Consider the following 46,097-nt stretch of genomic DNA (forward strand, 5'->3'; position numbering starts at 1 on the left):
TTGCTCGCGAATGCGGTGTGTCAGTTGATAAATTCCTTGGCTGACCGACCGCATTCGCGAGCAAGCCCGCTCCCACAGGTGATCTTCATACATCTGGAAGAATGCGATCCGCCCTGGCAAAAACAGCGCCTTTGATTCAACCACTCAGGTCGGCTACTAGGCCGCCGTGCTTTTGGTTTTGATCTTAGGCGCCCCGTTAACCACGCTGGCCGCACGCAGGCTTGAATCGCGGCGGCCCACGGATTCAAGCCGGAGTGCGGGCACACCGAGCCACAGCGAGGTGCCGATTGGTGGGGCGGAGACCTTTTGCTTACTTTTGGGTCTTTCCAAAAGTGAGCCGCTGTAAGAGCGGAACCAATACCAGCCGTTACCTCAGCAACGGAGATACACACCCAAAACCCGCCACCGCGCCTAACCCAAGCTCAACTCAGTAACAGCCTTGACCAACACACCAATATCCCCAGCCGACGTCACCAACCCCGGGGTCACCCGAATACAACTGCCAAACGCCGCCCCAACGCGCGTAGTGGTAAACACATCGTAATCGCGCAGCAGGCAGTCAGCCATCGCCTGCTGATCCCGCCCAACAAACTTGAACGCCGTAATCCCGCAATACAACCGCGGATCATCCGGCGTCAGCACCTCAACCCCCGGTAACGGCCGCACCTGAATCACCCACAAATCCCGCAGGTAATTCACCCGCGCGCCCTTGGCCGCTGACCCCCCCAACGCGCGATGCTCTTCAAACACTAACGGCAACGTCATCAGCGCAGGAAAATTCGGCGTGCTGTACGACGTCCGCGCACGCACATCGCTGGCCGGGTAGTGAAACTCACCCATGTCCGGGTCGATATCCGCCAAGCGCTCCGTCGCTATATACAGAAAGCCCAACGTCAGCGGCGCGCCGATCCATTTGTGCAGATTAAAGCCGGCAAACTGGATACCCAACTCGGGCAGGTTGAACTCGATCTGCCCCAACGCATGGGCCCCATCGAGGATCACATCCACCCCATGTTCCCGTGCCGCCCGGGCGATCGCCTCAACCGGCATCACCAGCCCGGTGCGATGGGTAACGTGGGTCAGCGCCATCAATTTCAGACGCGGGTAGCGCACAAAAGCGTCGCGATAAGCCTGCACCAGGCTGTCGAAACTGGCCGGGTGCACGTGGGACAGTTCAATCACCTCCACACCACGAACGCCCGCCAACCAGCGCATGGCGCCCTTGACCGTGTCGTACTCCAGGTCACTGATCAACACCTGGTCGCCCGGTCGCAGGCCGTTGTAGTTGCGGATCAACGACTGCAAGGCCTCAGTGGCATTGCGGGTGAACGCCACCGAATCAGGGTCCACGTCGATCAACTCGGCCAGTTGCCGACGGACCTCGACGTTCTCGCCCTGCTCGAAGCGCTGGCGCACGTAGAGCGAGTTACTGCGGTTGATAAACGCAACGTGCTCCAGATACTGCGCCCTTACGTCGCGGCTCATGCGCCCGAAGTAGCCGTTTTCCAGATTGATCGGGCCGGGCTCCAGTTCATAGCGCTGGGCGATGGCTTGCCAATGACGTTCGTTGTTTGCATTGCGTGGCATGGCGCGGCTCTTGATTAGTGGCGAGGGGCAGGTTTGCCGTGTTTGGCGCGCAGGGGTTCCAGCAATTCGGACAGGCCATTGCTGTCGATTTCCTGCATCAATGCCAGCAAGCCACCCAATTCGCCGTGGGGGAAACCTTCGCGGGCGAACCAGTTCAGGTAGGGGCCAGGCAGGTCGGCGATGATCCGGCCTTTGTATTTGCCAAAGGGCATTTCGCGGGTAATCAGCAGTTCGAGTTTTTCGGGGTTCATGGGCTTCAAGCAGTTAAGTCTAAGCCTTCGAAAATACAGGCATTCTGCATGAAGGCCAAATGACAGATCATGCAAATAACGTAGATACAGATGGTTCAATAATTCTTAAGTTATTGAAAATAAAAGATAAATCATTTTTTAAAAACCTGGCACGGGCGCTGCAATCATTAAGTCAACCTTCTAACCCGCATAAGGAAATTGAAAAATGACTGACATCAATAAAGAATCCATCTCCGTGCTGAACGACCTGATCGAGACCAGCATTGACGGTCAGAAAGGCTTCAAAGAGTGCGCCGAAGATATCAAGCACCCTGAGCTCAAAGCACTGTTTGCCAAACGTTCCGCTGACTGCGCAACCGCTGCCGCTGAACTGAAAACCGCCGTTCGTGCCCTGGGTGGCGATCCGGAAGATTCCGGCAGCGTCGCCGGTGCTCTGCACCGTGGTTGGGTCGACGTGAAGTCGATGGTTACCGGTAAAGACGAAGAAGCCGTCCTGAACGAAGCCGAGCGCGGTGAAGACCACGCACTGAAGGCTTACAAAGAAGCGATCGAGAAGATCAACAAGCACAACCTGCTGGGCATTCGTGACCTGGTTGAGCGTCAGTACCATGGCGTACAACGCAACCACGACCAGGTTAAAGCCCTGCGTAACCAGGCTCGCGCTCAGTCTTGAGCCGTAGCTGAATAGAAAAAGCCCCGCAGATGCGGGGCTTTTTTTTGAACCTGTAATCAGCCAATGCTGATCGGTGGCAACTCGGTCAACGTCACGACCTGCTGCTTGCGCGGTGCCAGAATTTCCGCTTCGCCGTCTACGACCAACTCATCACGCTGGTTGAACACGCGGGTGGCAATGCGCACGCGAAACTTCGGCAGTTTCTCGAGGATTTCCAGACGTACGGTCAGGGTGTCGCCAATTTTTACCGGCTTCTGAAAGCTCATCTGCTGGCCGATGTAGATGGTGCCCGGCCCAGGCAACTCGCAGGCCACGGCCGCGCTGATCAATGCGCCGCTGAACATGCCGTGGGCGATACGCTCTCTGAAAATGGTCGCCTTGGCGTACTCGGCATCCAGGTGCACCGGGTTGTGATCGCCGGACATGGCGGCGAATAGCTGGATGTCACGCTCTTCGACGGTTTTGCTGAAGCTTGCGGTCTGGCCGACTTCGAGGGCTTCGTACGGGGTGTTGGTAACCTGAGTCATCTAAAGGTGCATCCTGTGGCTAAACGGTAATGTAATGATCTGATTTTAAACGAATTGGTTATTCGCAGTGGGCCGGCCTGCGCAGCGTCAGAGCCTGGTCGAGCCATGTCACCACATCCGCAGTGACGGCATCGCGGTTGGTTTCGTTGAACAGTTCGTGTCGCGCCTGTGGGTAAAGGTTCAACTGCACGTGTTGGCAGCCGGCGCCACGCAGCGCGTGGGTCAGGCTTTTGAGACGCTTGCCCTCACTCACCGGATCACATTCGCCGCCGATCACCAGGATCGGCAGGCCCGGATCGATCTGGGCGAGATTGGACGCTTTGCTGATTTGCTGCAAGCCGCCGAGCAGGTCGACCCACAGCTGGTTGGTGCAGCGAAAGCCACAGAGTGGGTCGTTGATGTAGTTATCGACTTCGGCAGGGTCGCGGCTGAGCCAGTCAAACGCTGTGCGGTTGGGTTTGAACGCCTTGTTGAATGAGCCGAAGGACAGAAAGTCGATCAACGCACTGCGCCCGCGCATACCCTGGCGCGCCCGTTCAAGGCGCGCAATCACCCGCGCCGCACGGTACAGCGCCACCGGCTGGAAATTCGAACCGCTGAGAATCGCGCCATTCAAGCTCGCGCTGTGGTGCAACAGATAGGCCTGGGCAATATAGCTGCCCATGCTGTGGCCAAGCAGGATGATCGGCAGCCCGGGCTGTTGATGCGCGATGTGTTGGTTGAGGCTGGCCAGGTCGCCGACCACTTTGCTCCAGCCATCCTTTTCGGCATACAGCCCCAGGGTACCTTCGTCGGCTGTGCGGCCATGGCCCCGCTGGTCCAGCGCGTATACACCGAAACCTGCGCCACACAACGCTGCAGCCAGGCGCCCGTAGCGGCCACTGTGCTCGGCCATGCCATGGGACAGCATGATCATCGCCCTGGCCGGGCCTTGCGGCAGCCATTGATTGACGTACAGGCGGCTGCGGTCATTCGCGGTCAGCCAGAAGGTGCTGTGGTTCATGGCGCTTCCTTTGCTCGGGGTCGTTGCAGTGTATGCGCATCGGCCAGGGGCTGGGGTATCTGCCTACACGTTGGGAGCAAGATTCACACAATAAATGACACAGTCGAGTGTATTTGCCTGTTTGGTTATAGCTGCTAACGTCCTCGAAGCTCCGCTTTTTATCGCTACAGAAAAGCGGCCGGACACACTCAGGTAAGAGGACAAGAATAATGCAACCTGATTTCTGGAATGACAAACGCGCCCCGGGCGTTCCCAGCGACATCGACCTGAGCACATACACGTCGGTGATCGAAGTTTTCGAGCGTTCCTGCAAGGCCTTTGCCGACCGTCCGGCGTTCAGCAACATGGGCATCACCCTGACTTACGCCGAGCTTGAGCGCCAGAGTGCGGCGTTCGCCGGCTACCTGCAAAACCACACCGACCTCAAGCCGGGCGAGCGCATCGCGGTACAGATGCCCAACGTGCTGCATTACCCGATTGCCGTGTTTGGCGCATTGCGCGCCGGGCTGATCGTGGTCAATACCAACCCGCTGTACACACCGCGTGAAATGCGGCACCAGTTCAAGGACGCCGGCGTGCGGGCGCTGGTCTACCTCAACCTGTTCGGTTCACGGGTGCAGGAAGTGTGCGCCGACACCGAGATCGACTACCTGATCGAAGCCAAAATGGGCGACTTGATGCCCGCCGCCAAAGGCTGGCTGATCAATACCGTGGTCGACAAGGTCAAGAAAATGGTCCCGGCCTACAGCCTGCCACGCGCCTTGTCGTTCAAGCGCGCCTTGCGCATGGGCGCAGGCCTCGGCCTGACCCGGCATCCCGTGACACTGGATGACATCGCCGTGCTGCAATACACCGGCGGCACTACCGGCCTGGCCAAGGGCGCGATGCTGACCCACGGCAACCTCGTGGCCAATATGCAGCAGGCGCGGGCGTGCATGTCCCAGGTCGACGATGACGGCCAGCCGCTGATGAAGGAAGGGCAGGAGGTGATGATTGCGCCGCTGCCGCTGTATCACATCTATGCTTTCACAGCGAACTGCATGTGCATGATGGTGACCGGCAACCACAACGTGCTGATCACCAACCCGCGGGACATCGGCGGCTTTATCAAGGAGCTGAAAAAGTGGCGGTTCTCCGGCCTGCTAGGGCTGAACACGCTGTTTGTGGCGCTGATGGATCATCCGGAATTCAAGACCCTGGATTTCTCCCACCTCAAGATCACCAACTCCGGCGGCACCGCGCTGGTCAAGGCCACCGCCGAGCGCTGGAAGACGCTGACCGGCTGCTCCATCGGCGAAGGTTACGGCCTGACGGAGACGTCACCGGTGGCGAGTACCAACCCGTACGGCAGCAAATCGCGCTTGGGCACAGTGGGCATTCCGGTGCCGGGCACGGCGATGAAGGTCATCGACGACGACGGTCGTGAGTTGCCGTTGGGTGAGCGCGGCGAGCTGTGCATCAAGGGCCCGCAAGTGATGAAGGGCTACTGGCAGCAACCGGTTGCCACCGCCGAAACCCTCGACGCCGAGGGCTGGCTCAAGACCGGTGACATCGCGGTCATCGACGTTGACGGCTTCGTGAGCATTGTCGACCGCAAGAAAGACCTGATCATCGTCTCGGGTTTCAACGTGTACCCCAACGAGATCGAAGAGGTGGTGATGGCGCACCCGGCCGTGGCCAACTGCGCTGTGATCGGCGTGCCGGATGACCGCACGGGGGAGGCGGTGAAGCTGTTCGTGGTGGCGCGCGCCCAGGGCGTGAGCCTTGAGGAGTTGAAGGCGTACTGCAAGACCAACTTCACCGGGTACAAAGTGCCCAAGCATATTGTGTTGCGGGACTCATTGCCGATGACGCCGGTAGGCAAGATTTTGCGCAGGGAATTGCGCGACATCGCCTGACATAAAACGCCGTTAAAAATGTGGGAGCTGGCTCGCCTGCGATAGCTATCTTTCAGTCACCGGATGTATCGACTGATAGACCGCCATCGCAGGCAAGCCAGCTCCCACATTGTTGTTAATCGCCCTGTAAGACCCATTCCAGAGCCTTTTGCTGGGTGAATGTGCTGCTATTTAAAGTGTGACCAAATATTGTAGGACAGTCATGTTTATGACTGTGGAGCCCTCCTTTGGCTCTAGGCGGCCCTTGGCAAAGCTGCTACTCTCGGCGCGCTTTGTGACGTCTCGGCCTGCTTGAAAGCGCCAGATTCACCTTAAAAAAACATACACCAATAATAATCGCATCAAATGCGATGATGAATTCGCGTCGCTGAGGAGTGGGCTTCCATGAACGAAGACTTTTGGAAGGATAAGTACCCCGCCGGGATTGCTGCAAACATCAATCCAGACGAGTATCCAAATATTCAGGCGGTACTGAAACAGTCCTGCCAGCGCTTCGCCGACAAACCGGCTTTCAGCAACCTGGGCAAAACAATCACCTACGGTGAATTGTACGAATTGTCCGGTGCCTTCGCCGCGTACCTGCAACAGCACACCGACTTGAAGCCAGGCGATCGAATCGCCGTGCAACTGCCCAACGTCCTGCAATACCCGGTCGCTGTGTTCGGTGCTATCCGAGCCGGCCTGATCGTGGTCAACACCAACCCGCTGTACACCGCGCGGGAAATGGAACACCAATTCAACGACTCCGGCGCCAAAGCCCTTGTATGCCTGGCCAACATGGCGCATCTGGCGGAAAAGGTCGTGCCCAAGACCGCCGTCAAGCACGTGATCGTCACCGAAGTCGCCGACCTGTTGCCACCGCTCAAGCGCTTGCTGATCAACAGCGTCATCAAGTACGTGAAGAAAATGGTCCCGGCGTACCACTTGCCCAACGCCATCAAGTTCAACGACGTGCTGGCCAAGGGTCACGGCCAGCCGGTCAACGATGCCAGCCCGGCGAGCGGCGATGTCGCCGTGTTGCAATACACCGGCGGTACCACGGGCGTTGCCAAGGGCGCGATGCTCACCCACCGTAACCTCGTGGCCAACATGCTGCAGTGCAAGGCGCTGATGGGCTCGAACCTCAACGAAGGCTGCGAGATCCTGATCACGCCGCTGCCGCTGTACCACATCTATGCGTTCACCTTTCATTGCATGGCGATGATGCTGATCGGCAACCACAACATTCTGATCAGTAACCCGCGCGACCTGCCGGCGATGGTCAAGGAACTGTCGAAGTGGAAGTTCAGCGGTTTTGTCGGCCTCAACACGTTGTTCGTGGCGCTGTGCAATAACGAAGGCTTCCGCAAACTGGACTTCTCCGCGCTCAAAGTCACCCTATCGGGCGGCATGGCCCTGCAACTGGCGGCCGCTGAACGCTGGAAAGACGTGACGGGCTGTGGCATCTGCGAAGGCTATGGCATGACCGAAACCAGCCCGGTGGCCAGCGTCAACCCGATCCAGCACACCCAGATCGGCACCATCGGTATTCCGGTGCCCTCGACCCTGTGCAAAGTCATCGCGGATGACGGCACCGAGCTGCCGCTGGGTGAAGTCGGTGAACTGTGCGTCAAGGGCCCGCAAGTCATGAAGGGCTACTGGCAGCGCGAAGACGCCACCGCCGAGATGCTCGACAGCGACGGCTGGCTGAAGACCGGCGACATCGCGATCATCCAGCCGGACGGCTACATGCGTATCGTGGATCGCAAGAAAGACATGATTCTGGTCTCCGGTTTCAACGTCTACCCCAACGAACTCGAAGACGTGCTGGCGACCCTGCCGGGCGTGTTGCAGTGTGCAGCCATCGGCGTGCCGGACGAAAAGTCCGGGGAACACATCAAGATCTTCATCGTGGTCAAGCCAGGCGCCACCCTGACCAAAAACCAGGTGATGGAACACATGCGTGCCAACGTCACCGGCTACAAGGTGCCCAAGGCCGTGGAATTCCGCGATGCATTGCCGACCACCAACGTGGGCAAGATCCTGCGCCGTGAGTTGCGGGATGAAGAGTTGAAGAAGCTCGGTCTTAAAAAGTAACCCGTAAAAAACCCCGCGAATGCGGGGTTTTTTATTGTTGGATTGAAATGCAATCCAATGTGGGAGCTGGCTTGCCTGCGATAGCGGTGTATCAGCCACCTATTCAGGCACTGACAGCCAGCCATCCCAGTCAAGCCAGCTCCCACAGGTTTAACCGAGTTGTTACAGGGCGAACTGCGCGAAACTCACACCCGCACCCGCCGGGCGCACATCCTTCAGGAACGAGTCCTTATCTGCACTCAGCTCCAGGGTGATTTCCGGGCTGCGCTTGCCCGCGTTGCGCACCACCAACCCTTCAAGCTTTTCGCGCATGAACGCCGTTGGCACCTTCAGGTGCAGCAACTGGTCGGTCTCGGCGTTGTGCATCAACAAGTGAAGCCACTCGTACTGGCCCACCGAAATACGGCCCACCGGCAGGTCGAACCACCAGATGTTGCGTTTGCGGTCCAGGTCCGTGAAGTGGCAGTTGTTCATGCCGAGTACGGCACCGCCCAGTTCCAGGTTTCTGCGGGCGATAGCCTGTGCTTTATTGAGTTTCATAACCTTCCTACGGGATCTGTTATTCAGCGTTATAGCCTGAATGTGCCGCGCATTCTCGTGGGTTGGCCGCAAAACATAAAGCCAAACCTGTTCATGGCGATGAAATGCTCGCTGAAAATAATTGAAACTCTGCGCAAATGCCTTGGGTCAATCGTTACGTAATGACCAAAAACCATCGATTGTTCCAGGAGAAATACCATGAGCAGCACATCGGATAAGGCAAAAGGTTTGAAGGACGAACTGGTCGGCAACGTTAAGCAAGGCGTTGGTAAAGTCACCGGCAACGACAAACTGCGCGCAGAAGGCGTAGTGCAGGAAAAGAAAGGCGAAGTCGAAAAAGCGGTGGGTGACACCAAGGACGCGGTAAAAAAAGCGACCAAGTAGCCCTGATTCCCTGGCTGGTTTCAGCAGCCAAACGGCCATCCACGGATGGCCGTTTTTGTGTCACCTGATGCGGTTAAAGTTCGAAATTGTTTCAAGGTCGCCAAATAGGCTACCTTGATGTAGAAAACGGCCCCTGAGTCGCCCACGAACTCTACCTTTTGCGGCGAAAGGAGACGCTATGATTTTTCCGGTTTTACAAGGCCTCAAGCTCCATAAAGTGCTGGTGCGCACTGTCACCGAGTTTCTCGATGACGAGATGCCCACGTACGCTTCGGCGCTGGCCTACCAGATGCTGTTCTCGCTGTTTCCCTTCCTGCTGTTCCTGATTGCGTTGATCGGTTTCCTGCACCTGCCGGACTTTTTCAGCTGGTTGCGTCTGCAGTCGGAACTGGTCTTGCCGCCCCAGGCGCTGGAGCAGGTCAACCCGGTGATCGACCAGCTACAGCAATCCAAGGGTGGCTTGCTCTCGGTGGGTATCGTGATCGCGCTGTGGACAGCCTCCGCGGGTGTGCGGTTGATGATGAGCGCGATGAACGCCGCCTACGACGTGGTTGAAGGCCGACCGATCTGGAAGCGTTTCCCGCTGTCGGTGTTCTACACCATCGGCATCGCCGGCATGCTGCTCGCCGCTGCTGCGCTGATGGTACTCGGCCCACAGGTCATGGAATGGCTGGCCGGGCAGATCGGCATGCAGGAATTCGTGGTCACCTTATGGACCATCGTGCGCTGGCCGCTGATCGTTATTTTGCTGATGTTCGCCGTGGCCCTCATGTATTACGTGATGCCCGACGTCGAGCAGAAATTTCGCTTTATCACCCCAGGCTCGGTACTGGCCGTGGTGGTGTGGATCGTCGCCTCCCTGGGCTTCGGTTATTACGTCAAAACCTTTGCCGACTACAACGCCATGTATGGCAGTATCGGCGCGATCATTGTCCTGCTCCTGTACTTCTATATTTCTGCCGCCGTGTTGCTGCTGGGGGCTGAGATGAACGCCGTGATCGAACACATGTCGGCCGAAGGCAAGGACCCAGGTGAAAAGGAGTTCGATGAGCACGCCGGCACAGATGAAAAACAGCACGTCTGCGGCCTAGGCCGTGACCACTCCAAGCCCACCACTGACGAAGCCTGATCGATGATCCGTGAAATCCTGAAAATGGGCGATGAGCGCCTGCTGCGAATTGCACCGCCGGTTCCGCCGGAAATGTTCGACAGCCCCGAGCTGTGGCAATTGATTGATGACATGTTCCAGACCATGGAACACGTGGGCGGCGTAGGCTTGGCCGCACCGCAGATTGGCGTTGACCTGCAACTGGTGATTTTTGGTTTTGAGGCCAGCGAGCGCTACCCGGATGCGCCGCCGGTGCCGCAGACCATCCTGATCAACCCGCTGATTACGCCGCTGAGCCCAGTGATGGAAGAGGGTTATGAAGGTTGCCTGTCCGTGCCCGGCTTGCGAGGGGCGGTGGACCGGTATCAGGAAATTCGCTACGAAGGGTTTGATCCCAAAGGCGAGCCGATCACGCGGATTGCCGAGGGTTTTCATGCGCGGGTGGTGCAGCATGAGTGTGATCACCTGATTGGTCGGTTGTACCCGTCGCGGATCACCGACTTCAGCAAGTTCGGGTATATCGAAGTGATGTTCCCGGAAATGGATCCTGCAGCGGACGAGTAACCCTCTGACACACCCAAACAACTGTGGGCGCTGGCCTGCCAGCGCCCACAGTTGTTTGGGTGAATCGGTTTATTTGGCAGGTTTAACGAACCGCAACGTCATCCGGTCCGACTCCCCAATCGCCAGGTACCTGGCCTTATCCTGCTCCCCAAGCTTGAGCGACGGCGGCAACGTCCACACCCCGCCCGGGTAATCCTTGGTGTCCTTCGGGTTTGCATTCACCTCACTCTGCCCGGCCAGCTTGAACCCGGCATCCGTCGCGAGCTTCACCACTTGCGCGGTGGTCAGGTAACCGCTGTTTTTGATCGCTTCCAGATCCGCCCCATCCTTGGCTCGGTGATCTTCCACACCCAGCACGCCACCGGGTTTGAGCACCGTGTAAAACGCGCTGAACGTGGCCGGTGCGGTGCCGGCGTCCACCCAGTTATGCACATTGCGAAAGGTCAGTACGGCGTCCACCGAATCGGGTTTGCCGAACACCGGGGCTTTGGGGTCAAACTCGACCACCTCGGCTTTGCCATAACGCGCTGGGTCGGCGGCGAATTTCTTTTTCAGGTTGGCTTCGGAGGTCGCCGCGTAAGCGCTGCTGCTGGCGGCTTGTACGGCGGCAATGTAGTGCCCGTGATCCTTGAGCAACGGCGCCAGCACTTCGCTGTACCAACCGCCGCCGGGGGTAATTTCAATGACGCGCTGCCGGGCGCCCAGGCCAAAGAATTCCAGGGTCTGCTGCGGGTGGCGATAGCCGTCGCGGGCAGCGTTGGCCGGGTCGCGCCAACTGCCGGCGAGCACGCTGGCGTATTGCTGCGCGCTGATCGGAGCGTCGGCTGCCTGGCTCAAGGCCGGGAAGAGGAGGGCGGTGAGGGACAGCGCTGCAAGTGTGCTTTTCATGATCGTCCTGTAAGGGGCCACGGTGCCGTCGAGGCTAGCACGTGCCCTGCGCGGGCTGATCACACATTATCCGCAGTCGACCTCACCAAACGGTCTAAGCCCATCGCGATCATCGGCTTGTTGCGCTTGTAGCGCACCAGCCGCTCGCTCAGCGATTGTGGCAACAGCGTGTTTTGCGTGAACCCCATGCGTTGATACAACGCTTCCAGGTCGGGATGGCACAGCAACCATACCGTCCCTTCGCACGACGCCACGGCCTGCAGAATCAAACGCGCCGCCAACCCCTGGCCGCGATACGCCGGGGCCACGAACACCCCGGTCAACCACTGCCCGCCCACCACAGGCGTCAGGCACAACCCGGCCACAATCTCACTCTCCCGAGCCACCCACAAACGCCCGCCCTTGAGCGCTTTCATCGACGAATGGTGGTGGCGGTAAAACTTGTTCAGCAGCGGCCACAGCGGCTCTGCCAGCACTTCAATGTTCAGCTCGGGCATGGGGTTCAGCAAACGTAATCGAGGGCCGCGGATTATAAGCGCCTTCTGGCGGGCAATAGGTGGTATACCCAGTGCTACATCCCCGTTCAGTGGAGCACGCATCATGGCCAAAGGTATGGATTCAAAGAAAGCCGCGAAGAAAAAACCGGCAAAGACCGCCGATGAAAAACGCGCCGACAAGAAAACCAAAAAGTCCGAGACCGGCCTGTTCGGTCACTGAGTTACACGCTTAGAACCAAACGGTCTGCAAGATTTTCCGGCCTCACTGCACAGAGCAGGAAACACCTGCTCTGAGCGGCCGATGGCAAACTACCTTGATCTGACCCACCGCCGGGAAATCGAAGCCCTGGCCCATCGCTTCACTGCCCGCACCGAATGGCCAACCTGGCTGTTACTGATCGGCGTGTATGCCGGCTGGTTCGCCGTGATACTAGGCAGCCATTGGCTGGGCCTGTGGCTCAGCACTCTGTTGCTGATCCCGCTGGTGACGCTGTGGCTGTCGGTGCAGCACGAACTGCTCCACGGCCATCCCACGCGTTCACTGCTCGTGAACAAACTGCTCGGCTACGCCCCGTTTGCCGTGTGGTACCCGTATACCCTCTACCGTAACAGCCACCTGCTGCACCACAACGACGAAGACTTGACCCTGCCCGGTATCGACCCGGAAAGCCGCTACCTGAATCAATGTCAGTGGGACAACAGTTCGCTGGCCGAACGTGGCGTTCACTGGCTGACCAAAACCCTGCTTGGCCGCTTCCTGCTCGCAGCGCCCCTGGCGGTTGGCCGACTGGCGCGCAACGAGTTGCGACGCCTGCCGCAGGTGTGGCCGATGTGGCTCGCCCACGGCACCGTGACGGTGCTGATGCTGAGTTTTATCGCCCACTACAGCGCGTTGCCGGCGTGGCATTACGTGCTGCTGGTCACCGGGCCGGCCTTGTCCCTGGCGTCGATCCGTTCCTACTATGAACACCGCCCGCACCCGCAGCCGGAACAGCGCACTGTGCTCAACGAAGCGTCCTGGCCGTGGACGTGGCTGTTCCTCAACAACAACCTGCACCTGGTGCACCACGATTTACCGAAACTGCCCTGGTACCTGTTGCCAGCGGTCTACCATGCGCGCCGCGAACAATGGGTGGCGCGCAGCGGAGGGTTTGTGGTGCAAGGCTACGGCCAGTTGATCAGCCGTCATGGCCTGAAAGCCATCGACAGCCCCCGGCACCCTTTTGCGTGAGAGATGACCATGAGTGACCGCTACGCCGAGCTGCTGATGTACGTCGCGCCCGAGCCCGTCCAGCAGGCGAACCAACTGTGGCTCGCGCGTATCTTCGAGCGCCTGAACCTGCGCCGCGGCAACGCCGACCACCTCGACCTGCATGGCCTGTGGCTCGCCCCGCAATTGCTCGTCACCCAAACCTGCGGCTATCCGCTGATGACCCAACTGCGCGGCCAGGTCCGTGTCATCGGCCGCCCGCGTTACGAACTGGCCCACAGCAGCGGCGGCGAGCATTGCAGCCTGTTGCTGACTCGCGACGACAACCCACGCATCGCCCTGGCGGATTTCTACAACAGCCGTGGCGTGATCAATGGCCACGACTCCAACAGCGGCATGAACCTGCTGCGCGAGCGCCTGGCCCCGTTACAGCGCGACGGGCGTTTTTTCGCCGGCCTCGGCATCAGCGGCGCCCACCGTGAAAGCCTGCGCTGGCTGCGCGAAAACCGCGCCGACCTTGCCGCCATCGACAGCGTCACCTTCGATTACCTCGCGCGGTTCGCCCCGCAGGAAGTCGCTGGGCTGCGCGTTGTCACCCACAGCGCACCGAGCCCGACCTTGCCCTACATCGGCCCGCCAAGCCTGAGTGATGAACACGTCCTGCAGATTCGCGAGGCAATGAACCTGGCGTTGCAGGATTTACCCCACATTGCCGAAACTCTCGGCCTGCGCGACGTCCTCCCCGCCAGCGAAGACGACTATCACGTGCTGCTGGACTACCAGCAACAAGCCGCCGACCTCGGCTACTCGACGCTGCAATGAGCGTTCCCACATGCAGCAAAGGGATGCTTCGCGCGACGCTCCTCGTATTTCTTTAAGTTATATAAAAATGCCTTTTAAATATTATTAAAGAATAAGCGGTCTTGTTAGGATCGCCCCAACCGGAACACCGGACATAACGCGCAGCCTACTCAGATGGAGCCACTATGTCCGGCGCCGACATTTCTCACCACGATTACGTGGGCGGATTATTCCGCAGTCATTACGACTGGCTGTGCAGCCGTCTGCACCGCCACCTTGATTCCCGTGCGCACGCCGAAGACATCGCCGCCGCCACTTTCTGCCAGTTGCTGAACTCGCCGAGTCTGACGCCGATCCGTCAGCCCCGCGCCTTGCTCACCACCATTGCTCAGCGCCAGATGTACCAGCTGTGGCGCCGCCGCGACCTGGAGCGCGCCTACCTCGACGCCCTCGACAACGACGAAATGTCTACCGTGCCTTCGCCCGAAGACCTCGCGCACCTGCTCGAAGCCCTGCAAGCCATCGACACGCTGCTCGACGGCTTGCCGGCCAAGGTCAAGGCGACCTTTTTACTCTCCCAATTCAATGGCCTGACCTACCCGGAAATCGCCGCCGAGCTGGGTATTTCCCAGCGGTCGGTCAGTGACTACATAGCTCGCGCCTTTAACCGTTGCCTGCGGCTGTGCCTGGAATGAAGCGCCACGGGCGGCTCAGTGATGACTTTCACAACAACGTGAACTGCACACCGATCCAGTGTGGGAGCTGGCTTGCCTGCGATAGCGCAGTGGCAGCCAATGATGAAGTTGGATGTGCCGCCCTCATCGCAGGCAAGCCAGCTCCCACAGTGGATCTGCTGTGTTTTGAAGACCGAATCACCAAGAGGCTACCCATGAAAAAACTCAAAACCCTGCTCGGTGGCTCGCTGCTGGCGCTGACTCTCCTGGCCCAACCCGCCCACGCTGGCGAAGCGGTCAAACCGATTCTCTTCGGCGACATCACCTGGGAAAGCGGCAGCCTGATCACCGAAGTGCTGCGCGTGATCGTCGAGAAAGGCTACGGCCTGCCCACCGACACGTTGCCCGGCAGCACCGTGAGCCTGGAAGCCGCCCTGGCCAAGAACGACATCCAGGTGATCGGCGAAGAGTGGGCGGGGCGCAGCCCAGCGTGGATCAAGGCTGAAAGCGAAGGCAAAGTGTTCGGCCTGGGCGATACCGTCAAAGGCGCCACCGAAGGCTGGTGGGTGCCGGAGTATGTGATCAAGGGCGACGCCGAGCGCGGCATCAAACCGCTGGCGCCTGAGCTGAAATCGGTGGCTGATTTGGCGCGCTACAAAGATGTGTTCCGCGACCCCGAAGACCCGACCAAAGGCCGCTTTCTCAACAGCCCTACCGGCTGGACCTCGGAAATCGTCAACAGCCAGAAGCTCAAGGCCTATGGCCTGAGCGACAGCTTCGTCAATTTTCGCACCGGCTCCAGTGCGGCGATGGACGCCGAAGTGGCGTCGTCGGTCCGACGTGGCAAACCGGTATTGTTTTACTACTGGTCGCCCACGCCGCTGCTGGGCCGCTTAAAGCTGATCCAACTGGAAGAACCGCCATTTAATGCCGAGGCCTGGAAAACCCTGGCCGACGCCAGCAACCCGCACCCCATCGGCACCCGCTCCCTGGCGGCGCACCTGGCGATTGGCGTGTCGGCGCCGTTCAAGACGCAGTACCCGCAACTGGCGAGCTTTTTTGAAAAAGTCGACCTGCCGATTGACCTGCTCAACACCACCCTCGCGCAGATGAGCGAGAAGCGTGAGCCGCCGCGCCAAGTCGCGCTGGCGTTCCTCAAAGAGCAACCGCAGGTCTGGCAACACTGGGTGCCGGCGGACGTGGCGGCCAGGGTCCAGGCAAGCCTGTAACCGAACGGAGGTGGTAGATATGCTTAAGTTTTTCAGCACGATCCTGGCTTCAATGGTGTTTTTTGGCGTGGCATCAGCAGCCGAGCCCGCCACCTTGCGCATCGGCTACCAGAAAAGCTCGGTGAGCATGGTGCTCGCCCGTGAGCACAAACTCTTCGAAGAGGCGCTGCCCGGTACTCAAGTGCAGTGGATCGAATTCCTCGGTGGGCCGCCGCTGATCGAAGCGCTGAACGGCGGCAGCCTGGACATCGGCAATATCGGCGACATTCCGCCGATCTTCGCCCAGGCCGCCGGCATTGATTTGCAGTACTTCGCTGTGGAGCCCAACGACGGCAAGACCGAAGCGGTGCTGGTGCCCAAGGCCAGCACGATCCAAAGCGTGGCCGAACTCAAAGGCAAACGCGTGGCACTGCTCAAAGGCTCCAGTGCGCACAACCTGTTCCTCAAGAGCCTGCTGCGCGCCGGTTTGCAGTGGAAGGACGTAAACGTGGTGTACCTGTCGCCGTCCGACGGGCGCGCCGCGTTTGAGCAGGGCAAAGTCGATGCGTGGGTGGTGTGGGACCCGTACTACTCGGCCGCCGTGGTCGACGGGGCCGCCCGTGTATTGGGCGACGGCCAGGGCCTCAACCCGGCCGGCAGTTTCTTCGTGGTCAACAGCCCGTTTGCCAAACAGTACCCCCAGGCCATCGCCACGGTTATCAAGACCCTGGCCAAGGCCCAGCGCCTGTCCCTCGACCAGCCGGAGCAGAGCATCGCCTTGATGGCCAAGACCCTCGGCCTGCAACCTGCGGTGGTGAAAAGCTACTTCGAACACCGCTCGCCCGCGCCGATCCGCCCTCTGGAAGCCGTGGATGTGGCCAACCAGCAGCGCACGGCCGACCTGTTTTTCGCCAACGGCCTGATCCCGAAAAAGGTCGATGTGCAGCAGATAGTGTTCAAGGGCCCGTGAGTGTATGTGGCAACCGGGCTTGTTGAGGTGAACAGACTTGTTGTGGCGAGCGGGCTTGCTGTGGCGAGCGGGCTTGCCCCGCGTTGGGCTGCGAAGCAGCCCTAAAACCATTCACCCAGGTACATCTGGAAAAGCAGGGTGGCCTTGAATGGGGCTGCTTCGCAGCCCAACGCGGGGCAAGCCCGCTCGCCACGACAAGCCCGCCTGCCACGACAAGCCCGCCGCCTAAGTGAATTGCAGGTCAGGCGGCCTCGGCAGCCAGTGCAGCGGCTACAGCTGACCGTTCCCCCACTCTTTGCTGAAACGCTGCCAACGCCGGCCATTCTCCCAGGTCAATCGCGTGAAACGCCGCCCAGCGCAGCACCACGAACAAATACGCATCCGCCACCGAATACTGCTCACCCAACAAATAATCCTGCTTCTCGAGCGTGCGCACCAGAATCGCAAACCGCTTGAATAACGTGGCCAGGAACATCGCCCGCACGTCACCCTGAATCGCATCATTAAAGAAAACCGCCAACCCGCCATGAATTTCACTGGCGATAAAATTCAACCACTCCTGCAACCGCACACGCTCCCAGCTGCCATTCACCGGCGCCAACCCCGCCTGCGGCTTCAAGTCGGCCAGGTATTGCAAGATCGCACTCGCCTCCGTCAGTACCTGACCGTTATCCAGCTGCAGCGCCGCCACGTAACCCTTGGGGTTGATCTGCAGGAAATCCTGGCCGTCGGCGGTGGTTTTCGCCTGGTTATCCACCTGCACCAGCTCAAACGGCACGCCCAATTCCCGCAACACGATGTGCGGAGCGAGGGAACAGGCGTGTGGGGAGAAATACAGTTTCATCTAGGGCTACTCGGTAGGGTTTGCGCCAGTCTCACGGCCATGGCACCGTGCGTAAAATTAAACCTTCAGACCCTATCCATAAGGACAGCTACTGCCATGATGAACCTGATGCACTGGCGTCTGCTGGTGGCCGTGGCCGATCACGGCAGCATTACCGCCGCCGCCGAGCAGGTGGGCATGACCCAGTCCGCCGCCAGTCAGGCCATGGCGTCCATGGAAGCCACGCTGGGTGCGCAACTGTTTACCCGTGAGCCGCGCAAGACGTTGCCCACTGCGCTGGGGCTAAGCGTGATCGAGCAGGCGCGGGTGATGATGGCGGCGCTACAGACCATTCGCGCCACCGTGGATGAAGCGCGGCCCTTGCTGCGTGGGAGCATTCGCATCGCCAGTTTCCCCATGGTATTGGCCACGTTTCTGACGCCGCTGTTGCAGCGTTTCCGTCAGTTGAACCCGGGTATCGAGGTCACCACCCTGGACGTTACCGACAGCGAAGTGCACACCTTGCTCCATGCCGACCTGATCGACCTCGGCGTGGTCCTTAACCCCAAGCCCGAGCGCAACGCCACGGTGTTGGGCCGTGACTTCTGGATGGCGGTGCTGCCCGTCAGCCATCCTTTCGCACAGCGCCCGTTTGATGCGACGGTGACGCTGGCCGAGCTGCTGGAACAACCCTTCGTCCTCGCCACCGGCGGCTGCACCGCCAACGCGCGCAGCCTGGGAGCGGCGGCCGGGCTGACGCTGCGCGATGTCCGCGTGGAAGTGCGCGAATGGAACAGTGCCTACAGCCTGGTGCGCGAAGGCGTCGGCGTTACATTGGTGCCGGAAATGGCCTTGCCAGCCCAGCGCAATGGCCTGCGCGTCATGCCGCTAACGGTGCCGTTGCACCGCGAGTTTGCTTTGGTCGGCTCACCCAGCCGTGCGCCATCTGCGGCGGTCAATGCATTGTTAAAGATGCTGGCGGACTAGTGGCCTTGCATAGCGCCAAGCCCTGTCTATGCTCACCCAGAACCGTTGATGACGTTTGGCGTATAAAGCGTTTCGGATGGTTATTTCCCCATGAAGGTTTGCCAGTACTAACCAACAATTGAATGGAATGCGCCTTTCGGGCGCCGGGAATCAAGGGTGATCTGACCATGTTTAACCGCCAGCGCAAATTTGACCTGCAAGAAATCCAGCGTTTCTCCTGCGCCCTTACCGAAGCCAATGCCAAAATCGCCGCCATTGGCCGTTCCATGGCAATGATCGAGTTCGACCGCAACGGTGTGATCCTCGATGCCAACGACAATTTCTGCAACGTCATGGGTTACGACGTCGAGGAAATTCGCGGCCAGCATCATCGAATCTTTTGCGAAGAGGCCTACACCCAAACCGAGGCCTACACCACGCTGTGGCGCGACCTTGCACGGGGCGAGTCGCTGAGTGGCACCTTCACGCGCCTGAACAAACGCGGCGAAGAAGTATGGCTTGAAGCCAGTTATATGCCGGTGCTGGACAGCAACAATCAGGTGCAGAGTGTGATCAAAGTGGCGTCGGATATTTCCGCGCGCGTGCACCACGAACACGAAAACCAGAGCCTGATCGACGCCATTAGCCGCTCCATGGCGGTGATCGAGTTCAGCCCGCAAGGCCAGATCCTCAACGCCAACGACAATTTCCTGCGCACCGTGCAGTACTCGCGCGAAGAAATCATCGGCCAGCATCACAGCCTGTTCTGCCACCGCGCCGAGGTTGAGTCGCCGGCGTACAAGGCGTTCTGGGCCTCGCTGAATCGCGGCGAATACCACTCGCACCGGTTTGAACGCAAGAATAAGTACGGCAAAACCCTGTTTCTGGAAGCGTCTTACAACCCGATTTTCGACGCCAGCGGGCGCCTGTACAAAGTCGTGAAATTCGCCAGTGACATCACCGACCAGGTCACCACCCTGCGCACCGCCGCCGACTCGGCCCACGCCACCTCGGTACAAAACGACGCCTGCGCGCGCAAGGGCTCGGAGGTGGTGCAGCAAACCGTGCAGATCATCGAAGAAATTTCCCACGACCTGAACGAGGCCGCGCAGAGCATCGATGCGGTGAGCAAGCAGTCGGACATCATTGGCTCTATGGTGCAGACCATCCGCAGCATTGCCGAGCAAACCAACATGCTGGCGCTCAATGCGGCCATCGAAGCGGCGCGGGCCGGTGAACACGGGCGCGGGTTTGCGGTGGTGGCGGATGAGGTGCGCAGCCTGGCGGCACGTACCAGCCAGGCCACGGTGGAGATTGTTGACGTGGTGCGCAAGAACCACGACCTGTCGGTGAGCGCGGTGTCGAGCATGCAGTCAAGCCTGACCCGCACGGGGCTGGGGGTGGAATTGGCGAACGAGGCGGGGCAGGTGATCCTGGAGATTCAGGAGGGGTCGCGGCATGTGGTGGATGCGATCAGTCAGTTCAATTCCACCCTGCAACTGCAGTAAACACACGCTCAATGTGAAACCTGCCTCTGTGGGAGCTGGCTCCCACACAAGCCAGCGTTCACATTGGTTCAGTGGTGTCTGTTAGATCGCGGCCAGGGTTTCTTTCACCGACTGCGCAGGGTCAGTGGCTTTTGCCGCTACCTGCTGCTGGGCCTGCTGCTTCACCCGGTCAGCCACTTCCTTGGAAATAGCGTCCTGCTTATCCTGCGGCATCGCCTGCACTTGCGCCTCGGTCAAACCCTGCTCCTTGAGCAATTGCTCACGGATGCGTTCGGCCGGGGATTTATTCATGAACTCAGTGAACTCAGCACGCGCGGTGCCGCTGGTGGAATCGGTGGCCGGTAAACCCGTGGTCGGCGCGCTGGCCGTTGTGCTCGCTTGCAACTGCACGCGGGTTTTGGCGAAGGCTTCGTCGACGCGGTCGTTGGCCTTGTTCAGGTCGGTCTGTGCAGTCGGCACGGTGACGCTTTGCTGCGCAGCTTGCGCGGCGCCGCTGTAGAGCGCGCTGGCGGCGGCGTTGGCCGGGTCCATGTCGGAGCGCTTGAGCTGTTGGATCGTCGCCTGGGCCTGGGGATTGTTGTTAACCAGCATGATCATTCACCTGCGGATAGGTTCGGTCCCACAGATGGAGCAATTAGCATGCCGAAGGTGATGCCCCCGGTTTTATTGGGGATGGCGCCGCCGCCGCGGCAACAATTGTCCCGCCAGCGGCGAACCGTTGCCGTCAGTCGGCGATGTTTTCCAGCGCCAGGTTACGGGTGCGTGGCCCGAACCAACTGATGGTAATCATCACGATCAACATGCTGCTGGCGATAAACGCCAACACCCCCGGCGTGCCCAGGTGTTCAAGGATAAAACCGATCAACAGGCTGCTGAACACCGTGGATAAACGGCTGAACGAATAGCAAAACCCCACCGCCCGTGCGCGGATGTTGGTGGGGAACAGTTCGCTCTGGTAGGAGTGGTAACTGAAGCTCAGCCAGGCGTTGCAGAAAGTGATCATCACCCCGCAAATCACCAGCCCCACCGCCGTGGTTTGCAGGGCGAACAGGCTGCCGAAAATCATCGCGCCCATGGCCGAGCCGACGATCTGCCATTTGTTTTCGAAGCGGTTGGCCACCTTCACAAACAGCAACGGCCCCAGCGGGTAGGCGAGGGTGATGATGAAGGCGTAGAGCAAACTGTGGGTCACGCTGACGCCCTGGCCCGACAGCAAAGCCGGCAACCAGTTACCGAAACCGAAAAAGCCGATGGCCTGGAACACATGAAACACGATCAGCATTAACGCACGGCGACGGTACGGCGGTTGCCAGATATCGGCAAAACGCCCGCTGCCTTGCACGCTGATGGCTTCCGGTTCCGGCTCATCCAGCGGCTTGCCGTGATCCTTTTGGCAGCGTGCCTCAATCGTGTCCAGAATGTTGCCGGCCTCATCGAAGCGGCCTTTTTGCGCCAGCCAGCGCGGCGACTCCGGTAAACGCTTGCGCAGTTGCCAGATAAACAGCGCAAACACCGCACTGCTCAACACCACCAGGCGCCAGCCGGAAATGCCGAACGGCGCCTGGGGCACCAGCCACCACGACATCAACGCCACCGCTGGCACTGACAGAAACTGGATAAAAAACGCAAAGGCAAACGCCGAACTGCGCATGCGCTTGGGCACCAGTTCCGAGAGGTAGGCGTCGATGGTCACCAGTTCGATGCCCAGCCCGATGCCCACCAGAAAGCGCATGCAGATGATGCCCAGCGCCGAGGTCTGAATGCCCATCAGCACCGTGGCCACCGTGTACCAGATCAACGCAAAGGTGAAGATCGCCCGGCGCCCGAAACGGTCGGCGATGGGGCTGAGCAGGCTGGCGCCGAGGAACAGGCCAAGGAAGGTCGCCGAGGCGAACGCCGCCTGGTCGGAGAAGCCGAACACGCCCTCGCTGCCGGTGTGGAAAATTCCGTCGCTGATTAAGCCTGGGCTGATGTAGGCGGTCTGGAACAGGTCATACAGCTCGAAAAAACCACCAATCGAGAGCAGCGCCACCAAGCGCCAGATCGTGGCGACGGCCGGCAGGCGGTCGATGCGTGCACTGATATGAGCGGCGCGAACCGGGTCGATGCCGTCGGTATTTGAGGCGGTAAGAGTCGACATGGGGCGAATTCCAGGGGGCGGTGACCTGGGATCTTAGCGGGCTAACGGAAATCGGCGCTTGTGAAATTGCGTGCGGCCGGCCACACATTCGCCGATTTATTGCGCCAAAACCTCAGGTTTCAAGGTTTTATGGCGCAGGGTCTCAGTCGGTGACGGGAATGTCGAAGGTCTGGAAGGCGTCATCCACCGGCTGATAGCCCAGCACCCGCGTGGTTTCGCTGAGGTCCAGGCGCTTGAAACGATTATTGGAAATGCCATGGGCGATCAAGTGTTTCACGCCCTCGGCCTCCACCGAACGTTGCAACAGCTGCACCGCGTCACGCGGGCTGAGCCAGGCGCTGAGCTTCACGGTGAAATCCTTGTTGTTAGTTATGGCCGTCGAGGGCGAAGGTTTTAAAGCCGGGGCGCCCGCCGAGGCGCGCGTAATACGCCGCGATGGCGGGGTAGGGCGGGCGCTCCATGGGTGTGTTTTGCCAGCGGTGCACCGAGAGGCCAATGAGGATATCGGCCAGGGTGAACTCGTCGCCGGCAACATAGGCGCCGGTTTTCGCCAACTGCTGTTCCAGCAGGCCCATTTTGTCGTTCCACTGCTTTACGGCGGCGGCAATCTGCGCCGCGTCGAGGCCGTTCGGATTGTTGCGCACCAGCGCGGTAAAGGCGTCGCCCCAGGCGCGATTGAGCTCGACGGCTTGCCAGTCCACCCACTGCTCGACCCGCGCGCGCGGCGCAGGTTCGGCGGGGAGCAGGTCGTAGCGCTGGTAAAGGCCGATGAGGTAGCGGCAGATGGTGTTGGATTCCCACAGCACGCCGTGATCGTCAATCAACACCGGCACCTGGGCGTTGGGGTTCAGGGCCAGAAACTCAGGGGATTGAGTGGGCTTGAAGCCAATGCCCCAGTCTTCGCGGGTGTAGTCGATGCCCAGTTCCTGGCACGTCCACAAGACTTTTCGCACGTTGATGGAAGAAGTGCGACCCAAGATTTTCAGAGAATGTCCCATGGTGCTTTCCTTGCGGGGGAGAGCAACCAATCTAACAGGGGCCGCCAGCCACGGCGATGCTTCCAAGCGGGCAGGATCAAAAATGTGGGAGCTGGCTTGCCTGCGATGGCGGTGTGTCAGGCAATGAAGTGTTAGCTGGCTCACCGCCATCGCGGGCAAGCCAGCTCCCACCTGTTTAACTGAGCAGGGCTTTAGATTCGCGGTGTTTGCTGATCCATGGCCTGGCCGACCAGCAGTACGCTCAGCTCGCTTAATTGATGAATCGCCAAGGCGACGTCGCGCTGTTTGCCTGTGAGGTCGTCGGACAGGTCAAGTAATAATGTGGTGACGGAAGATACCGCTTCGTAGCCGTTGATCAGCAGGGTTTCGGTAGGGGTATCGGGGATGACGGTGAAGAGCGTATTCGGGGGATTGACGCTTTGCATAGTTGAAGTACCTGACTTGTGCCTTCACCCTTTTCGCTACTAAACGATTGGGTGGCAGCTGCACGCAGGTTAGTAGACCGGTAATCCCACACAAACCCGGCGCGCCCGAAGGCGCCCTACGCACAGCCACCATGATGGCTTATGCATATAGTGTGGGGACATTCAGGCTACTAAACCCGATCACCGAGAAATTCGGCGACCGGCCAACCTTAGTGGCCCCCGACCCAAGCGCACAAGCCGGCCGATTCTGACGTAAGCGTAGGCAACGGGGCAAGGCGCTTACCTCAATGTCAGCCGGGTCCTACAGGCGTCCTACATCTCAAGCGGGCAGGGTCAAAAATGTGGGAGCTGGCTTGCCTGCGATGGCAGTGTGTCAGGCAATGAAGTGTTAGCTGGCTCACCGCCATCGCAGGCAAGCCAGCTCCCACCTGTTTGACCGAGCAGGGCTTTAGATTCGCGGTGTTTGCGTTACGTGCTCTCGCGCACTTGCAACTCAAACCCCATATCCACCACCGGCTTGGCGATTTTGTTGCCTGCCATGATCGTCAACAAATGCTCCGCCGACCTGCGCCCGATCGCTTCACGCGGCGTGCTGATGCTGCTCAAGCGCGGCACCATAAAGGACGACGCCGGCAAGTCGTTAAACCCCAGCACCGCCACGCGTTCCGGCACGCTGATGCCATGGCGCAGCGCTTCCAGCAACGCGCCATGGGCCAAGTCATCGTTACCAAAGAAGATGGCATCCACATCCGGATGCGCCGCCAGCAACTGCAGGAACAACTCGCCGCCCAAACCCACAGACGAGGGGCGCGGGGTCAGCAATTCCAGCGCCGGGTCATACATGCCCGCCTGCTGCAACGCGCGGCGGAAACCCTCACCGCGCAGCAAGGTGCGCTGGTCCAGCTGCGCGCCGATATACGCCAGGCGCTTGCGCCCACGGGACAGCAAATGCGCTGCCGCCGTCTCCCCGGCGTTCAACTGCGAGAACCCGACGCAGTTCACTCCGGCATTCGGGTCCAGGTCCATCATGTACACGCAGGGCACATGGCTGGCCTCGACCAGCCGTCGCGCGCTTTCGGTGCGGTCAAACCCGGTCAGCAACAAGCCGCGTGGCTGATAAGCCATGTAGTTGCGCAGCAGGTTTTCTTCTTCATCGCGCGAATAATGGGAGTTGCCGATCAGCACTTCAAAGCCCTTTGGCCGCAGCACCTGGTGGATGGCTTCCAGTGTTTCGATAAACAACAGGTTGGACAGCGACGGCACGATCACCACCACTGAATGGCTCTGCGCCGACGCCAACGCGCGGGCGGCAGGGTTGACCACGTAGTTCAGTTCGGCAGCGGCCTGCTGCACTTTTTCCACCAGTTCGGTGGCCACGGTGCTGATGCCCCGCAAGGCGCGGGAGGCGGTAATCGGGCTGACGCCGGCCAGGCGGGCAACTTCATTAAGGGTCGGGCGACCCGTGGTGCGCAATTTTTTATCGTTCTTGGAGGTCATCAGGCGGCTTGCCAAACAAAAATCGAGGCACTAAGGTAGCGCTGTCTCCAAATGGCTGCAAATGCTTGAACGTTGGGTTGCCTGATCCCGTTCAAATGATTGGAGCGGATGCACGCGTCACTCCATAAAAATGACAAGACGGCGCGGGAAAAGCCTGTTTTTGCACTAGCGTTACAGCGTGCAAAGGTAGCGCTATCTGCGTCCTGAGGTGTTTCATGAGTCAACCTGTTACTGCCCTGGTCATCATGGGTGTTTCCGGCTGTGGCAAGTCCAGCGTCAGCGAAGCCCTGTGCCGCCTCAACGGCGCCACCGCCATTGAAGGCGACAGCTTTCACCCCGCCGCGAACATCGAAAAGATGAGCGCCGGCCACCCCCTCAACGACGACGACCGCGCCGGCTGGCTCGACATCCTCTGCGATGAACTGCGCCGTTCGCTGAAAGCCGGCGAACACCCGGTGCTCACCTGTTCAGCCCTGAAAAAGAAATACCGCGACCACCTGCGCGAAGCTGCGCCGGGCCTGGGTTTTGTGTTTCTGGAGCTGACCCGCGCCGTCGCCGCTGACCGTGTGTCCCATCGCCCCGGCCATTTCATGCCCGCCAGCCTGATCGACAGCCAGTTCGCCACCCTTGAATCGCCCGTGGGCGAGCCGCTGACCCTGGCCCTCAACGCCAGCGAAGACAGCGTCGAGGAACTGGCCGAGCAAACCAATGCCTGGTGGCTGCAACACGGCTTTGAACCAACCCATTAATTTTTTGCCGGAAAAGATAGCGCTGTCCCCGGCGAAAGATTCAACACCGGCTTTAATAACAACAACAAACAGGAGAGACCCCCCCATGTTTGGCATGTCCCACGAGTCCTACCTGCTGCTAGACGCAGTGGTCACAATCATCGGGCTGATCTTTTTGATCACCAAGTTCAAGGTGCACCCGTTCATTGCACTGATCATCGCGGCCGGCTTCCTCGGCCTGACCTCGGGCATGCCCGTGGACAAGATCATCAAGGCGTTCCAGGACGGCTTCGGCGGAGTGCTCGGCTTTGTCGGCATCATCCTCGCGCTGGGCACGATGCTCGGCAAAATGATGGCTGAATCCGGCGGCGCCGATCAGATCGCCCAGACCCTGATCCGCGCCTTCGGCAAAGAGAAAGTCCAGTGGGCCATGATGTTTGCCGCGTTCCTGGTGGGCATTCCGCTGTTCTTCGAGATCGGCTTTGTGTTGCTGATTCCGCTGGTGTTTATCGTCGCGCGCCGCACCGGCGTGTCGCTGATCAAGATCGGCATCCCGCTGCTCGCCGGCCTCTCGGCAGTCCACGGCCTGGTGCCACCGCACCCGGGCCCGCTGCTGGCCATCGGCGTGTTTGGCGCGGACATCGGCAAGACCATTCTGTACGGCCTGATCGTCGCATTGCCGACTGCCATCATTGCCGGCCCGATCTTCGGTACGTTTATCGCCAAGTACATCCCGGGCAACCCGTCCCAGGAACTGGTCGACCAACTGGCCCGCGAGACAGAAAACAAGAACCTGCCAAGCTTCAGCATCACCCTGATCACCGTGCTGTTGCCGGTGTTCCTGATGCTGCTCAAAACCTTCGCCGACGTCGCGCTGCCGGACGGCCACGCGATTCGCAACTGGATGGACATGATCGGCCATCCGATCACCGCACTGCTGCTGGCGTTGCTGCTGTCGCTGTACACCTTCGGCCATCGCCAGGGCATTCACTCCAAGCAAATCCTCAAGCTGCTCGACGCCAGCCTTGCGCCGACCGCCGCGATCATCCTGATCATCGGCGCCGGTGGTGGTTTCAAGCAGATGCTGGTGACCAGCGGCGTGGGTGACGTGATCGGCCATATGGCGGTGAACGCGCAAATCAACCCGATTTTGCTGGCGTGGCTGGTGGCGGCGGTGATTCGTGTGGCCACCGGTTCGGCCACCGTGGCGACCATTACCGGCGCAGGCATTGTGGTGCCGGTGGTGGGGATGATTCCGGGGGTTAACCGTGAGCTGCTGGTGTTGGCGACGGGGGCGGGTTCGTTGGTGTTGTCTCACGTCAACGATGCGGGGTTCTGGCTGGTTAAGCAGTACTTCAACATGACCGTGGTCGAGACGTTCAAGACCTGGACGGCGATGGAGACCATCCTGTCGGTGGTGGCGCTGATCTTTATCATGCTGCTGTCGTTGGTGGTGTAAGCCACACCGCCTGAACTACTGTGGGAACCGTGCCCAATGTGGGAGCTGGCTTGCCTGCGATAGCATCACCTCGGTACATCTGAAACATCGAGGTGTCTGCATCGCAGGCAAGCCAGCTCCCACACAAGCCAGCTCCCACATTAATTGGGTTTCTTCAGGTGGTTAATGGTCAGGCTTTAGTGACCAAACCATCCGCGCGGAACATCCCGCGAATCCCGCGCACGGCCTGGCGAATCCGGTCCTGGTTTTCGATCAGCGCAAAGCGCACGTGATCATCGCCGTACTCCCCAAAACCAATCCCCGGCGACACACACACCTTCGCTTCCAGCAGCAGTTTCTTGGCAAATTCCAGCGAACCCATGGCGGCGTACGCTTCGGGAATCTTCGCCCAGACGTACATCGACGCCTTCGGGTTCTCGACCATCCAGCCCAGCTCATGCAGGCCTTTGACCAGCACGTTACGCCGCTGGCGATACTGCTCGGCGATGTCCTTCACGCACTGTTGGTCGCCTTCCAGCGCCGCGATCGCCGCCACTTGCAGCGGGGTGAAGGTGCCGTAGTCGTGGTAACTCTTGATCCGCGCCAGGGCGTTGACCAGTTCCGGGTTGCCGACCATGAAACCAATGCGCCAGCCCGCCATGTTGTAGCTCTTGGACAGGGTGAAAAATTCCACCGCAATGTCCTTGGCGCCCGGCACCTGCATGATCGACGGGGCTTTCCAGCCGTCGTAGACGATGTCGGCGTAGGCCAGGTCGTGCACCACCAGCACGTCGTATTGCTTGGCCAGCGCAATCACGCGCTCGAAGAAATCCAGCTCCACGCACTGCGCGGTGGGGTTGGACGGAAAGCCCAGAATCATCATTTTCGGCTTGGGAATCGAGCCGCGAATCGCCCGTTCCAGCTCGGCAAAGAAGTCCACGCCAGGGATCAACGGCACCGAACGCACCTGGGCGCCGGCAATCACGGCACCATAGATGTGAATCGGGTAGCTGGGGTTGGGCACCAGGACGGTGTCGCCCTGGTCCAGGGTGGCCAGCATCAAGTGCGCCAGGCCTTCCTTGGAACCGATGGTCACGATGGCCTCGGTTTCCGGGTCGATGTCCACTTCGTAACGGTCTTTGTACCAGCGGGAAATCGCCCGGCGCAGACGCGGAATGCCTTTGGAGGTGGAGTAGCCGTGGGTGTCTTCACGCTGGGCGACGGTGACCATTTTTTCCACGATGTGTGGAGGCGTGGCGCCGTCAGGGTTACCCATGCTCAAGTCGATGATGTCTTCGCCGCGCCGACGCGCAGCCATCTTCAGCTCGGCAGTGATATTAAAAACGTAGGGGGGGAGTCGATCTATGCGCGCAAAGCGGCGCGGCGAACCTTGGTCTGCCATTGTTGCCTCAGGAGTACGTAAGCGCCCGGAACCGTCCGAGCGACGTCGGCCACTGCGGTGGCCTGCGGGGCAGACAATACGGTCGATGATGGCCAGTTGTCCAGATGCGTAGGAAAATTTTCTGCTTGGAGTGCAGGGTGGATATCCCCCTATACTCGATGCGGGTTTGTTCCCTCATAAGAAGGAGACTGTTCGTATGGATCAGCAGACAAAACAACCGTTAGAGCCACGCATGGAAGCCGGCAAGGCACTGGTCATCGCCGGTGTACAAGGGCGTTATTCAAAGGCCACCATCGGCGATATCCCCAAGCTGTGGGAGCTGTTCGACACCTGCATCAAAGACATCACCAAGCGCGTCGGCGGCGTGACGTACGGCGTGTGCCATAACCCCAACCACGGCGAATTCGATTACCTGGCCGGGGTTGAAGTGCCAGGCAAGAGCGACGTGCCGGGCAACTTCGAGTGCGTCGAAATTCCGCCGCTCAACTATGCCGTGTTCCCCCATCACGGGCCGGTGCAGGCGCTTGAGCAAACGTACGAACGCATCATGTTCGAATGGCTGCCGCACTCGGGCTACAAAGTGATGGGCGCAGATTTCGAGCGCTACAGCGCGGACTTCGATGCGCGCAAAGGCACCGGAACCGTGGAAATCTGGTTGCCGGTTGGCGAAAGAGGCTGACCGCGGCCCCTGCAGAAGCATGGGAGTTACCTTGTCCTGGGATGATTACAGGGAACTCATTCAGCCGCCGAAGCTGTTTTGGTAACCCTGCGTAGATTGTCGGATAGCTCTCGCGACTTCGGGGGCTAACCGGCAGTACTCGTCTTCGCGTTTGAGCACCACTTCCAGGGTTTGAAGTAACGCCTGGATGCGCGCTTCGGGATTTTCGACTTCGCAGGTTCGCGCAAACTCAAGAATGCCCAAACGTGACGCAAACAGAGATTTGTTACCGGACAAAGTCAACGCGAGCGAGTCTTCGGGAATATAGGCAGTGGTGTTCACAATGTCGTAAGCCGGCGCGAGCCGCGTGTCCGATTTGATTGGATCACTGTAAAGCACGCCGAAATTCTTCAAATGAGCATCGCCGTTACCCACGATGCAACTCAGTGCCACGCTGTCGAACAATTGCGCGAGCGAGCTATGGATGTTTTCTGGTGAACAGAACACGCGCACGGCTTTGGCAACGGCGGCGTAGCTCTTGGTGTATTTCTGTTCGGTAGACAGGCCCATGAGCGTAGTCATGTCTTCGAAGCCTAACGGGTTGAGCTGCTCGTCCCGGTCAAAGCGTCGCATGATGAACAATTTGTGGTTCTGAGACAGGTAAAACGGCGGCACGTGAAGGCCAGCGTCCCGAGCAATTGACATGCACAGGTATTCATTAATGGCCAACCCCGGAAACTCGTCGCGCCCGCTTTTGATGATCAGATCGTCTGTTTTTGAGGTGAATTTTTGATCGGGCGTTTGAGGTTTTTCCGGCACCAGCACTTTGGGCTGTACGCCGGAAATGCCCGCTCGCAGGATGTAGCGGTCTACCAGTTCGACGAACAGATCTTCCGCGCCGTCCCAGGCGAGAATTTCGTCGAGATTCTCTCCCGTTGCGGGAGGGCTGTTGCGCTGGATCAACGCGTTGACCTGGTCTGACGACACAAACACCCGGCCGATCGGGGCACTGCTACCCGACAATGCCAACAACAGCATGGGGTCGACTTTCACGGTCTTGGCGAGGCGATTGCGCAATTGCTCCAGCACGTAGCCTTCCGGCAAGTTCATCTGGAAGATGGGGTGGAGTTCTCGGCGGCGATATTCTTCTGCCCGAACCGGCATCGTCAGGCTGACTGCGTTTTGTGCCTGCGCTTCGTAGCCGTAGCGAAACAAATAGTCTTCGGCACTCATCAGCACACTACCGCTTTCGCCTTGAGGAGTATGCACGCGCAAATGAGGGTTATTCATTGAACAAATCCTCCAGCTCCTCCAGCGTTGGCAGGGTTACCGGTACCAATTTGAATTCGCTGCCCAAGGCTGCAATGGCCCGGGCATAGGCATTCATTGACACTGAAAGGCTTCCTTTTTCAATGTCGATCAGTTTTTGCCGGGTAATCCCCGCCAACTTCGCCAGATCCGCCTGTTTGTAGCCACGATTGAGGCGCAGGGCTCTTAGTTGCTGACCGAGTCGCTGAGTAATAACGGAAGTGTCCATGTCACGTATTCATTACCTTGATAATCATAAGTTACGTATACGTTACATTTTACTGTTGTCAAGGTGGCCCCGACCAAATACCCATTTCAGCCTGCGCTCATACCCGATTCTGCCCTTATACGCCTCCCCGTTATCCACCCAGCCAGCCCCCAGATACAAACGCATCGCCGCCACATTGTCCGCGTCCACCGACAACTCCAGTGCCTTGATCTCTGGCCACGCCTGCACTGCCGCCTCGGGCAGTGCCTGCAAACACGCCTTGCCAAACCCTCGGCCCTGGTGCGCGCGATCCACTTGCAGCGCGTGCAGCGTGGCGCTGTGTTCATCCGCCCAATGGGGCAGGCACGGCGGGCGTTTGAGCAGGAGGAAGGCGACGGGTATTGCGTCGGCGAGCAGGGCGAAGCCTTTGACGCTGGCAGGGTTGGGATTGACCAGCAGGCTGTTCAGCGCGCAGTAGATATCCCCGGAATACGCCAGCTGTTCGGGGTGCACTTGCAGGGTGTCGAGCTGCTGTTTTTGCACGAGGCTCAGCGTCTCATAGGGGACGAGGCGGGTTTCCATCAGGGGTGCATCCAGAATCCTACAAAGAGGCTGGATTCTATCGGGTTTGCCGCAGGCGGGCTTCCGGGTTTTTCAACCCAAGGTGTGCTACATGTTTAAAGTGCCGGGACTGGAAGTGATGAGTCGAGCATCAGCCCCAACATCCAGCTTCCCGCAGGCCCCGGCGGGTGGTGGCGCGACCACAGTACATCCACCGCCACCGAGCGTGGCCAGCTGCGCACTGTCAGTTCAACCAGCCCCGCATTGCCAAACCGCTCCACCAGCCAGCGCGGCAGCGCCGCCCAGCCGAAACCGAGTTGAGCCATTTCCATCAGCATCAGAAAACTCGGTGCCGACCACACGCGTCCGGTGGGGCGTATCTCGTTGGGGTTGATGACGCTCGCCAGGCGCAGTTCGCGGTGTTGCTGCAAGGTCTGTGGGTCGATGCCTTGCAGGCTGGCCAGCGGATGCGTGGGGGCAACAAACAGCGCGAGTTCCGCGCGCTCCGCCACCGGGGCACGGCTCAGGTCGGGTGGATAAATCTCCTGGGCCTCGATAAACGCCATCTGTGCCCGGCCGCTTTGCACCAGGTCGATCAAGTCTTCGCACTCGGCAATCAGCCATTCCAGCTCCAGGTCCGGGTAGCGTTGTTCAAAGGCCTTGAGGGCGATTTCGAAGCGCTCCGACTGGTAGGTGTCGGACATGGCGATACTGACTTTCGGCTCCAACCCTTGGGACAACTGGCTCGCTGCCATCTCCAATCGGCTGCTGGCTTCCAGCACCTGTTCGGCCCGTTGCAGCAGCACATGCCCGGCCGGCGTCAGCGTCGGTTTGCGGCTGCTGCGATCAAACAGCACCACATCCAGGTCGATTTCCAGGCTCGCCACCGCCGCGCTGACGGTGGACTGGCTTTTGCCGAGTTTGCGCGCCGCCGCAGAAAACGAGCCTTGGGTGGCGGCCTGCACAAACGCCTGCAGTACTTCGTTTGAAGCCATGACTATCGCCTTGGTCGATGGTTATTGGTTATGAAGTATCGAGTCAAAGGGTAATCATGGCAACCATCGTCACTCACGGAGCGCAGGTTATGAGCCCTAACAAGTCGATTACTGAACGCGTTTTCCAGGCCTTGGGGTTTGAAGGCTTGGCCTTGTTGATCTGTACGCCGCTGTTGGTCTGGATTACCGGCCGACCTGCCCTGGAAATGGGTGCGGTAACCCTGGGCCTCAGCCTGCTGGCGCTGAGCTGGAATATCATTTTCAACAGCCTGTTTGACCGGTTGAAAGTGCGCCTGCAATTGTCCGGTGGCGCCCGGACTCGAGTGTTGCACGCGCTGATGTTTGAAGGCGGGCTGATTATTGTCGCTGTGCCGCTGATTGCGGCGTGGATGAACATCAGCCTGATGCAGGCGTTTATCCTCGACATCGGCGTGTTGCTGTTTTTCCTGCCGTACACCTACGTGTATCACTGGGCGTATGACGTGATTCGGGAAAAAGTCGTACAGCAACGTGTACCGAGTCAAGCGTGAACGAGGCAACGAAATCCACAAGCGCCCTTACTGCGCGTGGCGGGCAAATGCCGCCACGCGCAGTAAGGGCCAGCCCTTTCAAGGTCTTTAGGCAAAACAGGCGATAAGTACTCTGTGGCGAGCGGGCTTGTCCCGCGTTGGGTTGCGAAGCGACCCTAAAAAGGAAGGATGCGGTGAGTCAGGCACTCTTCGGCTGCTGTTTTTGGGGCTGCTTCGCAGCCCAACGCGGGACAAGCCCGCTCGCCACAGGGATGGTGTTCGCCCTATCAGACAGATTTCCAAAGACCTTGAAAGGGCTGGCAGTAAGGGCGCAAGGGGAAATGCCTGTCAGGGATCTGCAGGCATGGAGGCTGGCGTAGCCTGTTTAAAGGAACATGCCACCCGAGGCTTCAATGCGCTGCCCGGTGATCCAGTTGCTGCCGTCGGCCAGCAGAACCGAGAGCGCGCCGCCGATATCGTCCGGCAAACCGACGCGGCCCAGGGCCGTGTTGTTGGCAACCATGCTGTTCACCTGCGTATTGTCGCGTACGGTGCCGCCGTTGAAGTCGGTGGCGATCGCGCCGGGCGCCAGGGTGTTGACGGTGATCCCGCGCGGGCCCAACTCCTTGGCCTGATAGCGCGACAGCACTTCCACGGCACCTTTCATTGAGGCGTAGGCCGAAGACCCCGGCAGGGTGAAGCGCGTCAGGCCGCTGGAGATATTGATGATGCGCCCGCCATCGCTGATCAGCGGCAGCAGTTTTTGCGTAAGAAAATACGGTGCCTTGAAGTGGATCGCCACCAGTGTGTCGAACTGTTCTTCGGTGGTGTCGGCATAGCTGGTATGCGCGCCCACACCGGCGTTGTTGATCAGAAAGTTGAAGTGATCCTGTGCGAAAACATCCTTGAGTACGCGGCCGACTTCGCCGACAAAGTCATTGAAGGTGCCGCTTTGGCCCACATCCAGTTGCAGCATGGCGGCGCGACCGCCCAGGGCTTCAACCTGTTCGACCACGGCTTGAGCCTCGGCCGCAGCGCTGTGGTAAGTGCCGATGATGTCGACGCCTTGGGCTGCCAGGTGCAGTGCTGCGCTTTTACCGAGGCCGCGGCTGGCGCCAGTGATCAGTGCGATTTTACGAGACATGGTGGATTCCTCTGAGTGATCGTGGGACTGAGTGTATTTGTCCGCCCATAACGTGATAAACAGAGCAATACCGGAAACACTGGCCGGATAAGGCGAACAATCCCATGAACAAGCTTGAGCTGTTGCGCACCTTCGTGTGGGTCACCGAATTGTCGAGTTTTACTCAAGCGGGGGAGAGCCTGGGCTTGCCGCGCTCTACCGTGTCCGAGCATGTGCAGGCGTTGGAGGAACTGCTCGGCGCGCGCTTGTTGCAACGCACCACGCGTAAGGTGCAGGCGACGCAGGACGGGCGTGTGTTGTACGAGCGCAGCAAGGATCTGCTCTCGCACATGGAAGAACTGGAAGGCCTGTTTCGCCAGGACGAGGCGCAACTCAGCGGGCGTATTCGCGTGGACATGCCCAACGTGATGGCGCGGGAATTGATCCTGCCGCGCCTGCCAGCGTTCATGGACGCGCACCCATTGATCGAGCTGGAAGTCAGCAGCACCGACCGCCAGGTCGACCTGCTCGCCGAAGGGTTCGACTGCGTATTACGCGTGGGCGCGCAGCCCGACCAGTCGGTGGTCGCCCGGTTGCTGTGCAGCATGCCGATGATCAACTGCGTGAGCGCAGGCTACTTGCAACGCTACGGCAAGCCCGAGACCCTGGCCGACCTGGCCAACCATTATCTGGTGCATTACGTACGTCCACTGGGCTCACGCTCGGCAGGCTTTGAATACCTGCAAGGCAACAAGGTGCACCGCCTGCCCATGGCCGGGCGGGTTACGGTCAACAGCACCGATGCCTACAGGGCGGCCTGCGTGGGCGGCTTCGGCATTACTCAGGTGCCAACCCTGGGCATTCGCGATCTACTCGCCAGCGGCGAACTGGTGGCGGTATTGCCGCAGTACCCGGCCCCGGCGCTGGATGTGTCGTTGCTTTACGCGGGTCAGCGGCATTTGCCGCAGCGAGTACGGGTGTTTATGGACTGGCTGGCCGCCACCTTGCAAGCCCAGCTCTAACGCCCGTCAGTTACTGCCCCTGTGGCGAACGGGCTTGTTGTGGCGAGCGGGCTTGCCCCGCGTTGGGCTGCGAAGCAGCCCCAAAATAGAAGAACGCAGTGGGTCAGACACTCCTCTGAGCCTGGTTTCAGGGCCGCTGCGCAGCCCAACGCGGGGCAAGCCCGCTCGCCACGCTGACAGTGTTCGTTCTCTAGCGCCGCGCCGACAACTGCTGCGGCGCCAGGAAGGCGTCGTGGAAGTAATCACGAAACGCCTGCATCGCCGGGGTAAACGCGCGCTCGCGGTGCCAGGCCAGGCCCACGCTCATCGGTGTGACTGGGTCAGTCACGGTCAATGTTTCGATGCGTTTGCCTTCCAGTGACCAGGGCCGGTGCACCAGGTCTGACAGAATCGCCACGCCGCTGCCGTTGGCGACCATGCTGCGCACCGCTTCCACTGAACTGGTGCGCAACCGCACGTCAGGCGTTTGCCCGGCGTGTTCCCAATAGCGCATGGCGCTGTGTTCGGCCTCGTCGACGGTGAGCAGGATGTAGGGTTCCCGGGCCACATCTGCCAGGCTCACGGCGCCGCGGTCGCACAGCGGGTGATGGCTGGGCAGCCACAGGCGGCGTTCCGAGTTGAAGAGGATTTCGGAGACGATATCCGGGTGGGTGAGGTTGGCGGTGAGGACCACGGCCATGTCGAATTGGCCGTCGAGCAGGCCGTGCTCAATGGCCTGGCGCTCCTGCTCGAACACTTCGATGGTCACGTCCGGGTGCCAGTGCTCCATGCGTTGCAGGTGGTGGGGCAGGAAATAACCCAGCACGGTGTAGCTGGCGGCGACACGCAGCACGCCGCTGGCGCGGTAATCCGGCAGAGGGCTGTTCAGCGCATCGTCCACACTGCGCACGATCACGTAAGCGCGGTTAAGAAAGTGCCGCCCGGCGTCGGTCAGGTTCATGCCCTGGGCCGAGCGCACGAATAGCTGCACGCCGAGCATGGCTTCCAGCTCCTTGATCGCGGTGGTGACCGCCGACTGGGAAATGTTCAGGTGAATCGCCGCCTGGGATATCTGGCCGATCTCGGCGGTGGCGATGAAATAGCGGACTTGGCGCAAGGTCAGGGACATGGCTTTATCTGTTTTTCAGAAGATGGGCCATCTGATAATAGATCTTCCCAAGGGGTCAAGCCGCGGCCTACTTTCAGCCATCACCTTTTTGGCGGAGCAGCCCCGATGCAGGCAGTGGATTTCAATTCAGACATGGGCGAAGGCTTCGGCCCCTGGACCATTGGCGACGGCGTCGACGCCGAGCTGATGGCCTATATCAGCTCAGCCAACATCGCCACCGGCTTTCACGCTGGCGACCCCGGCACCATGCGCCGCACCGTCGAGCGCGCCAGGCAACTGGGCGTGGCCATCGGCGCGCACCCCGGCTTTCGGGATTTGGTCGGGTTCGGGCGTCGGCACATCAACGCACCGGCCCAGGAATTGGTGGACGACATGCTCTACCAACTCGGCGCCCTGCGGGAAATCGCCCGTGCCCAAGGCGTGACCCTGCAACACATCAAGCCCCACGGCGCGCTCTATATGCACCTGGCCCGTGACGAAGAAGCGGCGCGGTTGTTGGTGCAAAACCTGCAAATCATCGAGCCGACGCTGTTGCTGTACTGCATGCCAAACTCGGTCATCTGGCGGGTTGCCACCGAACTGGGGCAGCCGGTGGTGCGCGAGTTTTACGCCGACCGTGAGTACGACCTTACGGGCTCCATCGTGTTTACCCGCACTGTTCGCGCACTGGACCCAGCAACGGTGGCGGCGCGCGTCCTGCGTGCGTGTCAGACCGGGTTGGTCAAAACGGTAGAGGGCGAAGACCTTTTTATTGAATTCGATTCCATCTGCCTGCACAGCGACACCCCCGGCGCCCTGGAACTGGTGGAAGCCACGCGCGAAGCCCTGGACACGGCGGGCATTGACGTCAGAACCCCCCAATAAGATCGATCCGTCATTTTTTGCCTGCCTTTCTACAATGATTCCAAGAGGAATAGACATGGCTCAAACGTCCCCCATTCGCTACAGCTTCGGCGGTGATGAACACCTGTTTGCCGAGGTCAGCGACAGCATGTCCCTGGAGGCCTTTTTCAAAGGCATGGCGGTGACCCGCGCCGTCGAGCGCCTGGCCCTGGAAGGGGTGCTGGACGTGTGCCTGGCCAATGCGTCGTTCCAGATTCGCTTCGACCCCGACCGCATTGCGCCCCACGTGCTGCTCGACGCCGTGCAAAGCGCCGAAGCCCAGGCCGTGGCCGAACGCACCTTGCACACGCGCATTATCGAAATCCCGGTGCTCTACAACGACCCCTGGACCCATGAAACCCTGATGCGCTTTCGCGACCGCCACCAAGACCCCACGGGCACTGACCTGGAATACGCCGCACGCGTCAACGGGCTGGCCGACGTCGACGCATTCATCGCCGCTCACAGTGGCGCGCCGTGGTTTGTGTCGATGGTTGGCTTTGTCGCGGGCCTGCCGTTCATGTTCCAGATGGTCGAGCGCGCGCGGCAGTTGCAGGTGCCCAAGTACCTGCGCCCACGCACCGACACGCCGAAACTCACCCTCGGCCATGGCGGTTGTTTTGGTTGCATCTACTCGGTACGCGGCGCCGGCGGTTACCAGATGTTCGGCGTGACCCCGGCACCGATCTACGACCCGGCGCAGCAGTTGGCCTACCTCAAGGAACACATGGTGTTCTTCCGCCCCGGCGACATCGTGCAGTTCAAACCCATTGACCGCGATGCCTATGACCTGGCTGTCGCGCAGGTAGACGCGGGCCGTTTCGACCTGCGCATCCGCCCGGTGGAATTCTCCCTCGACGCGTTTCTCGCCGACCCCATCGGCTACCCGAAAACCCTGCAGGAGGCGCTGGCATGATCAAGGTCCTCAAACCCGGCCTCGCCACCTCCGTACAAGACCTGGGCCGCGAAGGCTATTACCACCTGGGCATCCCGCCCTCCGGCGCGTTGGACCAATACGCCTTGAGTGCGGCCAACCACCTGGTGGGCAACCCGGTCGGCGCGGCGGGCCTGGAATGCACGCTGATCGGGCCTGAGCTTGAGTTCCAGGAGGACGCGCTGGTGGCCCTGAGCGGTGCCTTGATGTCGCCGCGCCTGGACGGTGAAGTGGTGCACCAGGACACCGCGTTCCAGGTACGCGCCGGGCAGGTGCTGCGTTTTGAATTTCCCAAGGCCGGCGCGCGGACGTACCTCGCGGTGGCCGGGGGCATTGATGTGCCGGTGGTGCTCGGCAGTCGCTCGACCTACACACTGGGCGCACTCGGTGGTTTTCAGGGGCGGCGGTTGCAGGAGGGCGATGAGTTGTCCATCGGTGAAGCCAGTGGGCTGGGGCGTGCGGGCAACAGTTTGCCCATGGCCTTGCGCCGCTCGGTGGGGGGCGATGTAACCTTGCGGGTGGTGCCGGGGCTGTATTACGAGCGCCTGACTTCTGCGGCCAAAAGCAGTTTTTTTGCCGAACCCTGGACGGTCGGTTCCGAGGCGGACCGCATCGGCTATCGCTTCAAGGGCGGCAGTGCGTTGAGCTTTCAGCCACGGGAGCAGCCGTTTGGCGCGGGGTCGGATCCATCGAATATCGTCGACAGTTGCTACCCGATCGGGTCGATTCAAGTCCCTGCGGGTTTGGAACCGATTGTGCTGCACCGCGATGCGGTGTCGGGCGGTGGGTACGCGATGATTGGCACGGTGATCAGTGCAGACCTGGATTTGATCGGGCAAATGCAGCCGAATCAACGGGCGGGGTTTGTGGCGGTGACACTGGAAGAAGCCTTGGAGGCGCGGCGGGTTTACAAAAAACGCATGAAGGCGATGGCCGCACTCTTCAACAACTGAATACATGCACAACCAACTGTGGGAGCTGGCTTGCCTGCGATGGCTATTTATCGGTCAACAGATTTGTTGACTGTTATATAGCTATCGCAGGCAAGCCAGCTCCCACAGTTTTAGACGGTGTTGGGTCAGAACAGTTTGGTGAACAACCAGTAGAGGCTGCCTGAAAGCAAAATCGCCGCCGGCAACGTCAGCACCCACGCCAACGCCAGATTGCGGATGGTCCTCATCTGCAACCCACCCCCGTTAGCCACCATGGTCCCGGCCACACCCGACGACAACACGTGCGTCGTCGACACCGGCAACCCGTAGATGTCTGCTGCGCCGATGGTCAACATCGCCACCATTTCTGCCGAGGCGCCTTGGGCGTAAGTCAGGTGGGTTTTGCCGATCTTCTCGCCCACCGTCACCACGATGCGCTTCCAGCCAACCATGGTGCCAAGGCCCAGGGCGATGGCTACCGCGATTTTCACCCACAGCGGAATAAAGCGCGTGGAACTATCGATCTGTTCCTTGAACAGTTTCAGCTTGCCTTGGGTGTCAGCGTCAAAGTTGCCGACCTTGCCCTTGTCCATCAAGCGAATGGTTTCGCTGGTCAGGTACATGTCGTTACGCACGTTGCCCACGGCTTCGGCGGGCACTTTGGCCAGGGAGCCATAGCCTTTTACTTCGTCACCGATGTGCCCGGCCAGCGCGGCGAGGGCAGGTACCAGCTCCGGCGTGGCTTCCTTGGTGCGCACATAGGTCGAAAGAATCGGGCGCGGGTCACCCGCCAACGGTTGCGGCGCGCTTTTCACCAGGGCCACCTGGGTCACTTCAGCCACTGCCGCAAACTGCATCGATTGCTCGGCGGGCATGGCGCGGTTCAGCGCGTAGGCCATCGGCAGGGTGCCGACCAGAATCAACATGATCAGGCCCATGCCTTTCTGGCCGTCATTGGAACCGTGGGCGAACGACACGCCGGTGCAGGTGGCGATCAGCATGCCGCGAATCCACCATGGCGGCGGGGTGTCGCCCTTCGGCGCCTTGTACAGCGCGCGGTTTTTCACAAAGGCGCGCAGGGCGAGCAACAACAACGCAGCAAAGGCAAAACCGATCAGCGGCGACAGCAGCAGCGCGTAACCAATTTTGGTCGCCTGGCCCCAATCCACACCGCTGGTGCCGTCACGCCCGTGCATCAAGGCGTTCGCGACACCGACGCCGATGATCGAACCGATCAGCGTGTGGGAAGACGAAGCTGGCAAGCCCAGCCACCAGGTGCCGAGGTTCCACAGGATGGCGGCGATCAGCAGGGCGAAGATCATTGCGAAACCCGCCGACGAGCCCACCTGCAAAATCAGCTCGACCGGCAGCAAGGCGATAATGCCGAACGCCACCGCGCCGCTGGAGAGCAGCACCCCGAGGAAGTTGAAAAACCCCGACCACACCACCGCAAAATGCGGCGGCAGCGAGTTGGTGTAGATCACCGTGGCGACGGCGTTGGCGGTGTCGTGGAAACCGTTGACGAATTCGAAACCCAGGGCGATCAACAGCGCCACGCCGAGCAGCAGGAACGGCGTCCAGGTGGTGACCACCGTGCCCAGTTCGTGCATGTCGTGCATCAGGCTGTAGGCGGTAAACAGCAGGCCCATGGCGAGCACGGCGAAGAACATGATCACCGTCACCAGGCCCGGCTTTTTGTCCAGCCGGGGTTTGGCGTCTGTGGGTGAAGCGGTATTGGAGGCAGTCAGGGAAGGGGTGGCCATGCCGGAGCATCCAGTGTGGGGAAGGATGTTTGTCATGATCATTGCAAAATGTTACAGAGATGCTGCGGTAAATCAGTGTTTGGGGAATTGGGGGTGCCACTTGTCCAATGAACACTGCAGAACTAATGTCAGAGTGCAATCAACTCCCACAGTTGACCTCATTTCAGGCTTAGTAATCCTTGCGCTTTCTGAAGGCCCAACGCCCGGCAATCACGGTGAACGTTGCCACCAGCGCCACCAGAATCCAGAAGCCTTCCGGGTCGGTTGAAAGCGGCACACCTCCCACGTTCATGCCGAAAAAGCCGGCAATGATGTTGATCGGCAGCGCCAGCACCGTCACCACGGTCAGCGTAAACAGCGTGCGGTTGCTCTGTTCATTGAGGTTGGCCGCGATTTCTTCCTGCAACAGCTTGATGCGCTCACCGAGGGCCGTGAGGTCGTTGATGATCAGCGCGAACTCCTCGGTGGATTTGCGCAGCTCCTTCACGTCTTCCTTTTGCAGCCACTGCGGCGGGCGGTTGAGCAGGCGCAGCAATGAGCCTGGTTCCAGCGCCAACAGGCGTTGCAGGCGCACCAGCACCCGGCGTGCGGCACCGAGTTCGGCGCGGTTGGTGGAGAGGCGCGAGGACAGCAACTGGTCTTCGATATGGTCGACGCTGATGCTGGTCTTGCGCACGATCTGGGTGAGCACTTCGCCCTGGTCGCGCAGCAGATGCACCAGCAACTCCAGCGGTGAGCGAAAGCGTTCACCGGCCTTTACCGACGAGCGCAGTTTATCCACCGAGTGCAGTGGTTGCAGGCGCGCACTCACCAGCAAGCGGCTGCGAGCGCACACCCACAGCGTGGAAATATCCGAGGACACCATGCTGCTGAAATTGAACACCACGTCGTTGACCACCGCCAGCAAGGCCGAGTCCACGTGTTCGATGCGCGTTGAGCGCGAGCCTTCGTGCAGCGCTTCGAAAAATTCCTCCGGCAACGACAGGTGCGCCTGCATCCAGCGCTCGCACGCGGCGTGAGCCAGGTTCAGGTGCAACCAGAGGAATTCTTCCGGGTCTTGCGGCGCCTGCAAGGCGGCCAGCGCGGTGGCTGAGTCGATCTGCTCGCCCTTTTCGCCGGGGCGAAAACGGAAACCGTAAAGCAAGCCAAACAGATCGGGATCCTGGTGGCCGTGATCAATGCTGTGGTTCATGAAGGCTCGCAGAGAGAGCGCCTGTAGGACGTTCACAGGTTCGCGTGTGCGAATCATTGCAAGGAAATTTGACATTTTTGTGACGGTTTTGAATTTATTTCGACGCGGTGACATTTTATTGACCGTTTGTCAGCAACCGTTCAAGAAGCGTCTGGAATGGCCGATTCAAGGCATAACGAACTGCTGTGAATTAGCGGTGGTTTCGATGACAAGGAAGTTGCGGCGTTCATGCACCCTTTCCCTTGTATCGAGGCTTTTCCCCGATGAATGTTTTGCGAACCTCCTTGAGAGCCCAGATCTTGTCGCTGCTCGGTGGCAGCCTGCTGGCGATGTTGTTGATCGCCCTGGCGTGTTTCAACTTCCTTTCCAATGGCGTACAGAGTTATCGCAGCCTGATCGACGGGCCGCTGCTCACCTCACAATTAATCGATGAGGCCAACCTGCAATTCAAAGTGCAGGTGCAGGAATGGAAAAATGTGTTGCTGCGCGGCAAGCAACCTCAGGACATGGAGAAGTACTGGGGCCAGTTCCAGGACCGGCAGCGCGATGTGCAAGGTATCCTTGCCCGTCTGGTGACTCACACGAATGGCGACGCGGCGCTGAGCCAGCGCATCGAAACCTTGCGTCAGGAGCACCTGCAACTGGGCGTGGCCTATCAGAAAGGGCGCGATGCCTACCTGGCTGCCGGCGCCGACCCGAGCGCGGGTGACGCTGCGGTCAAGGGTGTGGACCGCGCCACCAGCGAGCAGATGAGCGCGTTAGTCAGTGACTTGCGCGAGCAAGGCGCGAAGCAATCGGTGGCCATCAGCGCTTACGCCGAGCGCACAGTGATGGTCGGGCTGGCCATCATGTTGCTCTCAGGTGTATTGATCGGTCTGTTCAGCCTGTGGCTGATCAACCGTAACTTGATCTTGCCGATTCGCGGTTTGATCGACTACGTGACTCAATTGAGCCACGGCCGCTTTGCCGAACGTGTCGCCAGTCGCCGCCAGGATGAATTGGGCCATCTGGCCGCCGCCGCCAATACCCTGCGAGATTTCCTTGCCGAAACCTTCAGCCGCCTGCAACGCAGCGCCACGGACCTTGTCAGCGCCAGCGGCGAGTTGAACTCGATCGCCGGGCAAATGGCCACCGGCACCCATGAGCAATTTAACCGCACCGATCAGGTGGCCACAGCGATGACCGAAATGTCGGCCACCGCCCAGGAAGTCGCACGTCACGCGGCCAGCGCATCGCGTGCTGCCGATGAGGCGGATCAATCGGCGCGGGAGGGCGGTGAAGTGATGCAGGTCACCATCGCCACCATTGGCCAGATGCGCAACGAAATCCTCAACACCGGCACTATCATCCGCCGCCTCGAAACCGACAGCGTGCGCATCGGTAAAGTGTTGGAGGTGATTCGTGGGATCGCCGAGCAGACCAACCTGCTTGCCCTCAATGCCGCCATTGAAGCCGCACGCGCAGGCGAGGCCGGGCGTGGTTTTGCGGTAGTGGCCGATGAAGTGCGCAGCCTGGCGCAACGCACGGCGGCATCGATCATCGAGATCAACCAGATTATTCACGCCGTGCAAACCGGCGCGGTGGATGCGGCGCAGGCGATTATGAGCGGGCAGTCGTGCAGCGATGAGAGCGTGGCAAAAGTCACCGAGGCTGGCGCGATGCTCACCCATATCACCCAGGCCGTGGAAGCGATCCGTGACATGAACCGCCAGATCGCCACCGCCGCCGAAGAGCAGACCTCGGTGGCCGAAGATATCTCGCGCAACATCACGCAGATCACCGCCGTCGCCACCACGAATATGGACAATGTGCAGCGCACCGAAGTGGCGAGCCAGAACCTGCGCGGGTTGTCGAGTGAGCTGAATGAGGTGACCGCGCGTTTGGGGGCATAAAAAAACCGCGTCACTTTAAAAAGTGACGCGGTTTTTTTGGGCGTTTGAATTACGAGTCTTGCTTGTCCTCCAGCACTTCACCGGTTTTGGCGTCGAGCTTCACGTCCCACTTTTTGCCGGCGGTGTCGGTCAGGTCTGCTTCGTAGACCAGGCGACCGGCTTCGTGATCCAGCTCGGTGTCGGCGATGGTCGCGCCGGGGTGTTTGGCCAGGGCAGCGGCGTTGAGTTTCTCGAACGCCATCACATCGCCGGATTTGAGCAGGGCTGGAATCTGGTCCGGACGGACATCAGCCTGGGCCAGACCGGCAGTCAGGGTCAGGGCGGTAGCAGCGAACAGGGCAGTCAGGGTCTTCATAGTCAGTGTCCTTGTGGGTGAGCTGTTTAAGTGGCGCCAGATTAACCAGCGCAACTTAACTCATCCTTAATGGCGCACTGACACCAGCGACTCAGTAGCCGTTGTCCTTCAGCAGGTCCGATACGCTCGAGGACGGCCAGCGCTTGAAGTACTTCAGCAGTTCGGCGGCGCGGTTGGTGAAGATGCCATCGACGCCGGCTTTCATCACTTTGTCGAAGTCCACCGGCTCATCCACGGTGTACACATGCACCAGCAGGCCCTTGTCGTGGGTCAGCTTGTTCATTTCAGGTTTCACCAGGTCGGTGTAGCTCTGATCACCATGGTTGGTCAGCTCAGCCGAAGGGCCGGTGCCGATGGCGCCGAGGCTCTTGGCTTCGTCGACCCATTTTTCGAACTCGGCCGCGTCTTTTGGCTCTTGCTTGGCGTAGTAGGCGGCCTTGGTCGCTTCACCGGATTCGGCGAACGTCTGCGTGAACTTTGGCTCGATGCTGCCTGGGCCAACCCACAACAGCAGGATTTTCGGGGTGTTGGGCATTTCTTTCTGCAGCTCTTTCAAGCTGTCTTTTTCAAACGTTTGCAGCACGACGCGGCCTTTGCCCTGGCCCACACCGGTGTTGCTCTTGCCCAGCTTGGAGCCGGCGGAGCTTAACCAGCCCTTGTCCAGCAGCTTGTTTTTCAGGTCGGCTTCGATGCCCGGAAACTGCTTGGGCTCCTTGGTTTCGATGTACAGGCCGGGTTTGTGCTGGGGGTTGCCTTCGGCGATCTTGATGATTTCGTCCAGGCTCTGAATTTTCAGGCCGACGAAAGCAGGGCGGGCGCGGTCCGGGTAGGCGGCGTTGAACCAGCTGCCAGCGTCCAGGGTGCGCAGTTCGGCCCAGGTGAACTCGTTGGCCGGGGCGTCCTTGCGCTCGGGGAACTTGGTGGCCACGTCAGTGGTGCGTTGCAGGTTGTTGTCGTGGAGGGCGAACAGCACGCCGTCCTTGCTGCGCTGCAGGTCCATTTCCAGGTAGTCGGCGCCGAGGTCGCGGGCGAGCTTGTAGGAAGCGGCGGTGGATTCGGGGGCATCAAAGGACGCGCCACGGTGGGCGATGACGGCCGGGTACGGAATGCCTTCGTTTGTCGCCAATTCAGCCGGGCTGATCGGGTCGGCGGCCTGTGCCTGGGAGAGGCCGAGCATCAGGGCGAGCAGCAAGGCACTCTTGGTAAACGTGACAGGCATATGCGAAGTCCTTTCGTGGAGGTAACTTTGAGAAGGCGTCCTTTTTAACAATTGATTGCGAAAGGCGCTATCACCAAACCGACAATAACGTGCGCAGGGCCCATTTTCTTGGTTTTTTTGTGCCGTGTTGCAGTACTCTTGCCCGAAGCCGCCCCGTTAGAGGGCAGTCATTTCTGCCACGCGTGTAAACCATCTTTCCAGTCCCTGTGGGACTTTTCAGTGAGGTTTACCATGCGCATCACATCCGAACTCATCTGCCAGGCTGCCGACGACCTTCATGGTTTTGTCGGCCTGAACCGCAAGACCGGCCACTACATCGTGCGTTTCAGCGAGGATGCCTTCGGCATGGACGTGGCCGATGACGGCATTATTCCCACCGCCGAGTTTGTCTGGTTGCCGGCTGCGGAGCACACCATGACCCTGTCGCGCGAGCGTATTCAGTTGCTGCTGGACCAGAATATTGATGAGCGCATCAACATTACCGAGCCGCTGCGCGCGTACATGCGCCGGGTGGATATCCCGCAGATCAGCGCGTTGCGCAGTTTGGTGAGCTAGCTCGACATTTTTTGCAGGTCAAACGAAGATCAAACGGTGGGAGCTGGCTTGCCTGCGATGGCGGTGTGTCAGTCATTTGAGCTTCGACTGACACACC

Annotated in this window: 46 protein-coding genes and 3 pseudogenes; 24 read left to right on the forward strand and 25 right to left on the reverse strand. The window is 60.0% G+C overall.

Features of this window, described 5'->3' with window-relative positions; all coding sequences use genetic code 11:
• Window positions 1-411: 411 nt before the first annotated feature.
• Together ACP7A2_RS22540 and ACP7A2_RS22545 are read right to left on the reverse strand one after the other, a co-directional pair.
• Window positions 412-1,587, reverse strand: a complete 1,176-nt coding sequence (locus ACP7A2_RS22540) for an aminotransferase class V-fold PLP-dependent enzyme (RefSeq protein ID WP_426136011.1) — start codon at window positions 1,585-1,587, stop codon at window positions 412-414.
• 14 nt (window positions 1,588-1,601) lie between these two features.
• On the reverse strand, window positions 1,602-1,838 hold the full coding sequence (locus tag ACP7A2_RS22545) for a DUF3820 family protein (protein ID WP_010208204.1): 237 nt from the start codon (window positions 1,836-1,838) through the stop codon (window positions 1,602-1,604).
• 205 nt (window positions 1,839-2,043) lie between these two features.
• Between ACP7A2_RS22545 and ACP7A2_RS22550 the strand changes: the two genes are divergently transcribed.
• Window positions 2,044-2,511, forward strand: coding sequence for a ferritin-like domain-containing protein (locus ACP7A2_RS22550; RefSeq protein ID WP_032891010.1), 468 nt, complete (start codon window positions 2,044-2,046; stop codon window positions 2,509-2,511).
• 56 nt (window positions 2,512-2,567) lie between these two features.
• Here ACP7A2_RS22550 and ACP7A2_RS22555 read toward each other — a convergent pair whose 3' ends face one another.
• Window positions 2,568-3,038 (reverse strand): MaoC family dehydratase, encoded by a 471-nt coding sequence (locus tag ACP7A2_RS22555; RefSeq protein ID WP_348057807.1) that lies wholly within the window; start codon window positions 3,036-3,038, stop codon window positions 2,568-2,570.
• Between the two features lie 58 nt (window positions 3,039-3,096).
• A complete protein-coding gene (locus tag ACP7A2_RS22560; RefSeq protein ID WP_426136012.1) occupies window positions 3,097-4,041 on the reverse strand; it encodes a lysophospholipase in 945 nt (314 codons plus the stop codon).
• Between the two features lie 209 nt (window positions 4,042-4,250).
• Here ACP7A2_RS22560 and fadD2 point away from each other — a divergent pair, with 209 nt between their 5' ends.
• Window positions 4,251-5,939, forward strand: a complete 1,689-nt coding sequence (gene fadD2, locus ACP7A2_RS22565) for a long-chain-fatty-acid--CoA ligase FadD2 (RefSeq protein WP_426136013.1) — start codon at window positions 4,251-4,253, stop codon at window positions 5,937-5,939.
• Between the two features lie 384 nt (window positions 5,940-6,323).
• Entirely contained in the window at window positions 6,324-8,015 is a 1,692-nt protein-coding gene (gene fadD1 / locus ACP7A2_RS22570) for a long-chain-fatty-acid--CoA ligase FadD1 (protein ID WP_426136014.1), read from the forward strand.
• A gap of 162 nt (window positions 8,016-8,177) precedes the next feature.
• On the opposite strand, the gene ACP7A2_RS22575 is transcribed toward fadD1, so the two are convergent.
• Window positions 8,178-8,555: a hypothetical protein gene (locus ACP7A2_RS22575; protein WP_348057815.1), complete on the reverse strand. Its 378-nt coding sequence runs from the start codon at window positions 8,553-8,555 to the stop codon at window positions 8,178-8,180.
• A 198-nt stretch (window positions 8,556-8,753) separates the two neighbouring features.
• Here ACP7A2_RS22575 and ACP7A2_RS22580 point away from each other — a divergent pair, with 198 nt between their 5' ends.
• The 3 genes from ACP7A2_RS22580 (at window position 8,754) to def (ending at window position 10,611) form a co-directional block, all read left to right on the forward strand.
• Window positions 8,754-8,939, forward strand: coding sequence for a CsbD family protein (locus ACP7A2_RS22580; protein WP_426136016.1), 186 nt, complete (start codon window positions 8,754-8,756; stop codon window positions 8,937-8,939).
• Window positions 8,940-9,117: 178 nt separating this feature from the next.
• On the forward strand, window positions 9,118-10,068 hold the full coding sequence (locus ACP7A2_RS22585) for a YihY/virulence factor BrkB family protein (RefSeq protein WP_426136017.1): 951 nt from the start codon (window positions 9,118-9,120) through the stop codon (window positions 10,066-10,068).
• Between the two features lie 3 nt (window positions 10,069-10,071).
• Window positions 10,072-10,611: a peptide deformylase gene (gene def / locus ACP7A2_RS22590; protein WP_348057821.1), complete on the forward strand. Its 540-nt coding sequence runs from the start codon at window positions 10,072-10,074 to the stop codon at window positions 10,609-10,611.
• A 69-nt stretch (window positions 10,612-10,680) separates the two neighbouring features.
• On the opposite strand, the gene ACP7A2_RS22595 is transcribed toward def, so the two are convergent.
• Together ACP7A2_RS22595 and ACP7A2_RS22600 are read right to left on the reverse strand one after the other, a co-directional pair.
• Entirely contained in the window at window positions 10,681-11,499 is an 819-nt protein-coding gene (locus ACP7A2_RS22595) for a class I SAM-dependent methyltransferase (protein ID WP_426136018.1), read from the reverse strand.
• Between the two features lie 59 nt (window positions 11,500-11,558).
• Window positions 11,559-11,996 carry a GNAT family N-acetyltransferase gene (locus ACP7A2_RS22600; RefSeq protein WP_426136019.1) on the reverse strand — a complete coding sequence of 146 codons (438 nt, stop codon included), beginning with the start codon at window positions 11,994-11,996 and terminating at the stop codon, window positions 11,559-11,561.
• 301 nt (window positions 11,997-12,297) lie between these two features.
• Between ACP7A2_RS22600 and ACP7A2_RS22605 the strand changes: the two genes are divergently transcribed.
• From ACP7A2_RS22605 to ACP7A2_RS22625, 5 genes are all read left to right on the forward strand, one after another.
• Window positions 12,298-13,227, forward strand: coding sequence for a fatty acid desaturase (locus ACP7A2_RS22605; RefSeq protein ID WP_426136020.1), 930 nt, complete (start codon window positions 12,298-12,300; stop codon window positions 13,225-13,227).
• 9 nt (window positions 13,228-13,236) lie between these two features.
• Window positions 13,237-14,028 carry a phosphate/phosphite/phosphonate ABC transporter substrate-binding protein gene (locus ACP7A2_RS22610; RefSeq protein ID WP_426136021.1) on the forward strand — a complete coding sequence of 264 codons (792 nt, stop codon included), beginning with the start codon at window positions 13,237-13,239 and terminating at the stop codon, window positions 14,026-14,028.
• A gap of 164 nt (window positions 14,029-14,192) precedes the next feature.
• A complete protein-coding gene (locus tag ACP7A2_RS22615) occupies window positions 14,193-14,702 on the forward strand; it encodes a sigma-70 family RNA polymerase sigma factor (RefSeq protein ID WP_426136023.1) in 510 nt (169 codons plus the stop codon).
• Between the two features lie 194 nt (window positions 14,703-14,896).
• A complete protein-coding gene (locus ACP7A2_RS22620; RefSeq protein ID WP_426136024.1) occupies window positions 14,897-15,910 on the forward strand; it encodes an ABC transporter substrate-binding protein in 1,014 nt (337 codons plus the stop codon).
• A gap of 19 nt (window positions 15,911-15,929) precedes the next feature.
• The gene (locus ACP7A2_RS22625) at window positions 15,930-16,859 is read left to right on the forward strand and encodes an aliphatic sulfonate ABC transporter substrate-binding protein (RefSeq protein WP_426136025.1); all 930 of its coding nucleotides are present in this window, start codon (window positions 15,930-15,932) and stop codon (window positions 16,857-16,859) included.
• 241 nt (window positions 16,860-17,100) lie between these two features.
• Here the strand turns inward: ACP7A2_RS22625 and gstA are convergent, their stop codons facing one another.
• Window positions 17,101-17,703, reverse strand: a complete 603-nt coding sequence (gstA, locus tag ACP7A2_RS22630; protein ID WP_426136026.1) for a glutathione transferase GstA — start codon at window positions 17,701-17,703, stop codon at window positions 17,101-17,103.
• Window positions 17,704-17,799: 96 nt separating this feature from the next.
• Here gstA and ACP7A2_RS22635 point away from each other — a divergent pair, with 96 nt between their 5' ends.
• The 3 genes and pseudogenes from ACP7A2_RS22635 to ACP7A2_RS22645 form a co-directional block, all read left to right on the forward strand.
• Window positions 17,800-18,669, forward strand: a complete 870-nt coding sequence (locus tag ACP7A2_RS22635; protein WP_426136027.1) for a LysR family transcriptional regulator — start codon at window positions 17,800-17,802, stop codon at window positions 18,667-18,669.
• Window positions 18,670-18,941: 272 nt separating this feature from the next.
• Window positions 18,942-19,613, forward strand: a pseudogene (locus ACP7A2_RS22640) (PAS domain-containing protein); the annotation flags it as partial.
• Between the two features lie 126 nt (window positions 19,614-19,739).
• Window positions 19,740-20,156, forward strand: a pseudogene (locus ACP7A2_RS22645) (methyl-accepting chemotaxis protein); the annotation flags it as partial.
• 81 nt (window positions 20,157-20,237) lie between these two features.
• On the opposite strand, the gene ACP7A2_RS22650 reads toward ACP7A2_RS22645, so the two are convergent.
• The 6 genes and pseudogenes from ACP7A2_RS22650 to ACP7A2_RS22675 form a co-directional block, all read right to left on the reverse strand.
• Window positions 20,238-20,747 (reverse strand): hypothetical protein, encoded by a 510-nt coding sequence (locus ACP7A2_RS22650; RefSeq protein WP_426136028.1) that lies wholly within the window; start codon window positions 20,745-20,747, stop codon window positions 20,238-20,240.
• Window positions 20,748-20,880: 133 nt separating this feature from the next.
• Window positions 20,881-22,296 (reverse strand): MFS transporter, encoded by a 1,416-nt coding sequence (locus tag ACP7A2_RS22655; RefSeq protein ID WP_426136029.1) that lies wholly within the window; start codon window positions 22,294-22,296, stop codon window positions 20,881-20,883.
• 142 nt (window positions 22,297-22,438) lie between these two features.
• A pseudogene (locus ACP7A2_RS22660) lies at window positions 22,439-22,639 on the reverse strand (NAD-dependent epimerase/dehydratase family protein); the annotation flags it as partial.
• Between the two features lie 22 nt (window positions 22,640-22,661).
• Complete coding sequence (locus ACP7A2_RS22665) at window positions 22,662-23,294, reverse strand: glutathione S-transferase family protein (protein WP_426136030.1); 633 nt, start codon at window positions 23,292-23,294, stop codon at window positions 22,662-22,664.
• A 191-nt stretch (window positions 23,295-23,485) separates the two neighbouring features.
• Window positions 23,486-23,719 carry a DUF6124 family protein gene (locus ACP7A2_RS22670; protein WP_375070254.1) on the reverse strand — a complete coding sequence of 78 codons (234 nt, stop codon included), beginning with the start codon at window positions 23,717-23,719 and terminating at the stop codon, window positions 23,486-23,488.
• Window positions 23,720-24,187: 468 nt separating this feature from the next.
• Window positions 24,188-25,219: a LacI family DNA-binding transcriptional regulator gene (locus tag ACP7A2_RS22675; protein ID WP_426136046.1), complete on the reverse strand. Its 1,032-nt coding sequence runs from the start codon at window positions 25,217-25,219 to the stop codon at window positions 24,188-24,190.
• A gap of 212 nt (window positions 25,220-25,431) precedes the next feature.
• On the opposite strand from ACP7A2_RS22675, the gene ACP7A2_RS22680 reads away from it, so the two are divergent.
• Both ACP7A2_RS22680 and ACP7A2_RS22685 read left to right on the forward strand, forming a co-directional pair.
• Window positions 25,432-25,965, forward strand: coding sequence for a gluconokinase (locus ACP7A2_RS22680; RefSeq protein WP_176998014.1), 534 nt, complete (start codon window positions 25,432-25,434; stop codon window positions 25,963-25,965).
• An 85-nt stretch (window positions 25,966-26,050) separates the two neighbouring features.
• Window positions 26,051-27,403 (forward strand): GntP family permease, encoded by a 1,353-nt coding sequence (locus tag ACP7A2_RS22685; RefSeq protein WP_348057843.1) that lies wholly within the window; start codon window positions 26,051-26,053, stop codon window positions 27,401-27,403.
• 169 nt (window positions 27,404-27,572) lie between these two features.
• Here the strand turns inward: ACP7A2_RS22685 and alaC are convergent, their stop codons facing one another.
• Window positions 27,573-28,784: an alanine transaminase gene (gene alaC / locus ACP7A2_RS22690; RefSeq protein ID WP_053139975.1), complete on the reverse strand. Its 1,212-nt coding sequence runs from the start codon at window positions 28,782-28,784 to the stop codon at window positions 27,573-27,575.
• 196 nt (window positions 28,785-28,980) lie between these two features.
• On the opposite strand from alaC, the gene ACP7A2_RS22695 reads away from it, so the two are divergent.
• Window positions 28,981-29,463 carry a GyrI-like domain-containing protein gene (locus ACP7A2_RS22695; protein WP_426136031.1) on the forward strand — a complete coding sequence of 161 codons (483 nt, stop codon included), beginning with the start codon at window positions 28,981-28,983 and terminating at the stop codon, window positions 29,461-29,463.
• A 60-nt stretch (window positions 29,464-29,523) separates the two neighbouring features.
• Here ACP7A2_RS22695 and ACP7A2_RS22700 read toward each other — a convergent pair whose 3' ends face one another.
• The 4 genes from ACP7A2_RS22700 to ACP7A2_RS22715 all read right to left on the reverse strand — a co-directional run bounded on the left by ACP7A2_RS22700 (window position 29,524) and on the right by ACP7A2_RS22715 (window position 32,514).
• Window positions 29,524-30,732, reverse strand: coding sequence for a type II toxin-antitoxin system HipA family toxin (locus ACP7A2_RS22700; RefSeq protein WP_426136032.1), 1,209 nt, complete (start codon window positions 30,730-30,732; stop codon window positions 29,524-29,526).
• Window positions 30,725-30,979 carry a helix-turn-helix domain-containing protein gene (locus ACP7A2_RS22705; RefSeq protein WP_348057851.1) on the reverse strand — a complete coding sequence of 85 codons (255 nt, stop codon included), beginning with the start codon at window positions 30,977-30,979 and terminating at the stop codon, window positions 30,725-30,727. The genes ACP7A2_RS22700 and ACP7A2_RS22705 overlap by 8 nt, the downstream gene beginning before the upstream one ends.
• A 42-nt stretch (window positions 30,980-31,021) precedes the next feature.
• A complete protein-coding gene (locus ACP7A2_RS22710) occupies window positions 31,022-31,540 on the reverse strand; it encodes a GNAT family N-acetyltransferase (protein WP_426136033.1) in 519 nt (172 codons plus the stop codon).
• A 95-nt stretch (window positions 31,541-31,635) separates the two neighbouring features.
• Window positions 31,636-32,514 (reverse strand): LysR family transcriptional regulator, encoded by an 879-nt coding sequence (locus ACP7A2_RS22715; protein ID WP_426136034.1) that lies wholly within the window; start codon window positions 32,512-32,514, stop codon window positions 31,636-31,638.
• An 89-nt stretch (window positions 32,515-32,603) separates the two neighbouring features.
• Between ACP7A2_RS22715 and ACP7A2_RS22720 the strand changes: the two genes are divergently transcribed.
• Window positions 32,604-33,044, forward strand: a complete 441-nt coding sequence (locus ACP7A2_RS22720) for a multidrug/biocide efflux PACE transporter (RefSeq protein WP_426136035.1) — start codon at window positions 32,604-32,606, stop codon at window positions 33,042-33,044.
• A 364-nt stretch (window positions 33,045-33,408) separates the two neighbouring features.
• Here the strand turns inward: ACP7A2_RS22720 and ACP7A2_RS22725 are convergent, their stop codons facing one another.
• On the reverse strand, window positions 33,409-34,167 hold the full coding sequence (locus ACP7A2_RS22725) for an SDR family NAD(P)-dependent oxidoreductase (RefSeq protein ID WP_375070270.1): 759 nt from the start codon (window positions 34,165-34,167) through the stop codon (window positions 33,409-33,411).
• Window positions 34,168-34,271: 104 nt separating this feature from the next.
• Between ACP7A2_RS22725 and ACP7A2_RS22730 the strand changes: the two genes are divergently transcribed.
• Entirely contained in the window at window positions 34,272-35,168 is an 897-nt protein-coding gene (locus ACP7A2_RS22730) for a LysR family transcriptional regulator (protein WP_426136036.1), read from the forward strand.
• A 190-nt stretch (window positions 35,169-35,358) separates the two neighbouring features.
• Here the strand turns inward: ACP7A2_RS22730 and ACP7A2_RS22735 are convergent, their stop codons facing one another.
• Entirely contained in the window at window positions 35,359-36,276 is a 918-nt protein-coding gene (locus tag ACP7A2_RS22735; protein ID WP_375070273.1) for a LysR family transcriptional regulator, read from the reverse strand.
• Between the two features lie 105 nt (window positions 36,277-36,381).
• Here ACP7A2_RS22735 and ACP7A2_RS22740 point away from each other — a divergent pair, with 105 nt between their 5' ends.
• Genes ACP7A2_RS22740 through ACP7A2_RS22750 form a run of 3 tightly spaced genes read left to right on the forward strand, consistent with a single transcriptional unit; the run spans window position 36,382 to window position 39,045 of the window.
• Entirely contained in the window at window positions 36,382-37,140 is a 759-nt protein-coding gene (locus ACP7A2_RS22740; RefSeq protein WP_426136037.1) for a 5-oxoprolinase subunit PxpA, read from the forward strand.
• A gap of 55 nt (window positions 37,141-37,195) precedes the next feature.
• Complete coding sequence (locus tag ACP7A2_RS22745) at window positions 37,196-38,074, forward strand: 5-oxoprolinase subunit B family protein (protein ID WP_426136038.1); 879 nt, start codon at window positions 37,196-37,198, stop codon at window positions 38,072-38,074.
• Window positions 38,071-39,045, forward strand: a complete 975-nt coding sequence (locus ACP7A2_RS22750) for a biotin-dependent carboxyltransferase family protein (protein WP_426136039.1) — start codon at window positions 38,071-38,073, stop codon at window positions 39,043-39,045. Before ACP7A2_RS22745 ends, ACP7A2_RS22750 begins: the two co-directional genes overlap by 4 nt.
• Before the next feature lie 125 nt (window positions 39,046-39,170).
• Here the strand turns inward: ACP7A2_RS22750 and ACP7A2_RS22755 are convergent, their stop codons facing one another.
• Together ACP7A2_RS22755 and ACP7A2_RS22760 are read right to left on the reverse strand one after the other, a co-directional pair.
• Window positions 39,171-40,787, reverse strand: coding sequence for an inorganic phosphate transporter (locus tag ACP7A2_RS22755; RefSeq protein ID WP_426136040.1), 1,617 nt, complete (start codon window positions 40,785-40,787; stop codon window positions 39,171-39,173).
• Between the two features lie 169 nt (window positions 40,788-40,956).
• A complete protein-coding gene (locus tag ACP7A2_RS22760; protein ID WP_426136041.1) occupies window positions 40,957-41,979 on the reverse strand; it encodes a transporter in 1,023 nt (340 codons plus the stop codon).
• A 263-nt stretch (window positions 41,980-42,242) separates the two neighbouring features.
• Here ACP7A2_RS22760 and ACP7A2_RS22765 point away from each other — a divergent pair, with 263 nt between their 5' ends.
• The gene (locus tag ACP7A2_RS22765) at window positions 42,243-43,871 is read left to right on the forward strand and encodes a methyl-accepting chemotaxis protein (RefSeq protein ID WP_426136042.1); all 1,629 of its coding nucleotides are present in this window, start codon (window positions 42,243-42,245) and stop codon (window positions 43,869-43,871) included.
• A gap of 49 nt (window positions 43,872-43,920) precedes the next feature.
• Here ACP7A2_RS22765 and ACP7A2_RS22770 read toward each other — a convergent pair whose 3' ends face one another.
• The gene (locus ACP7A2_RS22770; RefSeq protein ID WP_426136043.1) at window positions 43,921-44,226 is read right to left on the reverse strand and encodes a PepSY domain-containing protein; all 306 of its coding nucleotides are present in this window, start codon (window positions 44,224-44,226) and stop codon (window positions 43,921-43,923) included.
• A 91-nt stretch (window positions 44,227-44,317) separates the two neighbouring features.
• A complete protein-coding gene (locus ACP7A2_RS22775; RefSeq protein ID WP_426136044.1) occupies window positions 44,318-45,445 on the reverse strand; it encodes a glycerophosphodiester phosphodiesterase in 1,128 nt (375 codons plus the stop codon).
• A 231-nt stretch (window positions 45,446-45,676) separates the two neighbouring features.
• Here ACP7A2_RS22775 and ACP7A2_RS22780 point away from each other — a divergent pair, with 231 nt between their 5' ends.
• Window positions 45,677-46,000 carry a DUF2025 family protein gene (locus tag ACP7A2_RS22780; RefSeq protein WP_426136045.1) on the forward strand — a complete coding sequence of 108 codons (324 nt, stop codon included), beginning with the start codon at window positions 45,677-45,679 and terminating at the stop codon, window positions 45,998-46,000.
• The last annotated feature ends 97 nt before the right edge of the window (window positions 46,001-46,097 follow it).

The sequence above is a fragment of the Pseudomonas sp. PWP3-1b2 genome (genome assembly GCF_049896045.1).
GTDB lineage: Bacteria > Pseudomonadota > Gammaproteobacteria > Pseudomonadales > Pseudomonadaceae > Aquipseudomonas > Aquipseudomonas antarctica_B.

Excerpts from the sequence above, each read along its gene's own strand:
- ACP7A2_RS22540 (WP_426136011.1), bottom strand. The coding sequence starts at position 1,587 with ATGCCACGCAATGCAAACAACGAACGTCATTGGCAAGCCATCGCCCAG.
- ACP7A2_RS22545 (WP_010208204.1), bottom strand. The coding sequence starts at position 1,838 with ATGAACCCCGAAAAACTCGAACTGCTGATTACCCGCGAAATGCCCTTT.
- ACP7A2_RS22550 (WP_032891010.1), top strand. The coding sequence starts at position 2,044 with ATGACTGACATCAATAAAGAATCCATCTCCGTGCTGAACGACCTGATC.
- ACP7A2_RS22555 (WP_348057807.1), bottom strand. The coding sequence starts at position 3,038 with ATGACTCAGGTTACCAACACCCCGTACGAAGCCCTCGAAGTCGGCCAG.
- ACP7A2_RS22560 (WP_426136012.1), bottom strand. The coding sequence starts at position 4,041 with ATGAACCACAGCACCTTCTGGCTGACCGCGAATGACCGCAGCCGCCTG.
- fadD2 (WP_426136013.1), top strand. The coding sequence starts at position 4,251 with ATGCAACCTGATTTCTGGAATGACAAACGCGCCCCGGGCGTTCCCAGC.
- fadD1 (WP_426136014.1), top strand. The coding sequence starts at position 6,324 with ATGAACGAAGACTTTTGGAAGGATAAGTACCCCGCCGGGATTGCTGCA.
- ACP7A2_RS22575 (WP_348057815.1), bottom strand. The coding sequence starts at position 8,555 with ATGAAACTCAATAAAGCACAGGCTATCGCCCGCAGAAACCTGGAACTG.
- ACP7A2_RS22580 (WP_426136016.1), top strand. The coding sequence starts at position 8,754 with ATGAGCAGCACATCGGATAAGGCAAAAGGTTTGAAGGACGAACTGGTC.
- ACP7A2_RS22585 (WP_426136017.1), top strand. The coding sequence starts at position 9,118 with ATGATTTTTCCGGTTTTACAAGGCCTCAAGCTCCATAAAGTGCTGGTG.
- def (WP_348057821.1), top strand. The coding sequence starts at position 10,072 with ATGATCCGTGAAATCCTGAAAATGGGCGATGAGCGCCTGCTGCGAATT.
- ACP7A2_RS22595 (WP_426136018.1), bottom strand. The coding sequence starts at position 11,499 with ATGAAAAGCACACTTGCAGCGCTGTCCCTCACCGCCCTCCTCTTCCCG.
- ACP7A2_RS22600 (WP_426136019.1), bottom strand. The coding sequence starts at position 11,996 with ATGCCCGAGCTGAACATTGAAGTGCTGGCAGAGCCGCTGTGGCCGCTG.
- ACP7A2_RS22605 (WP_426136020.1), top strand. The coding sequence starts at position 12,298 with ATGGCAAACTACCTTGATCTGACCCACCGCCGGGAAATCGAAGCCCTG.
- ACP7A2_RS22610 (WP_426136021.1), top strand. The coding sequence starts at position 13,237 with ATGAGTGACCGCTACGCCGAGCTGCTGATGTACGTCGCGCCCGAGCCC.
- ACP7A2_RS22615 (WP_426136023.1), top strand. The coding sequence starts at position 14,193 with ATGTCCGGCGCCGACATTTCTCACCACGATTACGTGGGCGGATTATTC.
- ACP7A2_RS22620 (WP_426136024.1), top strand. The coding sequence starts at position 14,897 with ATGAAAAAACTCAAAACCCTGCTCGGTGGCTCGCTGCTGGCGCTGACT.
- ACP7A2_RS22625 (WP_426136025.1), top strand. The coding sequence starts at position 15,930 with ATGCTTAAGTTTTTCAGCACGATCCTGGCTTCAATGGTGTTTTTTGGC.
- gstA (WP_426136026.1), bottom strand. The coding sequence starts at position 17,703 with ATGAAACTGTATTTCTCCCCACACGCCTGTTCCCTCGCTCCGCACATC.
- ACP7A2_RS22635 (WP_426136027.1), top strand. The coding sequence starts at position 17,800 with ATGATGAACCTGATGCACTGGCGTCTGCTGGTGGCCGTGGCCGATCAC.
- ACP7A2_RS22650 (WP_426136028.1), bottom strand. The coding sequence starts at position 20,747 with ATGCTGGTTAACAACAATCCCCAGGCCCAGGCGACGATCCAACAGCTC.
- ACP7A2_RS22655 (WP_426136029.1), bottom strand. The coding sequence starts at position 22,296 with ATGTCGACTCTTACCGCCTCAAATACCGACGGCATCGACCCGGTTCGC.
- ACP7A2_RS22665 (WP_426136030.1), bottom strand. The coding sequence starts at position 23,294 with ATGGGACATTCTCTGAAAATCTTGGGTCGCACTTCTTCCATCAACGTG.
- ACP7A2_RS22670 (WP_375070254.1), bottom strand. The coding sequence starts at position 23,719 with ATGCAAAGCGTCAATCCCCCGAATACGCTCTTCACCGTCATCCCCGAT.
- ACP7A2_RS22680 (WP_176998014.1), top strand. The coding sequence starts at position 25,432 with ATGAGTCAACCTGTTACTGCCCTGGTCATCATGGGTGTTTCCGGCTGT.
- ACP7A2_RS22685 (WP_348057843.1), top strand. The coding sequence starts at position 26,051 with ATGTTTGGCATGTCCCACGAGTCCTACCTGCTGCTAGACGCAGTGGTC.
- alaC (WP_053139975.1), bottom strand. The coding sequence starts at position 28,784 with ATGGCAGACCAAGGTTCGCCGCGCCGCTTTGCGCGCATAGATCGACTC.
- ACP7A2_RS22695 (WP_426136031.1), top strand. The coding sequence starts at position 28,981 with ATGGATCAGCAGACAAAACAACCGTTAGAGCCACGCATGGAAGCCGGC.
- ACP7A2_RS22700 (WP_426136032.1), bottom strand. The coding sequence starts at position 30,732 with ATGAATAACCCTCATTTGCGCGTGCATACTCCTCAAGGCGAAAGCGGT.
- ACP7A2_RS22705 (WP_348057851.1), bottom strand. The coding sequence starts at position 30,979 with ATGGACACTTCCGTTATTACTCAGCGACTCGGTCAGCAACTAAGAGCC.
- ACP7A2_RS22710 (WP_426136033.1), bottom strand. The coding sequence starts at position 31,540 with ATGGAAACCCGCCTCGTCCCCTATGAGACGCTGAGCCTCGTGCAAAAA.
- ACP7A2_RS22715 (WP_426136034.1), bottom strand. The coding sequence starts at position 32,514 with ATGGCTTCAAACGAAGTACTGCAGGCGTTTGTGCAGGCCGCCACCCAA.
- ACP7A2_RS22720 (WP_426136035.1), top strand. The coding sequence starts at position 32,604 with ATGAGCCCTAACAAGTCGATTACTGAACGCGTTTTCCAGGCCTTGGGG.
- ACP7A2_RS22725 (WP_375070270.1), bottom strand. The coding sequence starts at position 34,167 with ATGTCTCGTAAAATCGCACTGATCACTGGCGCCAGCCGCGGCCTCGGT.
- ACP7A2_RS22730 (WP_426136036.1), top strand. The coding sequence starts at position 34,272 with ATGAACAAGCTTGAGCTGTTGCGCACCTTCGTGTGGGTCACCGAATTG.
- ACP7A2_RS22735 (WP_375070273.1), bottom strand. The coding sequence starts at position 36,276 with ATGTCCCTGACCTTGCGCCAAGTCCGCTATTTCATCGCCACCGCCGAG.
- ACP7A2_RS22740 (WP_426136037.1), top strand. The coding sequence starts at position 36,382 with ATGCAGGCAGTGGATTTCAATTCAGACATGGGCGAAGGCTTCGGCCCC.
- ACP7A2_RS22745 (WP_426136038.1), top strand. The coding sequence starts at position 37,196 with ATGGCTCAAACGTCCCCCATTCGCTACAGCTTCGGCGGTGATGAACAC.
- ACP7A2_RS22750 (WP_426136039.1), top strand. The coding sequence starts at position 38,071 with ATGATCAAGGTCCTCAAACCCGGCCTCGCCACCTCCGTACAAGACCTG.
- ACP7A2_RS22755 (WP_426136040.1), bottom strand. The coding sequence starts at position 40,787 with ATGGCCACCCCTTCCCTGACTGCCTCCAATACCGCTTCACCCACAGAC.
- ACP7A2_RS22760 (WP_426136041.1), bottom strand. The coding sequence starts at position 41,979 with ATGAACCACAGCATTGATCACGGCCACCAGGATCCCGATCTGTTTGGC.
- ACP7A2_RS22765 (WP_426136042.1), top strand. The coding sequence starts at position 42,243 with ATGAATGTTTTGCGAACCTCCTTGAGAGCCCAGATCTTGTCGCTGCTC.
- ACP7A2_RS22770 (WP_426136043.1), bottom strand. The coding sequence starts at position 44,226 with ATGAAGACCCTGACTGCCCTGTTCGCTGCTACCGCCCTGACCCTGACT.
- ACP7A2_RS22775 (WP_426136044.1), bottom strand. The coding sequence starts at position 45,445 with ATGCCTGTCACGTTTACCAAGAGTGCCTTGCTGCTCGCCCTGATGCTC.
- ACP7A2_RS22780 (WP_426136045.1), top strand. The coding sequence starts at position 45,677 with ATGCGCATCACATCCGAACTCATCTGCCAGGCTGCCGACGACCTTCAT.